Source organism: Mycobacterium heidelbergense (assembly GCF_050205645.1).
In the GTDB taxonomy this organism is placed as follows: Bacteria; Actinomycetota; Actinomycetes; order Mycobacteriales; family Mycobacteriaceae; genus Mycobacterium; species Mycobacterium heidelbergense_A.
The window spans coordinates 1-56,302 of record NZ_JBNMQT010000026.1; the positions used below are offsets into that span (position 1 = coordinate 1).

The window sequence follows — 56,302 nt, forward strand, 5'->3', positions numbered from 1 at the left end:
GTAATCGCGTCACGATCGACAACCCCGCCCGAACTCATACCGCGAAACTAGCCAAGCCCACCGACAAAAAACGCCGCGTTGCAACTCCTGAAACTAAAGTGGCGCAAGTGATTACGATCGAACAGCACCTAGCTGACGTCGGGCCACGATGGAATCGTGGTCAACACGTCCGCGCCGTCGTCGGTGACGCTGACGGTGTCTCTGCGGAAGACCGCCCCGACGCCTTCCTGCCACACGTAGCCGGTGATCGCCAGCACCATCCCGGCATCGAGGCGGTCGTGTTCGCCGGCGGCCCAAAGCGTCTCGGAAACCACCGGTGGGTCGAAACCCAACCCCAGTCCATGCGCGACGGGCATCGGTGGCACCGGCTCACCGGCTACTGCATAGGCGGCGAGCAGCTCGTGCGTCGACGCGTCGGGGTGACACGCGGCAACCATCTTGTCGTACAACGCCTTTGACCGTTCGAACAGGTCGCGCACCGGTCCATCATCGATGCGGCCGGCTGGCCGGGTCCGGCCCACCTCGGCGACATAGCCGCCCGCCAGGGCGCCGGCGGCGAATGCGACAAGGTCGCCCGGTCGCACCTCGGTGTGCGCTCGAGCGCGTCGCCACGGGTGTTCCCGCGAGGTCACCCACGCGCCGTCCTGGGTGGCCGGCGTGCTCACCCCGCCCGCGGCCATGGCCTCCAGCAACGCCCCGGTCAATGTCCGCTCGGATACCCCCGGCCGCAATTCGCCGACGGCAGCGGCGAGCCCGGTCTCGGCGACGCGAAGCGCTTGGCCGATCGCGGCGACTTCATCGGCCGTCTTGATGCGGCGCGCCGCGCGCATCGCAAGCTCGGCGTCGACGATCTCGGCGTGCGGGAACGCGTCGGGCAGCAAGGCCGCGAAAGTCGGTGTGAGAGCATCGGTTCCGACTCGGCGTGCTGCTTCGGCGCCGTCGATCTTCTTCAGGACGTCGATGAGCGTCATCGGATTCCATGCCAGCCCGTACAGGTGGTCGTGGCCGATCTCTTCGGGGACCCCTTCGTCATCGGTGCTGTTGAGGTAGATGTCTCCGGTCGCGCGCACCACCACACACATCGGACCGAACGGTCGCGTCCCGGCGATCCACAGCTGCGGGGCTCCGGTGACGTAACGGATATTGGCCTGCCGGCCGAGGACCAAAATGTCGAGGTCGTGGGCGTCCATCTGGGCCAGCGCCCGGTCCCGGCGACCGGTCCGCAAGGCCGGCGCGTCGGGCACTACATCGTTCCCCATGGGTCAGTCGCCATAAGGGGAGTAAGGGTAGTCGGTGATCGGGGTGAAGCCGTCTTCGTTGATCACCACGATCTCTTCACTGCGGTAGCCGCCGGTCCCGTCCTCCCACACCACCGGCTCCAAAACCAGGACCATGCCGGGCGGAAAGACGAAGTTGTCATCGAATTCCGCACCGAGATCCGTTCCGATCATCGGGGTTTCAGCGGGGTAGGTACCGATGCCGTGGGCGAGGTAGAAGTGCGGCAGCCACGGCTTGCGGCCACCGTTGGCGGCGATCGCCGCCCGCGCGAGATCGCCCGACGTCGCGCCGGCTTTGGTCACCGCGAGCACGGCGTCCACGATGTCTCGCCACTGACGGAATTGATCTTGTTGCTTCTGTGTGGGTTGCTCGCCGACGACCCAGGTCCGGCCGAAGTCCGAGCAATACCCGGCGTAGGTGATGCTGATGTCGGTCCACAGCACGTCACCGGCGGCCAGTTCGCGATCGGTGGGTAGCAGCGGTAGCGCGAGATCGCCATGGGTAGTCCATACTCCGGCTTCCCGCGAACTCGGCATCACCTGCCAGATCGCCTCCAGCATGTTGGTGGTGGCGCCCAGCTCGAAAGCGCGCCGCACCAGCGTGGCGGACAGCTCGGTCTGCCGCACGCCCGGCGCCAACGCCCGCTGCACATCCACGATCGCTTCTTCGGTGATGCGGGACGCCCTGCGCAGGCAGGAAAGCTCATCGCGCGTCTTGACCAACTGCGCCGCACCGACCACGATCGCCGCATCCGTCGGCGCGCCCGCCGGGAAGAGCTTTCGCGGCGCGCGGCGCATGGCGCCCGTCAGCTCGTCGACCGCGATGCTCGCTCCCGCCGGGACCAGCTCGGCCAACTCGGCGGCGAAATGCTCGACGCCTTGGTCGAATTCGAGGTAGGCGGGGCCGTGCAGATGGTCCTCGGGCACCGGTGCTTCCGCGTACCCACCGCTGCGGAAAGGCATGAACAGATGCGGATGTTCGTCATCGGCCAGCACGACCGCCACCGGGCGCTCCACGTGCGAGAGACCCGCATCCAAAAGCGGCCAGCTGGCACCGGTCGCATACGTGACGTAGCCGTTCATCAGGAGGATCAGCGCGTCGATCCCATGGTCGGCCATCGCCGACCGCAGCCGCGCGCCGGTCTCTGCGCGCATGCGGGCCCAGTCCGGTTCATCGGGAATGTCGATGACCGAGCCGCGGGCGGCGAGAGAGTTTGCCATCGGTCAACAGGATACGCAGACCGGACCGCCGGGGAATAAGGTGAAGCGCGTGAATCCGCTGCAGCGGGCGGCGCGAAATCCGGCGGCGTACCGGCGGCTGTTCTTGCCGGGACGGGCCCTCGCCGAGGCGCTCGAATCGCTGCTGCGCTTCGCCAGCGGTGGGCGGGTCGGGGTGCTGGACCTCGCGGGGTTGCCCAACGTGCAGATCACGACCTCAGGCCGCAAAACGGGCCTGGCCCGGACGGCGACGGTCCAGTACGTCCCCGACGGGGACGGGATGGTGCTGGTCGGCTCCAACTGGGGCCGGGAGCGCCACCCGTCGTGGTCGGCGAATCTCAAAGCGACAGAACGCGTCATCGTGCGCCGGCGTGGCCATCGGTTCGTCGCGAAGGTGCGGCTACTCAGCGGCATCGAACGCGAACGGGCCTGGGCCACCGTCGTGGCCCACTGGCCCAACTATCAGATCGCCCAGGACCACGCCGAGCCGCGTCGGTTCAGGCTGTTTCTTCTGACGCCGGCCCCCGACTGACCACTCTAATCCCTACGGCCCCACCCCGTTTCGAGCTCGACTCAGGCCGAAGCGAGCGCGTCGAAGATCAGCTTGGCGTAGGTCGCCGTGCGCTCCGAACCGAGGATTCCGGGTCCCATCTTGTTCATGACGTAGGCGACGGTGGCCCGCCGATCGGGACACATCAACACCATCGAGCCGCCCCATCCGCCCCAGAAGCAGATCTTCTCGTCCGGAACGTACGGGAGTGCCTCGGTCCCGGCCAGCCCGTAGCCGAGGCCCCAGCGCAGCACCGCCGGTATGACGAGATCGGTCCCGTTGGCCTGCTCGTCGAAAATCATCTCGATGGTCTCCGGCCGCAGCAACTGCACACCGCGAACCGTGCCTCCCAACGAAATCGCCGACAGGATCGCCGACAGCGAACGCGCATTCCCGTGGCCGTTGAGGGCGCCCATGTCGGCGTCGCGCCAGGCCGGTGTGTTCGCGGCGTCGGCGTTCGGCGGGGGGCCGCTGAACGTCTTGCGCATCGGGCTGTCTTCGGGCAACAGGTCGAGCGGCAGCTCGAGGGGAGGCGGCGCGATGACCTCGGCGATGCGGTCGTAATCGGCGGGTGTGGCCCCGATCTGGAAGTCGGCGCCCAGCGGGCGGGCGATCTCGTCGCGGACGAACTCCTTCAGCGTGCTCCCGGTGACGCGCCGTATCACCTCGCCGATGAGATGGCCTTGATTGTGCGCGTGGTATCCGGACGCCGTGCCCGGTTCCCACCAGGGCGCTTGCCTGGCGAGGGCCGCGGTCGACGCGTCCCAGTCGTACATGTCCTCGGTCGCGAACGGTAGGTCCCAGCCGGACACCCCCGACGTGTGCGACAGGATGTGACGAATCTCGATGTCCTGCTTGCCATTTGCGGCGAACTCCGGCCAGTAAGCGCAGACCGGCGCGGCCGGTTCGATCAGGCCGCGGTCGATGACCATCAGGGCGGCCAGGCTGGTGACGGTCTTCGTCGAGGACCACACGTTGACGATCGTGTCCTTGGCCCAGGCGGTGGTCCGTGCGGCATCGGTGCAGCCGCCCCAGATGTCGACGACGGATTCGCCGTCTATGTCGACGGCGATGCATGCGCCGACCTCTTCACCGGAGACGATGTTGTCGGCCAGAGCGACCAGTACCTTGTCGAAGGCCTCGTCGCAGTGTCCGTGAATCACGTCCATGGCTGCTACCGTAACCCGCTTGCGCCGTTCGGATCGCGGCGAAGTTAATCCGGCAGCGAGGTAAAAGGCGACGTCGATCGCCGGAATTCTGCAACGACGGCGCCCAGGCTGCCCTGCCCGGGCGACAATGGTCGCCATGACCGAGTCCTTGGCGCTGTGGGGCAAGCGCGACGACATGATCGTGCGCGGGCGTCTGCCGTACAACGCCGAGCCACCGGCCGCGGTGCTGGCGCGCAGCGACATCACCCCGATCGACACGTTCTACGCGCGCAACCACGGCCCGTTCCCCGACATCTCGCCTCGGCAATGGCGACTGAGGGTCGACGGGTGCGTGGACGAGCCGCTCACCCTGACCTACGACCGGCTGACGACGGACTTCGACCGGCACAGCGTGGTGGCGACGCTCGCGTGCGCCGGCAATCGGCGTGCCGAGATGCTGCGGGTGCGACCGATCCCGGGCAAGGACCCGTGGGCGCACGGAGCGATCTCGACCGCGCGGTGGGGCGGGGTGCGCCTGTCGGACGTCCTCGCGGCCGCGCGGTGCCACCATGGTGACGGCCTGCACGTCGCCTTCGAAGCCCCGGACGTCGCCGAGGAGGCCCGACCCGTCCAGTCCTACGGCAGCTCGATCCCGCTGAGCAAAGCGCTCTCAGCGGAAGTGCTGCTGGCGTTCGAGATGAACTCCGAACCGCTTCCGCGCGCCCACGGCGGCCCGGTTCGCGTTGTGGTGCCCGGGTATGTCGGCGCGCGCAGCGTCAAATGGGTCACGGCCATCCGGGTGCAATCCGGCCCGTCCGACAACTACTTCCAGGCGCACGATTACCGCATCCTGCCGCCGGAAGCCGACGCGGACACCGTCGGGCCGGGTGCGGGCATCCCGCTCTCCTCGCTCGCGCTCAATTGCGACATCCTCGACCCCACCGACGGCGACCAGGTACCGGCGGGCGAGCTGACCATCCGCGGCTACGGGATCGCCGGCGACGGCCGCAGCGTCGAGCGCGTCGACGTATCGGTCGACAACGGGCGCACCTGGCGGCAGGCCGACCTGCACCCGGCGCCCAGCAAATGGTCGTGGCGTCCGTGGTCGCTGAGCGTCGACGTCGGACCGGGGCCGTTGTGCATCGCCGCGCGCGCCTGGGACGACACCGGCGCGTTGCAGCCGGAATCGGTGGCGTCGCTGTGGAATCCGCGGGGATACGGCAACAATGCCTGGGCCGTGGTCCCCGTGTGTGTGGCCTGAAGGACCCCGGCTTAGCCGCCCAGCCCCTTCTTGACGGCCGCGTCCTGCTTCTGGGCGACGTCGTTGACGAAGTCGTCGGGCGGCAGTGAGTCGGTCGGCCCGTAGAACTCGAGCGTGACGAACGCCTTGCCTTCGGTGAACAGCAGGATCAACACGCCCTTCGACTTGTCCGGGGCGTTCCCCGACAGCGTGGTTGCGCCGGTCCCAACGTTGACGGTCCCCGTCTGCGGGTCTTTGATGTTGGCGGCCAGCCCGCCCTTCGCCGCGTTCAGCGCATCCGTAGCCGCGGCGGGGTCGCTCAGCACCTGGATGGTGTCCTTGATGACGTGGCTGTTGTCTTGGGTGCTGAACGTCGTGGCGACCCCGGGTTGACCGTTCGGGTTGCTCACCGGCGGGCTGCCGTTGAACTGCACCGGCGCGTTGATATCGGTCGCCTGGATCAACAGCCCGGTGTAGTCGCTGGGCTGGGGCGGCGCCGACGAAGCCGGCGCAGAGCTGCTGGCCGAGGTGGCAGACGTGGCCGACCCCGACTTCGTCGTCGACGTGGGCGACGACGTCTTGTTGCCGCCGCATCCGGCCACCGACACCGTCAGCGCGGTTGCCGCGACTACGGCCGCGACCCCCGTCCGGGAAATCCTCATCGCACCATGCTCCTTCCGGGTTGCCTGGGACGACGCAGTCGACTTCGTCCGCCCGAAACGCACAGTACAGTGCGCGCGTCGATCGGGGTTCCGGCGAGCCGGCTACTCCAGCTGATCCCGCAGGGATCGCAGGGTGTTGGCCAGGATGCGCGAAACCTGCATTTGTGAGACCCCGATTCGCTCCGCGATCTGGCTTTGGGTCATCGATTCGAAGAATCGCATATGCAAAACCTCGCGCTCGCGCGGCGGCAGGGCGGACACCAGCACGCGCACGGCCTCTCGGTTGGTGATGTGGTCGATCTGGGGGTCGATCGCGCCGATCGCGTCGGCCACCAGACGCGGCTTGCCCGAGCCGTCACCCACTGGTGCGTCCAAGGACTCCAGCTGGTAGGCGTCGCCGGCGACGAGGCATTCGATGACCTCCTCGCGGGGGACTCCCAGCGCCTGCGACAACTCGGAGGCGGTGGGCGCTCGCCCGAGCGTTTGGACCAGATCGGCCGTCGTCCTGCTGATCTGGATGTGGAGCTCGCGCAGCCGGCGCGGCACGCGCATGCCCCAGCTGTAGTCGCGGAAATAGCGCCGGACCTCGCCCATCATGGTGGGGATCGCGAAGCCGATGAAGCTGGGTCCCTTGGCCGGGTCGAACCGGTTGATGGCGTTCATCAGCCCCAGGCGCGCCACCTGGGTCAAGTCATCGAGGCTTTCGCCGCGCCGCCCGAAATGCCTGGCCACGTGGTCGGCCAGGGGTAGGCATCGGGCGACGATGCGTTCGCGCTGCTGCCGGTATTCGTGCGATTCGGCGGGCAGCTCGCGCAAATCGAGGAACATGCCGACGACGTCGTCGTATGAATCGTCGGATTGTGTGGTGGCCGATCGGTTAGGGCGGGGTGGAGCAATTACGTCGATCATCTGCTGAACCGCCTCCTGCAGACTCAGCTTGTGGTGAAGACGCAGACGCGCGAACAGGTTTGCACCGCACACACTCCCTCTGAGCGTGTGCGGCGAGACTGTGCGTGCAGTCGTCCACCACTACACCCGTTTCAACGACGGGTCGGTTGTCAACAAGCGCACCCGTGCTGAGGGGAGGTGGCCGAAGCGATATCGCCGTAGCCACGCATGCCCAGCAGCCGTGTGGGCTGATTGGCCGCTTTGAGCTAAACGGCGACGTGTCCAGAACGGACGTCGCCTCTGATAGTACCTCTCATGGCATGAACCGGCGATCGGCCACCGCAGTCGATCTTGAACACGTGTAGATCTTGCGCACGCGTAAATCATGCGGTAAACACCCAGAACGGTGCGCCTCATCGACGGAACGCACCTTTCGTGCTGATTGTGGAACGGGTGCCACGCTTGGCACCGTCCCCCCTTTCAGCGCGCTGACGGCTCCAGTTGCGTAAGTGCAGGGATGACCGAGAGGGGACAGCGTCGCGTGGGAACTCACCCGGAAACACCGCGACCGCAGACCATAGAGGGCCCACCACATCAGCACCAGCGCAGAGGCGACACCGTCGTCTCGCTTCGCCACGACGGCTTCGGCGAGGACCCCGACCCGAACCGAATCCGCACATTGGTCAAAATCGCATCCCTGGTCGGAACGGGATCGCCCAGATCCCGGGGTGAAAGCGAAGCGCATGTGCAGCGGTTGGTGGAGGCGGAATGGCCCCTGCCTCCGATCTTGGTGCATCGTCCGACCATGCGGATTATCGACGGACACCATCGCGTCGCCGCGGCCAGGCGCAAGAGGTTCGAATACATCGATGCGTACCTGGTGAACGGATCCGAGGAGTCGGCATTCATTGTCGCGGTGCAAGAGAACGTCGTGCACGGACTTCCGCTGTCTCTGGCTGACCGTCGCGCCGCGGCGGCCAGAATACTTCGGACACACACCCATTGGTCTGATCGGGCGATTGCCACGGCGACGGGCCTGTCAGCCAAGACCGTCGGGGCGATTCGGCGCGCAACTGAGGAAAATCAGCAGTCGCACAACCGATTAGGCAAAGACGGCCGGGTCCGACCCCTGAACGCGACGGCCGGGCGGCAGGTTGCCGCAGAACTCCTGTCCTCGCAAACGGGAGGGTCCCTTCGCGAGATCGCCCGCGCGGCGGGCATATCCCTGTCCACCGTTCGCGACGTGCGCGACCGGTTGCGTCGCGGGGAGGACCCCGTGCCAGCGCCGGGGAAGCGACGTGCAGCGGTGCGGCAAGGGGAGAACCGCGACGTTTCTCCCGGCGGCCGCCCGACGCCGCCGCTCGGAACGCTTGCCGCCACGGACGAGTCCGCCGAGATCAACCGCGTCTTGCTGGCGCTCTCGAAAGATCCGGCGCTGCGCATGAACGCCGCCGGACGGGAACTACTGCGCTGGTTGCATCTGCACGCCGTCAGCTGTGCCGACAGTCGGAAAATTCCGGAGTCGGTTCCCGATCATTGTGTCGATCACCTGATCGAGTTGGCCCGGCATTGCTCCGCCAGCTGGGCGATGATCGCCCGCGACTGGTCGCAGCGATCGCGAACTCGCCCCCAATTTTCCATTGAGGTCGCAAACTGACACGCACGACGCGGGTCGGATTCTCAGTCGATCGTGCCCTGCAAGTCGAACTCCGTCAGCGTCTGCGCCGCGAGCCCGCGCAAAGCGGCCTTGGAGTCGGCGCTCCCGGGTTGGTGGCCGACCACGGTAATGAAGACTTTGCCGCCGGTGCGCCCGGACCCCAGGAAAAGTTGGCCGTGGCTTCGCTCCAGGCTGCCGCGCGTGACGCGTTGCTCCCTCAGGCGTAGGAAGACTTGGTCGGCATCGCTGCCATCGGGGCGGCCCACCGCCGGATCGAGGTCGCCCAGGTTGGAACAACCCACCGGGAGATCCGTGTAGACGAATGCGAGGTCGGCCAGCCGCTGCACCGCACGCTTGGGCGTCAACGGGGTCAAGGGCAGTAACCGTAACGACTCATCCGGCGCCTCCCGCAGGCTCCGAAGCGCGTGCTTGATGGCGGCGCGGACGTCGCGCAGATCCGCGGTCACCCGCATGGGCTCGACCGCGAAGGTCGCGAACGACAACGCGTTCGCGCGCGTATCGTGTTCGGTCCTGTCGCTGACCGGGAAGGACAGAGTGACGGCGCCGTCTCCGGCACGCCGCCGCCCACAGCGTTCGGCCAGCTTCGCGGCAAACCCGGCAAACAGCGAGTTACTGGTTCCGCCAAGGGCTTTCGCGCGCAGATCCCAATCGCTCTGATCGATGTGGATCGTGATGGCCGGAACCCTGACAAGCTCGTCGCCGCCGAGGCCAGCGGCGCGCGGGGGTGTCCGCGATTTCGCGATGTCGCCGCGCCGGCGGCGGGCCAGTCGCGCCGCCGCGACGAGTGTGCGGGCGATCTCGGGGGTGCCCCGCGCGGTCTGGCGAGCATCCTGAAGCACTGCGCGTGTTCGGCCGCGCCAATGTGGCGGTGGGTAGCCGAAATCGCGGGTGTTTCCCTCGACCGCGTCGGCTATCGCGACACAGAGCCCGAGGCCGTCGGCCACCGTGTGCGACACCACCAGGCTGATCGCCGTCGTGCCGTCCGTGAACGGAACGACTCCGAGATGCCAAGCCGGACCCCCCTCCGGGTCGACGGGCAGTTCCGCGCGTTCATCCGCCCACGCGCTGAGCCCCTCGCGCGGTCGGGGGTCCTCGGCGATATCGATGACGGACGGCGCCCGGCACGCCACCCACCGGTGGCGTGCGAACGGCAGGGGAGAGCGTTCGATCCGCCGTCCGAGCAACCCGTGGCCGAGGTTGCGCTGAAAGCGGCGCAGGCCGTCGAGGTCGATGGCGCGCCCATACACCCAGACGCACTGAACGACCTGGCCCTGACCGGTCGCACGCAGCCCCAGAAAAGACGCCTGGTCGATGAACGCGAGCCTGTTGTCCGGCAGCGCATTTCGCCCCGATCGGGCGCGGCGGTCAGCCCTCGACAAGGGCGATCGAATTCGCGCTGACGCCCAGTGCGGCATACACCTCGTCGCTCAGCGCGACGCTGCGCGGGTCCGCGTGGGCCATGGTGGCGTCAAATCGATTCATCACATACGAGTAGCCGATCCGATACTCCAGGTCGACGAAGGCGAAGGACCCGCCTGAGCCGCCGTGCCCGAAGATCTTCAGGTTGGGCCCGGCAAGGCCACGCTGGTTGAGCATGTACCCCACCCCCCAGCCGTGGTCGGCGACCCGGGCGCCCAGGCACACGTCGGTGTCGAAACCGCCCTGGCAGACCCGGACCTCCTCCATGTGCTCGCGGCTGAGCAGCTTTTCCTCCGCCAGCGCGCTGTAGAACGTCGCCATGCCTAGTGCGGACACGTGGCCGTTGGTGCCGGGAAATTCGGCGGAACGCCATGCCCCCAAGTCGATTCGCGAAAGTTCGTCGTCGGGGATGAAGTCGGCGGAGATGACCGCGGCCATCAGCGGATGGTCCGCGATGGTTCTGGCTTCTTGCGGCGCGGACGCGAAAATATCTCGCACATAAGGCTTGTCGACCATCTCGGCGCAGCGAGGGTGTTCGAACTCGGGCAGCCCGATGTGGACGTCGATGCCACCAAGCGGTTCGGCGATCTCGGCGCGCAGGTACTCGCCCATGGTGCGGCCGGACACCCGGCGAACCACCTCGCCGAGGATGAATCCGAAGGACGCCAGGTGGTAGCCCTGCGCGGTTCCGGGCTCCCACCATGGCTCGGCCTCCGCCAGTCGTTCGCAGACGCCTTCCCAATCCAGCGTCTGCTCCGGTGCCAGCCGGGTGCGCGGGCCGATCACTCCCGAGCGGTGACTCATCACCATCCGCAGCGTGATCGACTCCTTGCCCGCCTGGCCGAACTCCGGCCAGTACGCAGCCACCGGGGCGTCCAGGTCGATCTCGCCGCGGTCCGCCAGCAGATGCACACACGTACTGGTCAGGCCTTTGGTGCCGGAATAAACCGGGGCAATGGTGTCTTGCCGCCAGGGCGTGGTGGTTGCGTGGTCGGCCCACCCACCCCACAAGTTGACGACGAGGTCTCCCTCGACCCAAACGGCGACGGCCGCCCCCACCTCGCCGTTATCGACGAAGTTCCGCTCGAATGCGGTGCGGACTTTCTCGAAGCCCGCCGCGCACGAGCCCTGGATGTCGATTTCCGGGTCCGCGGTCATTCAAATCACCTGCGCCGCGTGCTCGTCGAGAAGGTGGGGCAGTGACTCGGACCGGCTCGGTGCGACTCCAGCGCCGTGCTCGGCGACGCGAAGATAGACGGACTTGAGTGCGCGGACATACCGCGATACCGATTCACGCGCAACCGGATGCTCGGGGTATGACACCGTCAGCGTGGTCTTTTTCTCGAATCGATTGACCCACATACAGACTTGGTCGGACAACCTGCTGTCGCCGTAGATCCCGGCGTTCAGTTCGTCCCACTGCGAACTCACCGGGATGCTGCGCACGTCGATGTACGAGAGCATCGGAACATCGCGTTCGGGCTTCTTGAGACCGAGTGCGGGGGGCGCCAACTCGAGTACTCGATCGAATGGGACGTCGGCCAGTTCCTTACCGGAATCGAACGACGCCTGCGCGACCCTGACCGCGGCACCGAATGACCCGGCAACCGGGACGGTGACGGGAATGAAGCTGGCGAACCAGCCCGGTGTGACAAACTCCGCCGGGGTACTACGGGTGTCGTAGGGCGTAATTCCGTGGTAGGTCCTGGCGCCGGTCAGTTCGTACTCGGCGAAAGCGGCACACGCGAACACGCCGCCGCTGAAGCGCGCACCCGCCTCCTTGCACGCGGACTCGAAGCGATCCGCCTGGTGCTCGTCCAGCAACGGCACGACAACCATGCCGCCCGTGCATGGCATCGACGAATCACCCAGTGGCAACGGGAAATCCGGCAGGGTTCCGCCGTTGTCCTCGGCGAACCGGATCCATGCGCGCACCTGCGGGGACTGGAAATCCAGCGCCGCGGCGTGTTGGTGCTGACGCACGCAGTACTCGTCGTAGCTGCCAGGCTCGGGCAGTGGGATGGGGGCGCCGCCGCTCGCCAATGCGGCGTAGTTCAGATGGATCTCCACGAAGTTCACCCCGACCGACATCCCGTCGATGACCAGATGGTCCGCGCTCATATAGAAGGTGAAGTGATCCGCGTGTTGGATGAGTCCGAAGCTCAGGCAATCCCAGTGCAGCGGATCCGGTGTGGCCAGGATCAGGGTCCGCAGCTGTGCCGGCGTCATTTCGCCGTGCTCGGTCGGCAGGAACTCGATGTCGGCGGGATCGGTGAACGTCCGCCGGACGATGCGGTCCGGACCCCGATACTCGAACCAACTGCGGTAGACGTCGTGGCGGCGCAGATGCGCGTTGATCGCATACGTCATCGCGGGGACATCACAAACGCCTGGTATGTCCCACGCGCCGACGCTCAGCCGCGCCATGTCGAGTCCCCGGGCCGCGTGTTCGCGGAATCCGCGGAGATGTTGGGTTTGCTGATAGCTGGCCGGTATCGCGCTTATCGGTGCTTGCTGCGCTTTATTGCGGGCCGTCGGTGTTGCGTGCCAAGAAATGACTACGCCATTTCCCGGATCCCAATTATGGAGCGTCCCGAACGTGACCACATAAACCCCCTCATAGGCGCAGCGAATTGGCCAGCGCGCCGCCTGGATCCAACCCCCGGTACGTCGTCGATGGGCGGTCGGACCCGTCAGCGTTAATTGACGTAGTGGTAGGCCACAGGTGCATATCTGCACGTCAGATGCCCTGCCGTTGGCAGACGTTAACGCATGTTAGACAGGTGGGCAACAGCTGGGATTGTGAGGAAGGTCACCGCGTAATTCAGTTGCTTTACTCGCAACCCTACGTTAATGCCGGCTTTACCGATTGGACTTATTTGGCGTTTCACAGACAAATTCGACTGCGCTATTAAACACTCATATAATTGCATATCGACCGAATTCGCGCGGCTAATCGACGCCGTCGGACCGCGCGGAGGCCGGCTGTGTAGTGTTCGGCGCATGCATGCAACCCACCGCAAGCGGCGTGTTTGTGCCTGCCACCGAGATAGGCTCTCGCACAATGCATTCCGGCTCCGGCGCCCATGAGTGATCGTGGCCTTCTGACCGGGCGTGGCGCGGTGGTCTCCGGCGGCAGCCGCGGTATCGGGCGCGCCGTCGCCGAACTGCTCGGCGATCTCGGCGCCGGCGTGGTGGTCAACGGGCGCGACGCCGGCGCGGTGCGGGAGACCGTCGCGGCGATCAGCGCATCGGGGGGACGAGCCACGCCGGTGGTCGGAGCCGCTGACGACGAGCGCATTGCCGCCGCTCTCGTCGACGCATGCACGACGACATTCGGACGACTCGACGTCCTGATCAACTGCGCCGGCATCGCCGAGCCGACCGGTTCCTCGATTCTGACTATCGCGCCCGACGAATTCGATCGCCTGATCAGCGCCCACCTCGGCACGGCGTTTCACACCTGCCGCATCGCGGCGCGTGTCATGGCGGCTCAGGGTCACGGCGCGATCGTCAACACCAGTTCGGTGGCTTTTCTCGGTGACTACGGCGGCACCGGCTACCCCGCGGGCAAGGGCGCCGTGAACGCGCTGACCATGGCCATCGCCGCGGAACTCAAAGCCCACGGCGTGCGGGCCAACGTGGTGTGCCCCGGCGCGAGGACACGGTTATCGACCGGCGCCGACTACGAAGCGCACATCGAGGACCTGCACCGGCGCGGGTTGCTCGACGAGATGACCATGCGGGCGTCGCTGGACAGCGCTGCGCCGGCGTTTGTGGCCCCGCTCTACGCCTACCTCGCCAGCGATCTGTCCCGGGATGTGACGGGTCAGATCTTCGTTGCCGCAGGCGGATTCGTCGGCCGGTTCGATCGCCCGACGCCGCGCCTGCTGGGTTATCGCGACCATCATGACGCCGAACCGTGGTCGATTGCGCAGCTGCACAAGATGATCGGCGGCGACTAAGCGATCACCGGGAAGATCACCAGTAGCGCCCCGTAGGCGATGGCGATCACCGTCGCACCGGCGAGGCTGATCCGGCCCGGTGCCCCGTCGATGGGGTCCAACCAGCGCCGGAAGGGCCGGGAAACGGCCGGGACGAGCACCCACTGCAGCAGCGCGATGCTGATCACGTTGCCGACGAACACCGACAGCGACTGCCCGACGCCCAGACGGCTCAGCACCGGCGACAGCCACGTGGATAGCACCATGACGGTCGGGTAGAGGCACAGCAGCACCAGCATCGCGGTTTTCCACCCCGGCGTAATCCTCGTGTGCCCCTGGTCAATTCGGATCGTGGAACCGAATGGGGCGTTGTGCGGAAGCTCGGCGAAGTCTCGGGTCAGCTTTCCGCGCAGGCGGGGCAGGGCTTCGTGGCGTTCCCGCGAGCCGACCCACGCCGCGAGCTGCTGTGCTGTGCGGAACCGCAGCACCGACGTCCACTGCCCTGCCGAATCCGCCGGAAAGACCGCGGTGCCTTGGTATCCGGGGAAAACGGAGCTGCTGCGAGTCAGATCGCCCTGCGCGGCAGTGAATTCGGATTCGCTTCCGGCGGCCACGCTGTGCAGAAAGATACCGACGTTGCCGGGCGGTGGCTCATCCTCGACAAGGATCAGGTCGGAGGCGCACCGCCAGTAGCCCTGCGCCTCGCCGTCGGCCAGTACCGCTTGGCGCTCGGGGCCGTCCAGCCATGCGTCGAGCCGATCCGCGCTGTCGAACACGACCTCGACGGCCCAATCGAGCCGGCTCCCTTGAACCGATTCGCGCGCGCTTACGTATCCAAGGGAGTGACGGGCGCACGCTTCGTATGCGGCTACCCACCGGCTGAACCGCTCAGGGTTGGAGGGCGGATGGAAGATCGTGATCGCGGAGGCCCCAGCAGACATACGAGCTGTCTACCACCACCGAGACGGCCGCTTCGGGTCCTTGTCGTAGGCGCCGGCGTCAGCGGGATCTCCGTTGCCAGGGGATTGCTGCGCGACGGCCACGACGTCACGGTTTTCGATCAGCGCAGTGACACGCGGGCGGGCGGGGGCGCCGTGACCATCTGGTCCAACGGCGAGACCGTGCTACGGCAGCTCGGCGTCGACATGGACGGCGCCGGTCAGCTGCTGTCCAGCGTGCAGGTCATGACCTCACGCGGGCACCGCATCGCCAACCTCGACGTGACCACGATGGTGAAACGGCTGGGCGCGCCCGTCCGGATGGTTCCGCGCCAGGTCCTGCTGGAAAGGCTGCTGACCGGCTTCCCGACCCATCGCATTCGATGCGGCTCCCGCGCGGTGGGGATCGCCACCACATCCACCGGTGTATGGGTCGAATTCGCGGACGGCACCGGGGTCGAGGGCGACTTGTTGATCGGCGCCGACGGCCTGCATTCGATGGTTCGCGATGTGGTCGGAGCGGAGGCGGCGCGGCCGACCGGGTGGTGCAGCTGGCAGGGACTCGTCACCGTTCCGGAGCTACCCGACAGGGGCGCCGCGTTCATCGTGATCGGCGACCGCGGAAACACCGGCGTGTGGCCGGCGGGAGGCTCCGCTGTGCAGTGGTGGTTCGATCTGCCGTGGTCCCACGGCTTTGTGCGGCCGCACCGTCCGATCGAGGTGATCCGCTCCAACTTCACTGGCTGGTCCGATGCGGTCGACCTGGTGCTGGCGAAGTTGACCGACGAGGATCTGACCGGCTCGCCGTACCCGCATTTTCGGCATCCGATTCCCCGACCGCTGCAGGCCGGTGCGGTGACGTTGCTCGGCGACGCCGCGCACACCATGCCGCCCACGCTCGCTCAGGGAACCAACCAGGCTCTGCTCGACACCATGGTGTTGTGCAAGGCGCTGTCGGATTTCCGGGCGACCGGCGGCAACGGCGAGCTGTGCAGGGCGCTGCGCTGGTACGAGCACACCAGGCGGCGCCGGGTCAGGGCCGTATCCCGCGTGGCTTCGCTGCAGGTCGCCCACGGCGAGTCCGTGCTGCGACCGGCGACCTTGATATCCGACCGGTTGCATACGTGGACCCTGACGACGTTCTTGCGGTTGACCAGTCACCGCCGGATGTCCGCGAAAATCGATCGCGGCCTCGGCGCCCCTACCCCCGTCGCCGCATGCCGTCCGTGAACGAGCCCCTAACCGTCCGGAGCGATTTCGACGCACCGTCGCGCTGGCTTTGGCTGGTCAAGTGGTGCGTGCTGGCCGTCCCGCATTACCCCATATTGATCGTTCTGTACCTGGTGTATCCGCCGCTCGTGCTCGTGGCCGGCGTCGCGATCTTGTGCACCGGACGGTATCCGCGGCCCATCTTCGACTTCAACGTGGGAGTGCTGCGCTGGTCGTGGCGCGTCATGAATTACCGGTTCCCGATGAACAGCACCGACAAATACCCGCCGTTCACCCTCAAGTCCCGGCCGGACTACCCGGGCGACCTCGAAGTCGACTATCCGCAGCGGCTGACCCGATGGGCGGTCCTGGTGAAGTCGTGGCTGCTGGCGCTCCCGCAGATATTCCTGTGCTGGGCGATGGAACCCCTGCTGCAGGTGCTCACCGTCGTCGCCGCGGTGACGCTCTTGTGCACCGGGACGATCCCGTCGGGAATGTTCGATCTCCTCATGGGCATCGTTCGATGGCGCTACCGGGTGGCGGTGTATGTTTCGTTGATGAGTGACCAGTATCCGCCGTTCCGAATGGATCTAGGTAGCCGATAACGCGCGCTAATCCGTTGTTCCCCTACGTATATCGGCTTGGCCAGCCAATCTTCGACAGGCTTTTCTACAACCGATATCGTCGAGCGGCGCTCGCCCACGCGACCGGCCGGCTGCTAATGGTCGGCCTCGGGCCCGGCGCCGACCTGAAGTATCTGCCGCCCGCGGTGACCTCGGTTGCGGCGGTGGAGCCGGTGGCCGCGTTCCGGCGGATGGCGTCCCGGCTCGCCGTTCGCCGCGGCGTTGCGGCCGACATCCTCGACGGAACAGGCGAGTCGATCCCGTTCGCGGACAACAGTTTTGACTCGGTTCACCTCGGTCTGGTGCTCTGCTCGGTGGGCGATGTGGCCGCGACACTGAGCGAAATCCGGCGGGTGCTGGTGCCGGGCGGGAGATTGGTCGTCCTCGAGCACATCCGCGGGGAGGGTGCCACGGGCCGGTTGCAGGACCTGATCGCAACGCCGTGGTCCTGGGTGGCCGGGGGATGCAAGCCGAATCGCCGCACCGGCGAGGCCATCGCCGCGGCCGGGTTCGATATCGCGGGACTGCGCGCCGTCCGCACCCCGGTGCCGTTCCCGTGCAAACCGCATCTGCAGGGATTCGCCACCTTGGTGGACTAGCCCGCTACTCGACGCTCACCGCTTCGATGATGTTGAGTCGCGCGGCGCGCCGCGCGGGCGGCGCCGAACCGAGCAGGCTGATCGCCACCGCCCCGAGGGTGAAGGCAAGGGCCGTCGAGCTGGGCCGGAAGGCGACGTGGAAATTCATCATGTCGCCACTGACGAGGCTGAACAGCCACTGGTCCGCGCACCCGAACGCCAGGCCCAAGACACCGCCGACGACGCCGATACCCGTCGCCTCAACCAGCACCATCCGCAGGGCGAATCGGCGGCTGGCGCCCATCGCCCGGAGCACGCCGATCTCGCGGCGCCGTTCGAGTACCGACAGCGTCAACGTGTTCAGCAGCGCCACGGCCGCCACGAGGACGACGATGATCCACACGGCGTTGGCGATGAACATGCTCTGGTGCATCGGTGCCTCCAGGCCCGCCAGCTCGGCGCGACCGTCATAGACGTAGGTCGGCGCGGGCACCACGCGGCGGACGTCGGCCAACAGGCGGTGCGGATCCACGCCTGGGGCGGCGGCGATCTGCAATGTCGTCGTTACCGGGCGGTCGAACCACGCGCGCATTTGATCGAGGCCCATCCCGACGGTGCCGATGACCGTCGAGAAGTAGGGCACCAGCGCCAGCACGGTTGCCTGCTGCACCCCGTGCGGTGTCTGCATCCGTAGTTGATCGCCGACCCGGACGTGCAGAACCTTGCCCAGGTTCTCCGACAGCACCACGCCCCGGCCGGCCAGCACCTGGTTGCGCACCCGGTCGTCAAGCGCGCGATACAGCGGATCGGCGGATTCGGGGGAGAACCCGTCGAGCATCACGCGGGTGCCTCCGACCTCCGCGAAACCGAACGCGCCTTCGGTCACGCGGCCGACGCCCGGTACCGCGGCCACCTTCTCGGAAATCCCTTGCGGCAGCGCATCGGTGGGGAAGCTGTCGGGAGGATTTGCACTCACCCAGACGGGGACGCCGGCGACCGGGGAGAAGATGCTACGCGCCGATTGGATCATGTCGTTGTTCGTGCCGGTGATCGCGACGGTGGTGACCACCGCGATCAGCACGGTCATCACGGTCGCCCACACCCGCCGCGGTGCGCGCTCGATGGTCGCCGCCGCCAGCGCCCCGACGGAGCCGAAGACACGCGCGGTCGCGGCCGTCGCGTTGACGATGGGCACGGTCAGCGCGAACCCCAGCGCGATCTCGGCCGAGAAGACGGCCGACATCGCGAGAAAAGCCCCGACGCCCCGTTGGGTGATGACCACGAAAAGCGCCACGGCGAAGACGACGACGGCCACCGCCCCGGTCGTGATCCGCAGCCAGCGGGGCACGCGGTCCGCCGCGGAAACCCCCGCGGGCGCCAGCGCCTCGATCGGTGCCACCTTGTACACCTGCCGCGCGGCCATCGCCGACGCGATCACGCTGGTGAGCGCGGTGGCCACGACGGCGGCCGGTATCGCGTAGCCGGGCAGCCAGTACTCGACACGCGCTTCCAGCCCCTGGGTCATGGCCGGAGGCAAACGGCCAATCGCGATGCGGCCCATCAGTATTCCGATGCCCGACCCGATGCCACCGCCGATCATTCCCAGCAGCGCGGCCTCGGCGAGCATGTCCCGAACGATGACCGAGCGGCGGCCGCCGATCGCGCGCAGCATCGAGATGACGGGCCGGCGCTGCGTGATCGCCATCGTCATCGTGGTGTAGATCAGAAACGCGCCGACCATTAGCGCGACCATCGCGCCCATCAGCGCCATGTAGTTCATCAGCTTGACACCGTCGCCGGCCCGGGTCGCCCTCATGCTCGGGTCGGCGACGATGGCTCTTCCGTTCACCGCGGCGCTGACCGCGGCGCGAACCTGGGCTAGATCCGCGCCGCGATTGACGGTGATCAGGATCGAATCGAGCTGCCCCTGACGCCCGGTTATGTTCTGCGCCAAGATAAGTGGGGCGAGGACGTAGTGCCCGCCGTTGAGGGCCGCAACCTGCTTACCCATGAGCACCTCGGTGACAGTGACCGAACCGGAGCCGAGTTGGAACGTCTCGCCTTTGGCGTGGCCTACACCCGGTCCGACGCGGACTCCGTTCGCCGGCCCGGCCGGCTGTGCCGCGCCGCCCTTTAACGCGTCCTTCAGGGCGCCGCCCAACGCCGCGATACGGTCATCGGCGCCGAACAGCAGAACCGGTCCCGACGATGTGGACGCCGACGTGCGAATCATCGGCGCCGCGATCGCCACGCCGGGTACGGCGGCCACGTCGGCGGCTATCGTGTCGGGAAACCCCGCGTCGGTGATGCCCGACACCTCCAGCGAGGCGATGCCGGCGATCCCGTCGGCGAGGCGGTTGACCGATCCGGTGATCGAGCCGAAGATGCCGAACACCGCGACCAGATACATTGCGGACACTGCCATTACGGCGATCGACGCCAGCGTGCGCCGCCGATGCACGGCAAGTTCGCGCAGGCTGAACACGCGCAGTCGGCTCGCCGCGGCACCGATCGTCCGGGCCGGTCTCACACCAGAACCGCCGAGCGGTCGTGGGAGACCACGCGGCCGTCCTGCAGCATGATCATCCGATCGGTCGCTTCGGCGGCCTCCGGGTTGTGCGTCACCATCACCACCATCCGGCCACGGCCGGGCTCGTGCGCCACTTCGCGCAGCAGCATCAAAATCGAAGCCCCCGTTGTGGAGTCGAGGTTGCCGGTAGGTTCGTCGGCGAGTATCAGCGGCGGATCCATCATCAGGGCGCGCGCCACGGCGACCCGCTGCATCTGGCCGCCGGACAGCTCCGAAGGGCGGTGCTGGGTCCGGTTGCCCAGCCCCACTCGTTCGAGCAGCCGTATCGCCTCCGGTTTGGCCTTGCCCAGCCGGACGCCGTCGAGCAGCTTCGGTACCGCCACGTTCTCCCACGCCGACAGGGTCGGCAGCAGATTGAAGAACTGGAATATGAAGCCCACTCGATGATGGCGAAACTCCGACTGCTGCCCGTCGGAAAGTTGTCCGATCTCGTCGCCGTCGAATTCGATCGAGCCGGAATCGGGGGAGTCCAACGCGCCGAGCAGATGCAGCAACGTGCTCTTGCCCGCCCCCGACGGCCCGACCATCGAGATGAACTGCCCGCCCTCGAGCCGCAGGCTGATCTTGTCGAGCGCACGCACGGTTTGTCCGCCGACCCGGTACTCGCGCACCACGTCCAGGAGATCGATGGTCAGCAGTTTGTGCTTGGGACCGGCGCAGGTGTCGACCCGTCTGAACATGATCCTCCCGCGAGTCCGCACGGCGCTGATATCGGAGATAACGAGTCCGAACCTCGATCGGTTCAGCCGGGTTCGCGTGTGCGGGGCGCCGCCGCGTCCTACGCTGTGCGGGACCCAGGAGGATATTTGCCGATGCAACCGAACCCGCTCGACCCCGTCGCCAGCGAACGGCTGTCGCACGCCGGGAAGGTCTTCACGTCCGACCTGTCGATCAATGAATTCGCCCTGCTGCACGGGGCGGGTTTCGAACCGATCGAACTCGTGATGGGCGTCTCCGTCTATCACGTCGGCTACCAATTCACCGGCATCAGGCAACAATCGGAGTTGCCCGTGCTTACCGACGCGACGTACCGCGCGCGCTGGAATGCCATGTCGCGGATGCAGGCCGAGGCCGATTCGCTGGGTGCGGACGGCGTGGTGGGTGTGCGGCTGGAATGGCGTCACCAAGGCGAAGGCGAACACCTCGAGTTCATCGCGGTCGGTACCGCGGTGCGCTACACGGCCAAGCCGGGCGCCTTTCGACGCGCCAACGGCCAGGCCTTTACCAGCCACCTGTCCGGGCAGGATCTGACGACGCTGCTGCGCTCCGGGTATACGCCGGTTGCGTTCGTGATGGGCAACTGCGTGTTCCACGTTGCAGTGCAAGGGTTTTTGACGATGCTGAAGCAGGTGGGCCGCAACGCGGAGATGCCGCAGTGGACGCAGGGTAGTTACCAGGCCCGTGAACTGGCGATGTCACGCATGCAGAGCGAGGCCGAGCGCGACGGCGGCAACGGTATCGTCGGCGTGCATTTCGCCGTCTCGAACTATGCCTGGGGACACCACACCGTCGAGTTCTATGTCGCGGGTACCGCCGTGCGCCGCAACGGCGAACCCCAGACCATCACACCGTCGTTCGTGTTGCCGATGAGCGAGTGATGACGGGTTTGGACCACGACCGGGTCAGCCACGCCATCGGAACCGCGTTGGCCGGTCCCGGGGGAGTTGGGCTGGTGGTCAGGGTGTTCTGCGGCGTGCCGGGAGTGATCCTGACCCCGGCAAGGCGGGGCTTTTTCCGCTCGCAGCCCGAGCGCATACAGATCGGCGACTGGCGCTACGAGGTCACCGCCGACGGGCGGCTCGCCGCGGCCCACGTGGTGAATGGCATTGTGCTGGCAGAGGACGTCCTCGCCGCGGCCGCCGTCGGACCGCACATCGCTCGCGCGCTCGGGCAGGTGGTGAGCAACTACGGCCCGACGATCATGCCCAATATCGACGCGGCGCTCGAAATGCTCGAGTCGGGAACGGGGCCGACCTTCGGATGATGGATCATCAAGCGATGCAACTCATTCCGGCGCCTACTCCGTTTCGCGCGGCCCCGCCTGGTCGATCGCCAGCACCCACCGGCTGAATTTCCACACACGGTGCTCCTTGACCGCGGTGAACTCGTAGCAGCCCGACAGGTCGGGGGTCGGCGGGCCCCCGTCCCGGATGGCGAACACCTGGACGTAGCAGTATCCGGTCGCCTCGGTCGCGCCCTGGCTGGAGAACCAGAACGAGTTCAGTGCGTGCCGGCGCTGGTTGTTCTCGGCCTTGAAGTCCTCTTTTCGGACCGCGAGCAATTTCATCACCGTGTCGACGTCCCCCGACAGCGCTTTGCCCTCGTGCTGCAGGACGAGCTGCGGCGACTCGGTGAACAGCGCACGGAAGTCGTCGAGATGATTCTCGTCATAGGTGTAGGCGTAGGCGCCGAACAGATTGATGATCGCCAACCGATCGGCGACGTCGAAGTCGGCGCCGCCGACGTCTCCGCGCGCCTGCTGCACGTCCACCACGGTTCGACCTCCTCGATCTCGCCGGCGTCACTGCGACCCTCTACGAATACTCCACCGTGTCAACGTCGAGCGGCAAGGAGGCGGTGCACGGCGGCGAGTGTGCGCTGACGGCGCCGTGGTTTCACATTCACAGCCCTGTGCGCCCACTCGGCGGTGTTTTCAGGCGACGGATGCGCCGAGTATGAGGTTGACCGCTTCGTCGAGTTGGCCCGCGATTTCGTCGTAGCTGACGAACCGCGCCGTCATCAGGGCACCCGCGAAGGTCATTTGCAGGGTGGATTTCACCGCGCGCGGCCAGCCCGGGCCCAGCGCGGCCCCGATCCGTCTGGACACCTCGTCGCCGATCTGTTCGCGCAGCAGCTTGACCGCCGGATCGTCGGCCATCAGCGCCGCCCCGCATGCGATGGTCAACTCCGGTTCGTCGGCGACGACCATCGCCATGTCTCGCATCGTCGCGCTGACCCGGGTTTTGGTGGTGTCGTTGTGGGTATGCAGCGGAAGTTCCCGCAGGAAGCGCAGATACACGGCAGCGACCAGCGCGCTTTTCGACGGAAAGTACGTGTAGGCGCTGGCCGGCGATACGCCGGCCCGGCTGGCGACGGCACGCATGGTCAGGGTGGCGTAGGACGATTCCCGCAATTCGGCTAGGCCTGCGTCGAGAACTTTGCGGATTGTCTGCCCGGGCCGGCGATCCGACCGTCGGGATGTGCTTGCCCCGGCACGGAGGGGAGGAGCAACTTCTCTAGACACCCGTCCAGTGTAGGGAATGAAAGGTAGGGCCGACAATGCTGCGCGCAGACGGGCCGAATCAGCTTATTACGGCGAGTACGGGGTCCTTTCGCCGCTTGGTTGACCTTGCCCCCTCCCGTCGAAGCCGCTACCCTCGGGCACCAAATACAGACATCTGTCCAGAAATTTCTCGGGGGCCGCCATGACCGATAGTTGTGTTCTCGTCACGGGGGCGTTCGGCCTGGTCGGCTCGGCGGTGGTGGCCGAGCTCGCCAGCCAGGGCAGCCACGTTATCGCGACCGACCTGGACGTCCCCGCGAATCGCAAACGCGCCGACGCCTTCGCCGCGCGCCCGGGGGTGGAGGTGCGGTGGGCCGACCTGACGTCGAGGGCAGACGTGGACGCCCTGCTCGCCGCCGTAACACCCACGGCCATCGTTCATTTGGCCGCCATCATTCCGCCGTTCTGCTATGCGCGCCCCGGGCTGGCACATGCGGTCAATGTGGACGCCACGGCGAGCCTGGTCCGGGCGGCCTCGGCGATGACCACCCCGCCGCGCTTCGTGCAAGCGTCCAGCGTCGCGGTCTACGGCGCCCGCAATCCGCATCGCAGCGATGAGTTGTTGACGACGTCGACACCGTTGCAACCCAGCGACCTCTACGGCGCGCACAAGGTCCTGGCGGAGGAGTGCGTGACCAATTCGGAGCTGGAGTGGGTGGTGCTCCGACTCGGCGGGGTGCTCCTGGCCGAACCGCAATGGGCACTCGACCGCGATCTGATCTTCTTCGAAGCCGTGCTGCCCTCCGATGGGCGCATCCAAACCGTCGACGTGCGCGACGTTGCCCGCGCGTTCCGCGCGGCCACCGTCACCGATCACGTCCGCGAGGTATTTCTCGTCGGTGGCGACGACACCCACCGCGTCACGCAGGCCAACGTGACCACCGAGGCCGTCGCGGCAATGGGCTTGCGGGGCGGGTTACCCCCGGGACGGCCTGGCGACCCCGACGACAACCGGGCCTGGTTCGCCACCGACTGGATGGACACCGAGCACGCGCAGAAAGTGCTTGGTTACCAACATCATTCGCTGCCCTCGATGTACGCCGAGATCCGCGCCAGGGTCGGATGGCGCCGTTGGCTGCTGAGGCCGCTCGCGCCCGTGCTGCGCTGGTATCTCAGGCGGCGCTCGCCGTATCGCGGGTTTCCCGGTCACCACGCGGACCCATGGGGAGCGATCGAGAAGCGCTGGGGCGACCCCCGTCCGTCGCCGCGCGTCGACGCGGAGGCACCGGCGGTGCGGCGGTAGCCACCCACGCGCTTAAGGTGGCGCCTGTGACGCGGGAGGACCGCCACCGCTGGGATCAGCGGTACACGACTCAGGGCCCGGCGGGCGCCGGGGCGGATGACCCGCCCGGCGTGTTCACCGGCTATGCCGAGGCATTCCCGACCGCGGGCCGCGCCCTCGACGTGGCATGCGGCCAGGGGCTCGGCGCGGTCTGGCTGGCCCGCCGAGGGTTGACCGTCTGGGGGCTGGACGTCTCTCCGGTGGCCATCGCCCAGGCGCGGGATCTGGCCGAGTGCAGCGGCGTCGCCGACCGCTGCCGGTTCGATGTCGTCGATCTCGACGAGGGTCTGCCGGACGGCCCGCCCGTCGACGTCGTCCTCTGCCACAAATTCCGCGACCGCCGCCTGGACGCGGCGATGATCGGGCGGCTTGCGCCCGGCGGATTACTCGCGATTGCGGTGCTCAGCGAAGTCGGGGCCGAGCCCGGGCCGTTCCGTGCGGCGGCAGGCGAGCTGCCCGCCGCGTTCGCCGCACTCGACCTGGTGGCCGCCGGCGAAGGGGAGGGCTGCGCCTGGCTACTGGCGCGCGCTTAACGATTCAGGTTTCCAGCCTGGCCCGCACCGCCGCCATTCGCTCTTCGAGCTCCGCCTCGTCGATGATGCCACGCGCCACGAGCGAGTACGCCAGCGCAACCAGCCGATTCTCGGGGTAGGGCAGATTCGAGTAGACGGTTGCCGACAACGCGTCCTCTTCGTCACGCCGATCGACGAAGTTGAGTATTTCTGGGCCGCAAGCACTTTGATCGAGCGCATCGCACATACCGTCGAGGCTTGTCTTCCACGGCGGTACGGGGTTATCGACGCCGTGCTTGGCCGCCATGCGGCTCCAGACCTGGTTTCGTTCAACGATTTTGGACAGCGGTGCGATCGACGTGCTCATCTGTCGCTAGTCCACGGGATGGATGGCCGGGCGGGTGTCGGTGACGACGTTGGTGGTCACCCCCGCTTTGGGCAACGCGACCCCGATCAGGCAATCGCGGGTGACGATTTCCGCGAGCTGGTCTTCGGTCCAGCCCTCGGTTCCCTCGGGACGGACGGGCAACACCATGAAACGGTGCTTCTGGTTGGAATCCTCCACGCGAATCTCTACCTCTTCCGGGAGGTACAGCCCGAACTCTGCCAGCACTTCTCGCGGCCAGCGCACGATGCGGCGGCGGAAGTTGGGCGTGCGGTACCACTCGGGTGAATTGCCAAGAATGGGACGCGGATAGCACGAGCACAACGTGCACACGATGACATGGTGCAGGGTGGGCGTGTCTTCGAGGACGTGAAAGGCCGTGAAGTCACTCGGTGTTCCAAAACCCGTCGGTTGCAGCCAGTCGACACCGACTTCCTTACTGGCCGCAAGCGGATCGGAGAGGGCCAGTTTCTTGAAGTCAGGGTCGAGCCATGCCCGGGCCACCAGGTGAGCGGCGGGCGTCGGGCCGATCTGCTCGGCGAATTCGGTGAAGCGGCGATGATCCTCTGCGGTGAAAATCCCCTTCTCGATACATAATTCGCGAAGGGCGATCTCGAGTACTTCGAAGTCGGTGATCTCATCCACCATCGGTGCGGCGGTACGGTCGTGATCGTGATCGTGATCGTCTGCGGTCACGCTGAGGTCCTTTCGCCGGCCGCTTCGAGCCACCGCTCGGGGATTTCTGTCTGCACCGTGTCGTTGTCCGGCCCGGTATAGCCCTGCCACAGCTCGGCGAGGTTGAACCGAACGATGTAAAACCATTCGGGCTTCTGGTCGGGCGCATCCCAAGTTTCATCCTCGGCCGCAGGGCTCTCGTAGGAGACGACAGCGATCTCGCCCTTGGCGCCGCGCACATACTCCTGGGTGCGGGTATAGAACAGGATGGGCAGGTCCCGAACGACGACCTTGTCGCCCACCCGGAACTTCGGTTCACCCGCTTGTCCCGCGTACACCTGGGGGTCGCCCTTGCCGACCGCGTGCGTGTGGTGACGGTTGCGGTCGACGTTGGACGGATCGCCTTCGAGCTTCGGCTTGGCCTCGAGGGTCTTTCCCTGCAGGCCGCCTTGATACCGCGCCTTCACCTCGGCCATCCGTTCGGCCAGCTCGGTCAGGCCGATGTGATGCTTCTCGACGAGGATGCGCGCGACGGCCAGCAGCCAGCGCCCGTAATAGGGCAGTCCGAGATAGATCGTGCGACCCAGGTCGACGTTGCCCATCCGGCGGCGTTCCTCCGACAGCCAGATTCCGCGCCAGCCGAGAACCTCGCACATGACGTACGTGTTCTCTTCCCATGCCTCGTATTGCTTGTTTTCCCACGGGATCGGGGCATCCGGTTCGCCGCCGACGTCGTGCGGGGTCTTGGTGTACGCGTCGAACCGCGCGTGGTCGATCAGGTCGGGCGTGGGCGCATCGGGAAGTTCTGGATACGAGGATTTGAGCCGGGCAACAAGGTCGAGACGGGCTACCCGGTCCGACGGAGTCGTCATGGCCTACATGCTCACTCCTAGCGGCGAGATCGCGCAACCGCTAAGCGAATCCCCGTGTCCGGTACTGTCACGAAGATGGAGCGGCGCGAGCTCGAAGCGGTCATTTACGAACGCGAACCGCCGATCGCCCGGATCATTCTGAATCGGGCCGAGAAGGCCAACACCAAAGATGCCGTACTGGTCACCGAAGTCGACAGTTGCCTGCACGAGGCCGACCGCGACAAGGAGATCAAGGTCGTCATCCTCAAGGCCAACGGCAAGGGCTTCTGCGGGGGCCACGTGGCTCGCTGGGGTCCGGACGAGAACCCGTACCCGGATTTCGGAAATACGTTCGAGGACCTCTACAAAGGCACCGCGGACCTGTTCCTGTGGCCGACGCTGTATTTGTGGGAATTCCCCAAGCCGACGATCTCGCAGATCCACGGTTATTGCATGGGCGGCGGGATTTACCTCGGACTGCTGACCGATTTCTGCGTGGCGTCCGAGGACGCGTATTTCCAGATGCCGCTGGCCCAAAGCCTCGGGGAACCCGGCGGCCACACCATGATCGAGCCCTGGTTGATGATGAACTGGCACCGGACCATGGACTGGTTGTTGCTGGCGCCAACGCTGTCCGCGCAGCAGGCCCTGGATTGGGGCCTGCTCAACAAGGTGGTGCCGCGCGAAGACCTCGAGGCGACCGTCGAGGAGATGGCGCGCAAGATCGCTCAAATCCCGTTGACCACGCTGATGGCGGTGAAGAGCAACGTCAAGCGGGCCTGGGAGCTGATGGGCATGCGGGTGCACCTGCAGGTCAGCCACATCCTGACCAACATGGTCGGCGCGGCGTCCGATGTTCAGGCGCGACGGGCCGAGCTCAAGCAGTCGGGCATGAAGCCGCGCGAATTCGTCGGCCGCGACGAGGCGGACTCACCGCCAACGTGACGCTGCAGTCACATTCGAGGCCGAGCGTGACGGCACAGTCACAGTCGGGCGAGAGAGGCAAGAGCTAGCGGCTCATCTCGCCGGCGATCTTGCGGCCCGCGGCATGGCGCGCCGCGACGTAACCGAACACCATCGTGTTGGCGATGCTCGCGCCGGCGCCCGGATACGTCCGGCCCATCACCGTGGCGGTGGTATTGCCGGTGGCGTACAGGCCCTCGATCACCCGGTCCTGTTCGTCGAGGACCTGCGCGTATTCGTTGGTGATCACACCCCCGCACGTCCCGACGTCAGCCGGCAACACCCTGGTGGCGTAGTAAGGCGCGCGGTCGAGCGGGCCGACGGCGGCGTTCGGACGGTAGCCGGGATCGCCGAGGCAGTCGTTGTAGGCCGATTGCCCCCGGCCGAAGTCGGGGTCGAGCCCCTTGGCGGCGAACTGGTTGAACCGCGCGACGGTGCTCGCCAATTCGTCTGCGGGAAGGTCGATTTCACGGGCCAGGTCGCCGATGGTGTCGGCCCGCTTCACCGCGCCGCCCTCGATCAGCTCGGGGGGCAGCTGCCGGTTGCGTTTGAGGGGATTGCTGCTGGTGACGTATCGGCGGACATAGCCCTCGTCGAAGATCATCCAGCACGGCACCGCCTTGTTGGCATACATCGCCTTACCGACCTCGACGTAGGAGTTCGACTCGTTGCAGAATCGCCGGCCCGTGGAGTCGACGTAGATGGCCCCGGGCCGCTGTCTTCCCGAGCCGAGTGACGCCGCGGCGGCGCCACCGTTGGCGATGAAAACCGAAGGTAGCCACCATGCTTCGTCGAGTAGATCGGTTTTGGCACCCAGGCGCATCGCCGTCTGCAGCACCTCGCCGGTGTCCCCGGCGTTGGCGATCGACCACTGCGCCTCGTTCGGCTGGTCTCCGCTGTATTTGCGTCGCATCTCCTTGTTGTGGCCAAAGCCGCCGGCGGCCAGCAGCACACCCTTGCGCGCCTCGATGTTCAGCGTCTCGCCGCCGTGGCGGACGCGGGCACCGACGACCCGGCCGTCTTCGACGACGAGGTCCTCCATCGCGGCATCGGTCCACAGCGGAGGCTCGCCGTCGCCAAGATCGATCAGCGTCTTCAACATCTGGGCGATCAGCGAGGCGCCGTTGGTCAGGATCTGGCGCCGACGCATCCGCGCCGATGCGGTGCGCAGGAACACCTTCGTCGCCACCGCGAACGCGCGCGGCGAACGGTTGAAATACTGAACCGAGCGCAGTTCGTTGGTCAGCACCACATACCCGTAGTTCTTGGCCAACGGCGGCTGCACCTTGTCGTGCCAGCTGCCGAGTTCGGCGGCGTCGAAGGGAATTCCTTCGACCGCGCGGCCGGACTCGTTGCCGCCCTTATGGTTTGGGTAGTAGTCGCTCCAGCCGGCGCATCGGATCAGCCGAACCCCTTTGCGAACAAGGAAATTGATCATTTCGAAGCCAGCGGTGAGAAAGACTTCGCGACGCGCGGGCGAGGACGCCGCACCGATGTCGCCAACCACGTCGGCCAGATAGGCCAACCCGGCCTCGTGCGAATCGGCGATTCCGTCGGCCCGCATCAGCGGGTTGTTCGGCATCCACACGATGCCGCCCGAAAGCCCGGTCGAACCGCCGACCAGGGCCTGCTTCTCGACGATCAGCGGCTCGAGCCCACAGTCGAGCGCGGCCAGCCCGGCGACCATGCCACCGCCGCCGCTACCGGCGATGAGCAGGTCGACGGAGCGATCCCACCGCGTCGTCATCGTGCCTCGGAGGTGAAGCCGAGATCGGCGACGGGAACGTCAATGGTGGTGTTGGTCTTCTGAATCGCGGGTACCAGCGACTCGTACGGCAGGCCGGCGAGGAAGCCGTCGACGACGCGCTCGAAATTCGAGATCAATCCCTCGATCCGATTCGACAGCCGCATGTATTCGAATCCCTTGGAGTGCAGCCCTTTTTGCTGCCGCGGCAGGTTCGAGAAGTCCTGGGCGGGGATCGGTGGCCAGCGCGGATCGTCGGGCGCCATCGGCTCGGGTGGTGTCGGTTTGCCCGCGGACTGGTCCGCGGGCAGACGGGTCAGCGACCAGATCTCGAACAGCGTTTCCTCGGGGCCCAGCGGGCGGATCCGGTACGACGAGGCGCTGCTGTAGGTGGGCAGGATGAAGTGGTGCGGGAAGCAGAAGCCGATCGCGTCGGTGATCCCGCGGCGAATCAGGTCGTTGAGGTCCGGCATGTCGCTGCCGCGGGCCCGATGCCAGCTGACGACGGCGTCGTTGAGTGCGGTGCGCCAGGCGGTCATCGCCTCGGCCGGATCGGACGGCAGCGCGATGGTCTGCAGCCCTTCGGCGATGCGGATGTCGTTCTCATGGGTCATGCCGCCCATGCCGTCGCCGAGGGTGCGCATGAAGTACAGGCTGCTGGCGACAACCGGGTGCACCGCTTCGGATGGGCTGCCGGTCTGCGCCGAGGGCAACAGCTGCGGGTGCGTCTGCGGAACGTGGTAGCCCTCCATGAACGCCGCGGTCGCGAGTTTCCAATTCACCGGCAGCCGGCACGATTGCCACCACTCGACGCGTAGCGATTCCACCTTCCAGGCGTCATAGATCGAGGCGAACGGCTCCATGCAGTCACGCGACGCGGGCGCGTCGTCGTCGAGGTTGATCCAGGCGCAGCCACCCCAAAGCTCGCACCTGACGGGAACGAGTTGCAGGTCGTGCGGGCGCAGGTTTTCCTCGGCGAACTCCTCGGGTCGCAGCACGAACGTGTTGCGGCCGTCGATGCCCCAGCACCAGCCGTGGAACGGGCAGACGAAGGTACGCCGATTTCCGTTGCCCTCCACCAGCTTTACCCCGCGGTGACGGCACGCGTTGTGGTACGCGCGGACGTTCTGGGCGTCGACCCGCACCACGATGATCGACTCGTCGAGAATCTCGTACTCCACGAAGTCGCCGGGTTTGGGGATCTCCTCCAGCCGGCAGGCCATCTGCCATACGCGCGGCCAGAACATCTCCTTCTCCAGCGCGTAGAACTCCGGATCGTAGTACCGCTGCTTGGGAATCCGGTCGACCGTCTCCACCGCCCACGGCACCGGGAGCGACGTCCAGTGCACATTGGTGCTCACCATTTCGTTCCCTCGTTCATAGGATCCGCGATACCCGCCCCTGCCAATAGCGTTCCCGGATACGCCTTTTGTAGAGCTTTCCGTTCGGGTCCCGGGGCAATTCGGGCTCGAATTCGACTGTGCGCGGGCATTTGTAGCCGGCCAGGTGTGCCCGGCAGTATTCGATGAGCTCCGCCTCGAGGTCGGGCCCGGGCGCAACGCCTTCGGCCGGTTGTACGACGGCCTTGACCTCTTCACCGAACTCGTCGTTGGGAACGCCGAATACCGCCGCATCGACCAGTTTCGGATGCATCACCAGGACGTTCTCCGCCTCCTGCGGGTAGATGTTCACCCCGCCGGAAACGATCATGAACGTCGATCGGTCGGTCAGGTACATGTACCCGTCCTCGTCGACGTAGCCCATGTCGCCCAGGGAGCGCCAGCCGCGGTCGTTGGACACCGACGCGGTCTTGGCGGGATCCTTGAAGTACTCGAAATCGGGTCCACCTTCGAAGTAAAGCTCTCCAGGCTGCCCGGTGGGAAGCTCCCGGCCGTCCTCGTCGAGGACGTGCACCGGCGCCATCGGTATGCCCACCGAGCCGGGGTGGGCCAGCCACTCCTCGGGGCCGATCGTGGTGCCGGCGAATCCCTCAGTGCCCCCGTAGTATTCGTGGATGATGGGCCCGAGCCACTTCATCATTTGATGCTTGACGTCCACCGGGCACGGGGCCGCCGCGTGGATGACACACCGCAGGCTGGAGACGTCGTATTTGTCGCGGACGGCCCTGGGCAGCTTGAGCATCCGCACGAACATCGTCGGCACGAACTGCGCGTGGGTGACGCCGTGCGTCTCGATCAGTCGTAAAACGGTCTCGGCGTCGAATTTCGCCATGACGATCGCCGCGGCGCCCACCCGATGGACCGCCATGGTGTAGTTCACCCCGGCGGCGTGGTAGAGCGGCGCGGGGGAGAGGTACACGCTCGATCGGTCCATCCCGTACTTGTGGGTGAGCGCCAGCTCCAGCACCGACTGGGCCCACGAGCCGTTGCCGTCGTCCGGGAGCGGGCGGCGAACGGCCTTGGGCCGTCCCGTGGTGCCCGACGAGTAGAGCATCTCGGAGCCGTCCGCCAGCGGCGGCGGATCACCGGCCGCGGTCAGCGCGTCCTCATAGGCCCGCCAGCCGGACGGCATGGCGCCGCCGACGGCCAGGCGGACGTCGACCGCGCCATTGACGTCGCGGACGTGAGCCGCGAGTTCGCCCATCGAGGCGTCGACGAAGACCGCTTTCGCGTCGGAATCGTCGATGACGTAGGAGACTTCTTCGGCGGTGAAGTGGGTGTTGACCGGCGTGTAGTAGAGCCCGGAAAGCTGGCAGCCCCAGGTGATTTCGAAGAACTCGGGCCGATTCGGCAGGACCAGGGCCACCCCGTCGCCGCGGCGCAGCCCGGCGTCGCGCAGCATCGCGGCGACCCGGAGGCTGCGGGCGTGCAGCTCGCCGAACGAGATCGTGCGGCCGCCGGCCATGATCAAGGCCGGCGCCTCGGCGGCAGCGATCGCGTGATCGGCGATGTTCACCAGCGGACCCCGAACGGTTTACGTGGTCGCGGCGCCGTCGGTCGACGCGGCCGCCGCGGCCTGGCGCCGGGCCTGCTCGGACGGCAGCACCTTGTCCTTGAACACCTGCTGTATCAGCTCCTGCACATCCTTGCTGATCGACGCCAGCGCGACGAGGTCGTTGGAGCTTTGCCAGTGCACCCGCATGCCCATCAGCTCCCAGGCCCGCTTGAGGTTGGCCTTGGTCGCCAACAGCGTCGTCAGCGGCGCCTGCGCGATGTGGCGCGCGATGGCGTCGGCACGCGCCTCCAGCTGGTCGTTCGGAACCACCTCGTTGACCAGGCCGACCTCCAGCGCCTTCTTGGCGTCGATGACCTCGGCGAGGTAGAGGTAGTAGGCCGCGCGACGCCAGTTCATGAAGACCCAGGGCTCGATCGAACATTCGCCCGACGGCATGCCGAAGCCCTGCAGCGGCGGGTAGGAGAAGTAGGCGTCCTCGGCGGCGATCACGATGTCGGTGGTCAGCCCGTAGTGGGTGCCGCCGCCGACGCAGTAGCCGTGCACGGCCGCGATGGTCGGCTTGGAGAACTCCCAGAGATTCAGGATGGGCTTGACGAACAGGTCGGTCTGCGGCTTCCACGGGGTGCCCATGACCTTGGCGCCCTCGACGAACTCCGGGTAGTCGACCGCGTTGTTGCCGATGGCGTGTCCCGAGCAGAAACCCTTGCCGTTGGCCTTGAGGATCAGCACCTTGATGTCGTAGTCGCGGTCCGCGTCCAGCAGTGCCGCGTCGACTTCCTCGGCCAGCTTCTGGTCCTGGGCGTTGGCCTTCTCGGGCCAGTTCAGCGTCACCCGTGCGATGGGTCCTTCCTTTTCGTAGATGATTCTCTCGCGGGTCTCGTTGAGGTCCATGCGTCTTACCTTTCGCTGTGCGGAGAAGTGATGACGCCGATTTCGGCGCCGATGTCGTAGGTGGTGCCGAGCTGGCCCGTCCACCGCACGGTGCCCGACGCCCCAGCTTCGATTTCCTGTTCCACCTTTTCGGTGGCGATCACGTAGATCGGGGTGCCCTCTTCGACATGCTCGCCGGCATCGACCAGGAAGTCGGTCAGCTCGGCTTCCGAGACGGCCACCGATACTCGTGGGATGCGAATGACGAAGTCAGCCACGCGCTTCCGCCCTGTCCAGTGTTCGCTGCGCGGCCGCGACGATCCGGGCGGGCGACGGATACACCTGCGCCTCGAGCTCGGCCGCGGCCGGGTTGGGGACGAACCTGGCGCCGACCCGCTCGACGGGCGCGGCCAGCTCGCCGAACAGCTCCGATTGCAGTATCGCGGCGATTTCCGCTCCCGGCCCGGCGAATTGCACTGCGTCGTGGATGATTACGGCTCGCCGGGTGCGGCGGGCGGAATCGACGATCGTCTCGACGTCGAGGGGAACGAGGGTGCGCAAGTCGACGACCGCCGCGCTGACGCCCTGCCCGGCCAGCGTGTCCGCCGCCGCCAGCGCCTCGTGTACTGCGCGGCCGTAGGCGATCAGACTCACGTCGGAGCCCGGTCGCTTGATGTCGGCCTGGCCGAGCGGAATCGAGAACCCGGGCTCTACGGGAACGGGCCCCTTCTTGCCCTGCAGGCGGATCGTCTCGACGAACAGGCAGGGGTCCTCGTCGAAGATCGCCGAAGTCAGCAGGCCCTTGCCGTCGCGGGGGGTGGAGGGCACGATCACCTTCATCCCGGGGATGTGCATGAACCACGCCTCCAGGCTCTGGGAATGGGTGGCGCCGGTGGCCAGTCCCGCGTACACCTGGGTGCGGATGGTGATCGGCGCGGTCGTGCGGCCGCCGGTCATGAATCGCAGTTTGGCGGCGTTGTTGATCAGCTGGTCGGCCGCGATGCCGATGAAGTCCATGATCATGATCTCGGCCACCGGCAGCAGCCCGTCGATCGCGGCGCCGATCGCCGCGCCGACGATCGCGGCTTCCGATATCGGTGTGTCCAGGACCCGGTCGTGGCCGTACTTCGTCGACAGCCCGGCGGTCGGGCCGGACGCCCCGGGATCGGCAATGTCCTCGCCCAGCAAGAAGACTCGGTCATCGGTCGCCAGCGCCTCGTCCAGCGCGAGGTTCAGCGCCTCGCGCATCGTCATCTCTTTTTCTTGCATGACCTCGTCGCCCATGACCTCACACCGGAAACTTGATCGGGGTTGCGTACACGTCTTTGGCTAGTTCGTCGCTCGACGGGGATTCCGCGCCCATAACGGTTTTCAACGCGGCCTCCACGGTCGCGAGGGCTTCGGTGTCGATGCGGTCGAGCTCGTCCTCGGTGCAGATGCCGGCTTCGGCGAGGTGGCTGCGGAACCGTGGCACCGGGTCGGCCGCCATCGCCTCCGCCAGTTGCTCCTTGGGGATGTACGGCATCCGATCGCCGAAGTAGTGGCCGCGAAAGCGGAACGTCACGCACTCGATGAAGGTGGGGCCGGCACCGTCGCGCGCCCGCCGCAGCGCGTCGTCAAGAGCGGATTTCACCGCCAGCGGGTCGTTGCCGTCCACCCGGATGCCGGGCATGCCGTAGCCGGCGGCCCGATCGGCGACGCGCTCGAGCTTCATGGTGTCGGCGGTCGGCGTCATCTCGGCATAGAGGTTGTTCTGGCACACGAACACCAACGGCAAGTCCCACAACGCGGCCATGTTCGCGGCCTCGTGAAACGAGCCGGTGTTGGTGGCCCCGTCGCCGAAGCTGACCACCGTGACGCGGTCGATGCCCTTGCGTTTGGCGGCCATCGCCAGTCCCACAGCCACCGGCGGCCCGGCTCCGACGATCCCGGTCGAGAGCATCACGCCGTTGGCGGGTTTGGCGATGTGCATGGTGCCGCCCTTGCCGCGGCTGGCGCCGACGGTCCGGCCCATCATCTCGCCGTAGATCTCCTCGAGCGGAACCCCCTTGCCGATGAGGTCATGCAGCCCCCGATACGTGGTCACCAGCTGGTCGTCGCCTCGTAGCGCGACCCCCATGGCGGCGGCGATCGCCTCCTGGCCGCGCGAGGGCCAATACACGCACATGAACTCGCCGGTGCCGATGCCCTTGGAAAGCCGGTCGTCGGCGGCCTTCATCAGCACCATCAGCTGGTAGAGGCGGCGTTGCAGGTCCTTAGGCACTGCTGCGGGGCGTTCGTCGGTCATCGCGTAATTCCCTTGTGGGGCAGTCCGATTGGTGATCCCACCGCGGTCACGCACCGGACCAGGGCTTGACCTTGAGGAAGCCGCCGCCGTCCACCCGCAGCTGCTGTCCGGTGATGTAGCGTGCCGCGTCGGAGGCGAGGAACACCACCGCCTCGCTGATGTCCTCGGGTTCGACATAGGGGATCGGCATCGCTTGGACCACCGGGAAAACCGGTTCGGCGTCCTCGCGCGTCGGTTCCTTCAAGTCGGGCCGGAAGGCCCGGTACATCGGCGCGCTGTGCAACATATCGGTATTGACATTCGTCGGGTGCACGGCGTTCATCCGGATCGAGAACTTCGCCAGCGCCAGGGCGAAGTCGTTGACGTAATGCGCGGCAGCGAGTTTGGCGAAGGCATACCCGGCCCCGCCGGGACCGCCGTCGATCCCGCTGGTGTTCATCGACGACATGAATGCGGCATTGGACCCGATCACGATGATCGACGCCCCGGCCTCAAGATGTTTGAGGCTCGCGTGCACCAGGTTGAGCACGCCGAGCAGGTCCACGTCCACCGCGTCGGCGAAGGCCTGCGGCGGTAATCCCGCGGTGAGCGGACAGATGCCGGCGTTGGCCACCACGATGTCGAGATGCCCGAACTCCGCGACACCTTCGTCGATCGCCGCGGCCAGCGCCACCCGGTCGCGAACATCGGCGACCGCCGTGAACGCCCGCTGCCCCTCCTTCTCGACCAGTCGCGCCGTCTCTTCCAGATCCTCGGGCCGCGCCAGGGGGTACTCGTTGGTTTCGATGTCCGCACACAGATCCACCGCGATGATGTCCGCGCCCTCCGCGGCCAGCATCCGCGCATGCGAACGCCCTTGACCGCGCGCGGCGCCACTGATCACGGCCACCTTGCCCGCTACCCTGCCCATCGCCCGTCCTCTATCCCCGCGCCTATGTCAGCGACCCACGTTGGGGCCCAAAGCCGTTCGGATCGGGTCAATGGTCGGCTCCATCGCATCTCTTCCACGTAAAACTGCGCGTGGCTGCAGCCGGGCTCTCAGTATCCCTTAGAGTAGCTAGAATATCTAAAATAGCAAGAAATGGTGGCGGCTGAGGGGATCGGCGATGTCAGGCGTGCTGAGTGGGGTCCGGGTCGTCGAATTGGCCTCGTGGACGTACGTGCCGTCGGCCGGTGCCGCCCTGGCGGATTGGGGCGCCGACGTGATCAAGGTGGAAGGCGTCGCGTCCGGGGATCCGGGACGGGCGCTGGTCGTCGGTGGCTTCACCCGCGAAGCGGCCCGCCCGGACGCCGACTTCATCCTCGAGCTGGGCAACCGCGGCAAGCGCAGCATCGCCATCGACATCAAATCCGACACCGGGCGGGAGTTGTTCGGCCGGCTGTTGGCCAGTGCGGACGTCTTCCTGACCAATTGGCTGCCGGCGGCGCTCGAACGGGCCAGGCTCACCGTCGAGGACATCCGCGCGTTCAACCCGAAGATAATCATCGCGCGGGGGACCGGCCTCGGGGTGCGCGGCCCGGACCGGGATCGCGGCGGTTTCGACGCCGCCACCTATCTGGCACGGGGCGGGGTCGCGTACACGTTGACGCCGTTCGGGTCCGAAACGCCCGCCGTCCAGGGCCCCGGTTTTGGGGATCTGCAGGGCGGGGCGACCCTGGCCGGGGGCGTGTGCGCCGCGTTGTTCCACCGGGAGCGAACCGGTGAGCCGACGATCGTCGACTCTTCGCTGCTGGCCCAGGCGATGTGGGCCATCGCGCCGGCGATTTGCGCGGCCGATTTCTTCGACATCGACGGCATTCCGGGCGCGCCGCCGGGGCTGGCCATCAATCCGCTCGTGAATCGGTACAAGACCAAGGACGGCAGATGGATTCAGCTTGTCTTCTTGCAGCCCGACAAATTCTGGGCTGGATTCTGCGAGCGGATCGGTCTGCCGGAGTTGGCCACCGACGAGCGCTTCGTGCCGTCGAGCAATCTGATCGCCAATGCGGCCGCGGCGACCGAGATCGTCGCCGAGACGTTCGCCGCCCATGACCTCGCGCACTGGCAGAAGGTGCTGGCCGACGAGCCGGGGGTGTGGGCGGCGCTGGCCACACCGCGGGAGACCCTCAACGACCCGCAAGTCGAACCCAACGGATACGTGGTGACCAACGTCGACGACCACGGCGAGAAATACCGGATCGTCGCTGCACCCGTCCAATTCGACGAAACCCCGCCGGGGCCGGCGCGTGCTCCAGAGCATGGGCAGCACACCGAGGAAATCCTGCTCGAGCTAGACGTCGACTGGGACGACATCGCCAAGGCAAAGGACCTCAGAGCCATTCTGTGAGGCCGGCGACCGCCCTTGATTTTGATACCCCACGGGGTATAGTAGTGGTTGGGCGTATACCCCCAGGGGTACCGCGTGTCGAACGAAACGGAGGATCCAGTGGTCGGCGATCAGGACAGCATCGCGGCGGTGCTCAACCGGCTGCGCCGCGCTCAGGGACAGCTTGCCGGGGTGATCTCGATGATCGAGCAGGGCCGCGATTGCAAGGACGTCGTTACCCAGCTCGCCGCGGTGTCGCGAGCCCTCGACCGGGCCGGGTTCAAGATCGTGGCCACCGGGTTGAAGGACTGTGTCGCGGGTACCACCGTCGACGGCGCGGCACCCATGAGCGAAGCCGAGCTGGAGAAGCTGTTCCTGGCGCTCGCCTAAGGCGCGTGCGGGCAGCTTGTTCGAACAGAAAGGGAAAGTCGAATGGACATCGCGATCTCAACACCGCTGCGCGCCTCTTTCGAAGACGCGGTCGCGCGGACTCGTGAGGCGCTCGCGGAGCAAGGGTTTGGCGTATTGACCGAGATCGACATGAAGGCCACGCTGAAAGCCAAACTTGGCGAGGACATGGAGAACTACCTGATCCTCGGCGCCTGCAACCCGCCGTTGGCGCATCGGGCGGTGGAGGCGAATCGCCAGATCGGCCTGCTGCTGCCGTGCAACGTCGTCGTGCGCGCCGACCCCGATGATGCGGACACGGTGCTCGTCGAAGCGATGAACCCCGGGCTGCTGGTGGAGGTCACCGGCGAGCCGGAGCTGCGTCCCGTCGCCGAAGAGGTTACGGGCAGGCTGCGAGCGGCAATCGACTCGTTGAAACACGATCAGCCGGTCAGCTGATAGGCTCACGCGAATCATGTTCTGCGCCCGCGCGTTTGGCATCTGATCGATCTCAACACGATCACAACCGCGTATCGATGTAGGCGCCGGTCTGGCACAACAACGTCGATCCACAAATCATTGCACAGGGCACCTTTGAAGGATCGGGTCGCGAGTTGCGGGGACTCGCAAGGGATCCTGGCTCCACCGAGTAGTGGATTTCGTGAAGCGTCAACAGGAGGTATCCGCAGCATGATGGCCAACTGGGTCCCCGCCCAGACTACGTGTGGCCCGAACTCCGGTCGCATTCTCGACACCGCGCGGGGCATTCTCATCGGACTCCGCCGGTGTCGCTCGGACGCGGCTTTCGACGAATTGCACAGCGCGGCACTGCGTCACCGGGTGCCGGTGTTTGCGATGGCGTGGGCGCTGGTCCACCTGGCCGGTGATGGCGAGAAGACGAGCAGCTTCACCGATGCGCAGTCGGCGGCCCGTCGCGAGTGGGGGCCGCTGTTCACCGAGTCGGCTGCGGTGATGAGTTGAGTGGCGATGAGGAACTTGGCACGGCCGGGGTCCCGGGGGGTACCGCGGCCGTTGCCAACTCTCATCGATCGAGTCAAAAGCCCTCGGAGCGTGATGTTTTCCCGCTGAGGCTGCACTGGCCTACGCGGTCACGCCGCATCAGGAACTACCGCAAGAGCGCGATACTTTCTGCCGCCACCGACGATCGCGCGGTGAACTTTCCTCGGTGATGCTCGCCGGTCGGCGCCTTGACGGCGTCAACGCGTCCAGGCCGGTGCGCCGGACGCCGTGCGCAACGCGTCGACAATGCGCTGCTCCTTCTCGAGGAAGCGCTCGGTGGGTGCCGGCACGGATATCGCGACCACCGTGTCACCCACCGCCCGTCGTCCGATCGCGGCCGCGGAAATGCCGGGAGTGTGTTCCCCGCGATCGAAAGCGATTCCGGTGCGGCGGATCTCGGCGATCTCGCGGCGCAACCGTTCGGCGACCACCGGGTCGAACCGGGAGATGAGGTTGTCGGCGTCGGCGTCGTCGAGGGCGGCGAGGGCCGCCTTTCCGTTTGCGGTGACATCTAGCGGGAATCGGAGGCCGACGGCCGAAACGGCCCGCAGGCGGTGTGACGATTCGATCTGGTCGACGAACCACATGCGCTGGCCACGCAGTATCGACAGGTCGACGGTCTCGCCGTCGGTGGCGCGCGATACCCGCTCTATGGTCGGACGGAAGACCGCCGCCACGCGCTCACCGGCGGCGCTGCCGAACCCCAGCACGCGCTCGCCCAGCGCGAAACGGCCATGCGAATCGACGCTGGCCAGTCCGACCTCGACCAGGCCCATGAGCAACCGGCGGACCGTCGTCTTCGCCAACCCGAGCCGCTCACTGAGGTCGACGAGGCGCAGGCGTCCGGGCTCCGCGGCGATCTCATCCAGCGCTGCGGCGGCCCGGCGCAGAACCTGGATGCCCTCGTCGCGATTCGTCTGAGATTTCTGTTCCATGCGCGGCACCACTCCACTATAGTGTTCCGCATTACGGATCGTAAAGAACCGTATTGTGGATCAAAGGAGTTCCGGATGAGTGCGCTACCTGCAGGTCGGCATTATTTCCGCGGCGACGACGGGTACGAAACCGCTCGCCGCGGCACCGTGTGGAACCAACGCGTTCCCGAGCGCTATCCGGAAGTGATCGTCGTGGCCGCCGGCGTCGACGACGTCGTCGGCGCGCTGCGCTACGCCAGGGCCAACGGCCTCAAGGTCAGCATGCGGTCGGGTGGGCACAGCTGGGCGGCCAACCATCTGCGTGACGGCTCCTTGCTGCTCGACATGAAAGGCGTCGACCACGCGACGATCGACGCCGACAAGGCCACCGCCGTCGTCGGCCCGGGGAAGGGCGGCAGTGTGCTCATGGGCGAGTTGGAGGCTCAGAATCTGTTCTTTCCCGCCGGCCACTGCAAGGGTGTCTGCGTCGGCGGCTATCTGCTTCAGGGCGGCTACGGCTGGAACAGCCGCGTCTGGGGTTTGGCGTGCGAGAACGTGATCGGACTCGACGTGGTCACCGCGGACGGCGAACAGATCCACTGCGACGCGGAGAACCATCCAGAGCTGTACTGGGCCGCACGCGGGGCGGGTCCCGGCTTCTTCGGAGTGGTTACCTCCTTCCATCTCAAGCTCTTCCCGCGTCCGGCCGCCTGCGGTACGAGCGTGTACGTCTACCCGATCGAGCTGGCAGACGAGATCTATACCTGGGCCCGTAACGTCAGCGCCGAGGTCGACCGACGCGTCGAAATGCAAATCGTCGCAAGCAAAAGCGTCCCGAGCATGAACCTGGACGGCCCGGCCATCACGTTCGCCTCCCCGGCGTTCGCCGACTCCGAAAAGGAAGCGGAGGAGGCGCTGGCGATCTTCGGCACCGTCCCCGTCGTCGACAAAGCGCTCGTCAAAATACCTTATATGCCAACCGATATGCCCACCTGGTACGACGCCGTGATGAGCAACTACCTGTCCGACTATCGCTATACCGCGGACAACATGTGGACATCGGCCTCCGCCGAAGACCTGCTGCCCGGAATTCGCAACATCATCGACACGATCCCGGACCACCCGTCGCACTTCCTGTGGCTGAACTGGGGGCCGTCACCGCGGCGCCCGGACATGGCCTACAGCATCGAAGACGAGGTCTATCTGGCGCTCTACGGCGCTTGGAAGAACGAATCCGACGACGAGAAGTACGGCGACTGGGCGCGCTCCAACATGGCGGCGATGTCGCACTTGGCCACCGGAATTCAGCTTGCCGACGAAAACCTGGGCCAGCGACCGGCCCGGTTCGCCAGCGACGAGGCCATGGTTCGCCTGGACAAGGCGCGCGCCGCCTACGATCCCGACGGTTTGTTCAACAGCTGGATGGGACGAGTCTGATGGCCGGCGAACTCTACCTCGGCTATCGCGGTGACGACGCCCAGACGCCGTTCGGCAAGTTCTTCAAGTCCGAGATGGCAACACTGCCATCGCACGTCGTCGAGGCGTTACATCATGGTCCGCAGGCCGGGCCGGCGCTGCTGGCGTTCGAAGACGCGGCGAGCATCGCCGACGAGGGCTACCAGCAGACGGAGAACGGCTACGGCGTGCTCGACGACGGGAGCATGCAGGTGTCCGTGCGCACCGACATGCCCGGCGTCACGCCCGCGATGTGGGCGTGGTGGTTCGGCTGGCACGGCTGCGACACCCGTCGATACAAACTGTGGCATCCGCGCGCGCACCTGTCGGCTCGATGGAAAGACGGTGGCGACGCCGGCCGTCCGGGCGCGCAGCGCTACATCGGCCGTTGGTCGATGATCAGCGAGTACATCGGCTCGGCAAGGCTCAATGCCGCAATTCAATTCGTCACACCGGCCACCATGGGCCTGCCCGCCGATACCGACGATGCGGTGTCGATCTGCGCGCGGTTGGGGTCCGGTGACGCCCCGGTGGACGCGGGCTGGTTCGTCCATCAGATCCGGTCGACCCAGGGCGGGGCCGAAATGCGGTCACGGTTTTGGATGGGCGGGCCGCACATCGCCGTGCGCAACGCTCCCGGCGTGGCCTCGCGTGCTGTCCGTCCGCTCGCGTCACGGGTGCTCGGCAACTCGGAGTCCTACGCTCGCAATCTTCTGGTGCACTGCGCCCAGGAGATGAATCACCTGGCGGGTTTCCTACCCGACCTGTACGACGCCCTGGGTAACGATTGACCCTTGCTCAGGTGAATGCGGGCGCGACGAACCGTTGCACCAGTTGGTGTTCCGTCTCGTCATCGCCGGCGGGCCATTCCATCAGCGACAGCACTACCCGCACCACCCACTGCGCGGCCTGGGCGTCGCCGTCGGGCAGCCCGGTGAGTTCGGTGGCGAAGCGCCCCAACAGTGGCGATCCGGTCAGCCACTCCATCTCGTTGACTCGGGCCGAGCTGATCATGAGCGGGTATAGGGGATCGGTTCGGATCAGCTTGAGCGCCAGCGTGATCGCGGTGACAACCCGCTCGGCCCCGCTCATCGTTTCGACGGTTTGACGCACCGTTTCGATGACGCGGGAGGCGGTGCGGACGACGACCGCGTCGCGGATCTCGGCCTTTCCGCCGGCGTACCGGTAGACCGTGGCCCGAGAACAGTGGACCCGTTTGGCCAACCTGTCGATATCGAAGGCATCCAGGCCTTCGCGCGTGATCATGTCGGTGGCCGCGGCATAGATGCGTTCGGCGGCCATCTCGCGGCGATCGCCCCCGACCAACCAATCATTACGCGGCACTGCGCGCGCCCTTTCGCCAGAGAATCAAAGTCATCATAATCTCAGAGTGAGACATGGGTCGCTATTTTTCTCAGAGTAGTCCCAGGTCCGGGCACCGTGCTGAGACGGCCCGATGAGCGGGTGCCGGCCAGCGGATGTCAACTTCACGCAGCGCGTTGACGTGCGGATATCCGGGCCACCACGCTGGATAGCGTGACAGTCGCCGACGAGGCCTTCTTCAGTGCCGAAGCGCTGCAAGATCCGTATCCGCTCTATGAGCGCATGCGCGCCGCTGGCCCGGTGCACCGGATCGGGGGCTCCGAGTTCTATGCGGTGTGTGACTGGGATGCAGTCAACGACGCCATCGGCCGTCCGGAGGATTTTTCCGCAAATCTCACCGCAACCATGACGTGTTCGGCCGAAGGCATCGTCAAGCCTTTCGAGATGGCCCCGCTCGGCGATCCGACACACGTGCTGGCGACGGCCGACGATCCCGCCCACGCAGTGCATCGCAAGCAGTTGGTGCGCCATCTGTCGGCCAGGCGGATCGGCGCCATCGAGCAGTTCGTCGCGGACACCGCGGAGAGGTTGTGGAACGAGACGCTGCGCGATGGGCACATCGAGTGGATGGGCGCCGTGGCCAACCGCCTGCCCATGATGGTGGTGGCCGAGCTGATCGGGGTGCCCGACGCCGACGTCGACCGGTTGGTGAAATGGGGGTACGCGGCCACCCAGCTGCTCGAAGGTCTGGTCAGCGAAGAAGAGCTCGCCGCTGCGGCTGGCGCCGTCATGGAGCTGAGCGGCTATATCAACGACCAATTCGCGCTCGCCGCCGCCGACCCCCAGGACAACCTGTTGGGCGAACTCGCCACCGCATGTGCCTCGGGTGAGCTGGACATGATCACCGCCCAGGCAATGATGGTGATCTTGTTCGCCGCAGGTGGGGAGTCGACCGCATCGTTGCTGGGCAGCGCGGCATGGATGCTGGCGCGGCGGCCTGAGGTTCAGCGTCAGGTGCGCGAAAACCCGGTACTGCTAACCGCATTCATCGAAGAGACGCTGCGCTACGAACCGCCGTTCCGGGGTCATTACCGGCACGTGCGCTACGACACGACGCTGGGTGGTGTAGACCTGCCCGCTGACTCCCATCTGCTGCTGTTATGGGGCGCAGCCAACAGAGACCCCGCCCACTTTGACACGCCGGGCGACTTTCGTCTTGACCGCACGCAAGCCAAGGGGCACATCAGCTTTGGGAAGGGAGCACACTTCTGCGTCGGCGCCGCGCTGGCGCGCCTGGAGGCTCGGATCGTGTTGCGCCAGCTGTTGGATCGCACCTCGGAGATCCAAGTGGTCGACGTCGGCCGGTGGCTACCGAGCATCCTGGTGCGGCGCCTCGAGCGGCTCGAATTGGCCGTCGCCTAACCGCCGGTCATTCCCCGGGCGGCAGTTCGCGCGGGCCGTCGGGCGCACGGAGCCGACGGGGTCCTCTTCGCTCCACCAACTCCCGCCCGCGGTCGCGCTCCGTGAGTGACGAACCCTCCGCGTCTCCGCCGGACAGCGGTCGCGATGAGTGCTCATGACGACGTACCTCATCGTCCGCGCGGCCTTCGCGCGACGATTGAATGCGGCGTCGGGACGGCTCGGCCGCCGGCTGCCGGTCGCCGGGGTCCGAACTCTCCGAGTCGACCGTGATCTTGCGAGTCCGCTTGAGCGAGAACGTGATCTCCTCGACCTCTTCGAACACCTGGCGGGCGGTACGCAGCGGCTGGGTGGTGTTGTCGATCACCCGCGCAACGAACGGCGGCACCAGCGGGCGAATCCAGCGCGCCGCGGCTTTGGTCGCGTCCGGAATCGACGGGATCAACGGTGCACCGCGCTCATCGTCGGCTTCGACCTCGCCGCTCGGTTCGATCTGCACCGGCAGGCTCTCGACGCCCTGCGCGCGGTGATCCTGTGCGCCGGCGGGCAATTGGGCGAGCGCTCGGCTGGCCGCTTCCGCTTCCGCGGCGATCGGCAGGTACATGTCTTCCTCCACGGGCTCGAAGGTACGCTGCGCCGACGCGCGCAGGGGCGCCTCAAGGGCCTCCGCGACCCGGCGGCGTTGCTGCTCGCGGTCGATTTCGGCCTGAGCCTCCACAGCGAGGCGGGCCTGGGTGAGTTGGTGCTCGGCCCAGAGGATTTCGGCCTCGCGGCGAACCTCTGCCCGCTTGACCGCGATCGCGGTATCCGCGTCGAGTTCGGCGCGTTCGCGCTCCGCGCGCGCCGAGGCGTGCCGATCCTGAGTCGTCTCGCCACGCCATAGCCGCAGGATCAGCGGCAGCAGGTAGATCAGCACGAAGAACGCGATCGTCAGTAGCCGCAGCATCAGTGCCCCGGTGCTGGCGAATGTGAGGTCGTTCATCGCGACCCAGCGTGCGCCGAGCCCTCGGCCGGCGTCCGCGACCACGCTTTGGCGTGCCTCGGTCAGCGCCTGCTCCTCGCGGGAGACTTTGGCGTCCAGCTCCGGGGCCTGGCGGTCACGAGCCGCCAGCGCGGTGTCCAGCTCATGCTGCGCATCGGCGAGAAGTTGGTTGGCCGTGCGTGTTTCGGGCCCGGCACCGGGAACTCCGGTGATTCGCGTCTGTGGGCACGCGGGCGTGGGGTTGTATTCGCAGCGTGCGACCACCAAGGCCTGGTCCTGATGCAGGCGGGCCTGTTCGACCGCGCTGTCGAGCGCGGCGCGCGCATCCCGCGTCTGTCGAAGCGATGCCGAGGCTGGCGCGACCGCGGGCGACGAGTCGGCGCCGCGCAGGGCCCGCTCGTCGAGGCGATGCTCGATCGAGGCGGAGAACACCACCAGCGCGGCAAGTTCGCCGACGACCGCGCCGACCGCCACTGCGACGGCTGCGCGTCCGGCAATGCCTGGCCGGCCACGGTCGGGCCCGCTGGTGGTTCCCCGCGTCACTGCGCCGACCAGCAGGCCGAAGACGAGCGTCAGCGGCACGATGACAAGCAGCGGCCAGCGCGCCGACTCCGAAACGGCCAAGGTCGCCACCAGCCACGCCAGCGCGGACCCGAACAGGACGACGGCGCCGGCGACGGCATGGGTGGACCGCTCGTGACGTTCGGCGAGTTCGCGCCAGTGTCCGCCGCCAAGCCAGGTGAACAGTGCCCCGACCGGGGACATGGCCGAGCGCGGCTCGGTAACTTCGTGGGCGCTCATAAGACTGAAAAACACCTCCAAGTCCTCCAGGGTCCCAGGCCGCCGGGCGACACACCGAATCGAAGCGACCGGCTGTGGTGTTGTTCACAACGGGATCAGGTGGGGATCAGGTCATCCGGTGCGAAATTCCTGCGACGCGTGCAGATCAGCGGCCGTTTCGGCAGGTGACGTGAGACGGTATAAGCCTATGCAGAACCACGATTATGTCACCTACGAAGAGTTCGGCCGCAGGTTCTTCGAGGTCGCCGTGACCCCCGAGCGGGTCGCAAACGCGTTTGCCGACATCGCGGGGAGCGAGTTCGCCATGGAGCCGATTGCCCAGGGCCCCGGCGGCATTGCCAAGGTCAGCGCCAACGTAAAAATCCATGACCCGCGCGTCACGCGCCGCCTGGGTGACAGCATCACGTTCGTCATACACATCCCGCTCTCGATCGATCTCCTCCTCGACCTACGGCTCGACAAGCAGCGGTTTGTGGTCTCCGGAGACATCGCGTTGCGCGCCACGGCACGAGCCGCCGAGCCGCTGCTGCTGATCGTCGACGTCGCGAAACCGCGGCCGTCCGACATCACCGTGAACGTGTCGTCCAAATCCTTCCGCGGCGAGATATTGCGCATCCTTGCCGGCGTCGACGGTGAGATCCGGCGCTTCGTCGCGCTGTACGTCGCCGAAGAAATCGACAAGCCTCAGTCCCAAGCGGCACAAATCATCGATGTCGCCCGCCAGCTGAACGAGTCGTGGCCCTAGCGCCTACCGGCCGACGAGCGATTCGCGCTCGGCTTGTCGTATCCGCCTGCGGTCCATGGCAAGCCAATCCAGACCGGCGCCCAGGGCGAGCAGCCCCACGATTGCCGCGTCGATGCCGGCATTGACGTGACCCAAAGCAAAATTGGCCACACAGACCACCAACGCAAGCACCGCGGCCGCAACCGCGACTCGCCCGGTGGTACGACCATGGCCGAAAAGGTCGCGCGAGACGTGCCTCATCAGCTCCTCCTCTGCTGTCTGGCATCACGCAGCTGGCCCGGGCAGCTCCTTTTCACGAGCTACCCGAAAAACCTTCCCGCCAAACGACTTCGGAAAGCCGGCGCCGTTGTGCCCTAGAGCGTCTGGTGACGCCCGAAATACTTGTGGTCTTCGCTGTAGCCGCCATAACCACTACCGATATCGGAGTAGTCGGCGACGAACTCGATGCCTTTGATCCACTTCACCAGCTTGAAGCCGTGCTGCAATTCGTTGCGCAGCCGCAGCGGTTTGCCGTGCATGTAGGGGAGCGGTTGGTCGTTCATGTTGTAGGCCAGCATCGTCATGTGATGATCCATCTGGCCGATGTGATGGGCGTTGTAGTAAATACCGCCGGTGGCGCCGAGTCCCATCGAATAGAACACCACCCATTTGGCCTCGGGCAACGGTTTGACGATGTCCATGATGGTCTGCATCTGTACGCCGCCCCACTTGGCCACGCCGGACCAGGCCTGGATGCAGAAATGCTGGCTGATCTGGTCGTGATAGGGCAGCGCCTTCAAGTCGTCCAGTGAGAACTCGGTCGGATGCTCGACGAGCCCATAAACCTTGAGGCGCCAATCACGAAAGTCGTTGGCCTCCAACTCTTTGTACTCGACGGTCTCGGGCAGCCGGCCATTGCGCCAGTGGTGTGGCGAGATGTCTTCTTCGGTGAAAGCACCGGGCTTGGGGTCGAGCTGCTCGAGTATCCGCTGGAACGGGCCGACCAGCGCGTAACCGACCCGCTGGACGACGCGTGGGTGCTTGATGGTGAACGGGGTGGCCCACACCCAGGCGACGGCGGTCACCACCATCGCCGCGGCGAAGATCCAGAAACCCATCCAGCTGTTGTCGTCGCGGGCGGCGAACATGTGGTTGAGGTTTTTCAGTGCGCTGGTCGCGAACACCAGCGTCACGTGCACGACGATGAAGAACAGGAAATACACCAGCACCAGGAAGTGCAGCGATCGCGCGTGTTGAATGCTCAGTCGCTTGCTGAGCCAGTGCACGCGCTGCGACAGCGCCGGTGACATCCCCAGCCCGGTGATCAGCGCGGCCGGGGCGGCGATGAACACGGTGGTGAAATACGCCAACACCTGCAGGCCGTTGTAGGCGACCCATCCGTTGTCCGCCGGCCAGTGCTCCACCGACAGGTACTGAATTGCGACCGACAACGCGTTGGGAAAGACGTCCCAGCTGGTCGGCACGATGTGGCGCCATTGCCCGGTGGTGAACAGCAGCACGTAGAAGACCGCGCCGTTGAGCAACCACAGCACGTCGATTCCGAGGTGCCACCAGCGGGCCAACCCGATCGAGTGGCGGAAGCCGGGCAGCCCGAGCTGCGGCGGCAACGCGACGGTGTCGGCATTGGCGGTCCACAGCTCGTCGTCGGGTACCGGCGGGCCCACTCGCAGCCACTCGTCCTTGCCGGGGGTGGCGTTGCGGCTGAAATACAGCCGGGGATGGTCACAGAGAATCTGGATGCCGGTCCGGATGATGAACATCATCATGAACAGGTTGAAGAAGTGGGTCCAGCCAAGCCACGCGGGCACGCCGGGCGTCTTGGCGGGGATGTCGGCGCCGGGGTAGCGCTGGACGAACGCGTGCACCGCCGGCGTGTTGTACAGCCCCTTGCCGATCGCCACCGCCGCGACCAGCAGGGCGAAGCCGATGGGGATCAGCCACAGGAGGTTGAACCACTTGTCGCGGCCGACGCGCAACTTTGGAGCGGTGGCCCGCCGGGTGAGGTCGAATCCGCCTCCGTACGCTTCGACGTCGATGGTGTCCTCGGCGGTATGAATCTCGTTGCGGTAGTCGGGGATTGACGTCAGCGGCGTGCCCGCGGTCAGTGTCGATACAGAGCCGTCGTGCGCTGCCCGATGATCGGTATTCGTCACGCGGCCGAAATTACCCCAAGGCGCTTGTACTAATCGGCCTCGATCGGGACGAAACACGCCCGCCCCGGTCCTTGCGGCCGTCGGCAATAGTTGCTGGGGGGCAAAATCCGCCTCAGCACGGGTCGGGGTCTCCGCAACTACCGAGTGAATGGCCTAATTTCGCCGCAAACGCGGTTCCTTGGGGGCCGCTGTGAGTTTGGGCAAAGTCTTCTGCCAGGTGGCGTTAGGCCGAGTCGCGCGGCCGCAATTGGCGCACCGGCCGCGTTTCGATGGCGTTGATCGTCAGCGCCCTGCGGCCGATGCGCCAACCCCCGTCGGTCAACTCGTAGTCGTCGTCGTAGCGCAGATGCCAGACCACGTCGACGACCTCGTCGGAGCGTTGGGTCCAGTGATGCGCGATGCAGGTAATGCGCCCCCGCGCGCAGCCCGGTTGAGCGATCTCGTCGTACACCTCGCCGATGATCGCGTGCTCGGTACGCGCGACCGCGGCGACCGCGCCGACTGCCGCGGTGATCTCCTGCTGACCCCGGTGCGAATGTATCGGCTCCAGTGAGGCTGGCGGATCCGGCACGGCCAGCTCGCCGTTCGTGGTGAACAGTCCAGCGACAGAGGCGAATTGACGATCGTCCACCCCGGCGGCGTACCGGTGCACCAAGTCGCTGAGGCCGGCTCGGTCGTCCGCTGAAAGGGTCATGACGGGATCAGGGACAGCCGTTGCGCGCAGGCCGACAGGATGTCTTGGGCCTCTTCGATAGTGGAAGTCGGCGGCATCGACAACACGATGCGATCCGCGCCCTGATCGATCAGGCTGCCCGCGCGGTCGGCGTCGATCTTGGTGACGGCGTGGCCCAACGAGACTTCGAGGCCCGCCGGATCACGGCCCAGCGACGACGCTTCCTCGCGCATCAGTGTGATCAGCGCCGCCAGTTTCGGGCCTGTCACGCCGAGCGGCTGAAAGCCGTCGCCGAAGCGTCCGGCGCGCCGCGCGGCCGCGCGGCTGTGCCCCCCGATATGAATCGGGAGCCGTTCGCCGGCAATGGGTTTGGGGTAGCACATGACATCGTCGAAGCCGAAGAAATCGCCGTGATAGGACGCGCCCCCGGGCTGGTCGGCCCACAGCGCGCGCAACACGGCCAGCTGTTCGTCGGCGCGTCGGCCCCGGCTGTCGAAATCCGCTCCGCATGCCTCGAGCTCTTCGCGAAGCCAGCCGACGCCGACGCACAGCCGCAGCCTTCCACCCGAGAGCGCGTCGACGGTCGCGGCGCGTTTGGCGAGCACCACCGGATGGTGGTTGGGCAGCACCAAAACCCCGGTGGCCAACCCCAGCCGGCTGGTGTGGCCGGCGAGAAACGCCAATAGGTCGAGGGGGTCGGGGATGGGGCAGTCGGCCGCCAGCCCGACTCGTCCCGAATTGTCGTACGGATAAACGCTGTCGTACCGGGTGGCCAGGACCGTGTGCTCCACAACGACGATCGATTCGAACCCGCACCGCTCGAGGTGGCTCGCAAAGCTCACCATCCAACGCGGATCCGCGGTGACGCCGTCGGCGACCGGGGCGACGACGGAAACCTTCATGGCACCCGAAGCTAACAGGTGGTCCTCGTCAGACAGCGGGAGGCGCGACCGAGGCGCGCACGGCCTCGGCCAGCGCGGCAGCCCGGCGATCCGTGAACACGTCCTCGAGCATCACCGGCCGCCCGTCCGGGCCGGTCAGCGGGACGCGCCAATTCGGATATTCGTCGGTGGTGCCGGGCTGGTTCTGCGTCCTGCGGTCACCGACGGCGTCAGTCAGCGCCACCCCCAGCAGCCGCGATGGCGTGCGGCCCAGGTATCGGTGCAGCGCGAGCACGATCTGTTCGGGATCTTCAAGGTCGGGCCCGTTCTCACTCAGCAGTCCAACCCGGCGCAGTTCGGCCAGCCAGGCCGCCAGTTCGGCGCGGTCGGACTCGAGCTCGGCCTCCACGGGCCGGGTCAGCAATCCCAGCGACTCTCGCAGCCGCACATGGTCACCGGCCAGATAGCCGGCGGTCGGCGGCAGGTCGTGGGTGGTGACCGACGACAGGCAGTATTCGCGCCAGCGCTCGGCCGGCAAGGGCCCGCCGTTTCCGTCGCGATCCAATTCGAACCAGAGGATCGAGGTGCCCAGCAGGCCGCGTAATAGTAGGTAGTCCCGCACCCACGGTTCGACCGTGCCCAGATCCTCGCCGACGACCAGGGCGCCGGCCCGGTGCGCTTCCAGGGCGACGATGCCGATCATCGCCTCGTGGTCGTAGCGCACGTAGGTGCCCTCGGTGGGCCGCGCGCCGTCGGGAATCCACCACAGCCGAAACAATCCGATGATGTGGTCGATGCGTACGCCGCCGGCGTGGCGCAGCACCGAGGAGATCAGCGCGCGGAACGGCCGGTACTCCTGCTCGTCCAGCCGGTCGGGCCGCCACGGCGGTTGCGACCAGTCCTGGCCGAGCTGGTTGAACTCGTCCGGCGGCGCCCCCGCGGTCACGCCGAGCGCCATCACGTCCTGAAGGGCCCAGGCGTCGGCACCGTTGGGGTGCACGCCGACGGCCAGGTCGTGCATGACGCCGATCGCCATGCCGGCCCGTCGCGCCTGCGATTGCGCCATGGCCAGCTGCTCGTCGAGCTGCCACTGCATCCAGCGGTGGAAATCGACTGTCTCCAAATGCTTTTCGACGAATCGGGCGACTCCGGCTCCCGTCGGATGCCGCAGGAAGCTCGGCCAGTGATGCCAGTCGCCGCCGTACTTCTCGGCCAGCGCACACCAGGTGGCGAAGTCGTCGAGCGCTCGGCCTTCGCGGTCCCGGAATGCCGCATAGGCCAGCTCGCGACCCGCCGACCGGGGTGCCCGATGCAGCAGCTTGAGCGCCGACCGCTTGGCCAGCCAGGCGCTGTCGCGGTCGATGGCGTCGATCTCGGCGGCCCGTTGCTGAACTTCCGCGCGCAACCGCCGCACCCGGCCGCGCTTGGTCAGTTCGGAGTATTCGGGGATGGCCTCGACTCGAAGGTAGAGCGGGTTGAAAAACCGGCGCGACGTCGGCAGGTACGGCGACGGCTCCATCGGGATCGTCGGAGTGGCCGCATGTAGCGGATTGACCAGCACATACTCGGCGTCGTGGCGGGATGCCGACCACACCGCGAGGTCGGTCAGATCGGTCAGGTCGCCGACGCCCCACGAGTGTCGGGACCGCACGCTGTAGAGCTGAGCGGCGAGTCCCCACGCGCGACGGGCACCGAGTTGCTCCGGCAGCCCCAACCAGTCGGGCGTCATGATGAGCGCGGCGCTGGTCTCGGAGCCGCCGGAACGCAGATGCACCCGGTGGTAGCCCAGCGGCAAATCGCCCGGCAAGACGAAGCTGGCCTCCCCGACCCAGCGACCATCCAGGTCGAAGGGGGGAGAGAAGTTGTCCACCTGCTGGATCCCGCCGTGCACCGTGCCGTCCTCGAGCTGCAGCCACACCTCGGCGGGATGACCGTGCGTCACGTGCACCCAGAACCGCGTCGGCGCGCCGGTCCGCCCGACGATGGTCGCCGGCAGCCGGCGTTCCCAATACGCGCGCAGTTGCGCCGTCATGGCCGCGTTGCGCTCCTGCTCGGTGCCGGCCGCCACACCGAGGGCGGCGAGCACCGCCACCAGCGTGCTCTCGCTGACCTGCACCCCCCGGCCCGTCCAGTCCTCGTAGGCGGTCGCGATGCCGAACCGCCTGGCAAGTTCGACCAGCGAGGGTGCGAGCTCAGTCATGTCGCCCATCTTGCGTCCATGACCCCACCGGCAGCGACTCGGCTGGGCGTCGCCCTGCTTTGCCGGCGACCGATCCACCCACTGTTCGTTCGCAGGTCAGCAAGCGTTCAACCAAACGCCTCGTCGACAGGACGGGGCCGCAAATTGCGGCTACCATTCCTAGGACACCGAGAAATCCGGCCGGGGGTCAGCGGGGCTGGGTTCAGGGATATAGCAATACGTAAAAGCGAACGCGAATCTCGCCACATGGCGATGTGTTTGCGGGTGCCTTACGGTTATCGGGTAGTTCGCGCGCTGGACAACGTCCAGGCGTTCTAGCAGACCGGATGGTGAAAATAACGTGGCGGAGGAAAGTCGCGGACAGCGTGGGTCGGGATACGGCCTCGGGTTGTCAACCCGGACCCAGGTAACCGGCTACCAGTTCCTGGCCCGGCGGACCGCAATGGCGCTGACCCGTTGGCGGGTCCGGATGGAAATCGAGCCGGGGCGCCGGCAGAACCTGGCCGTCGTCGCGTCGATCTCCGCGGCGCTCGTGATTTGCTTGGGCGCGTTGCTGTGGTCGTTCATCAGCCCGTCAGGCCAGATTAACGAGTCGCCGATCATCGCAGACCGTGACTCGGGCGCGCTGTACGTCCGCGTGGGTGACAAGTTGTACCCGGCGCTGAATCTGGCGTCGGCGCGGCTGATCACGGGGCGCCCCGACAACCCGCACCTGGTTCGCTCAAGCCAGATCGCCAAGCTTCCGCGCGGCCCGATGGTCGGCATCCCCGGTGCGCCGTCGACTTTCGGGCCCACGAGCCCCTCGTCGTCGTCGTGGCTGGTGTGCGACACCATCGCCTCGACCGGAGCGGGCTCGCCGTCGGGAGTGACCGTGACGGTGATCGACGGCACCCCGGACCTCGGCGGCCACCGACGGGTGCTGACCGGATCGGACGCGGTGGTGCTGAGCTACGGCGGCGACGCATGGGTCATCCGGGACGGACGCCGGTCGCGTGTCGACGGGGCGAACCGGGCGGTGCTGCTGCCGCTCGGAATGACCCCCGAGCAAGTCAGCATGGCAAAGCCGATGAGCCGCGCCCTGTTCGACGCGTTGCCGGTGGGGCCCGAACTGACCGTCCCGGAAATCCAGAACGCCGGCGCAGCGGCGACGTTCCCGGGAGCCCCCGGGCCGGTGGGCACCGTGCTGGTCACCCCGCAAATCAGTGGGCCGCAACAGTATTCGCTGGTGCTGGCCGATGGCGTGCAGACGCTGCCGCCGCTGGTGGCCCAGATTCTGCAGAATGCCGGCGGCCCGGCCAACGCCAAGCCCGTCACCGTCGAACCCGCCGCGCTGGCGAAAATGCCGGTGGTCAACAAGCTGGATCTCTCGTCCTATCCGGACAACCCGCTGAACGTGATGGACATCCGGGAGAACCCGGCGACCTGCTGGTGGTGGGAGAAGACGTCCGGGGAGAACCGGGCTCGCGTACAGGTCATCTCCGGGCCGACCATCCCGGTCGCCCAGGGCAACACCAACAGGGTGGTGTCGCTGGTGAAGGCCGACACGAGCGGTCGCGAGGCCGACCAGGTCTACTTCGGCCCCAACTTCGCGAACTTCGTGGCCGTCACCGGTAACGACCCCGGCGCCAAGACGACCGAATCCCTGTGGTGGCTCACCGACGCGGGCGCCCGGTTCGGGGTGGACGACACCCGCGATGTGCGCGAGGCGTTGGGGTTGCAAACAAAGCCGAGTCAGGCGCCGTGGGTGGCGCTGCGCCTGCTGCCGCAGGGACCGACGCTGTCCCGAGCGGACGCGTTGGTCCAGCACGACACCCTTCCGATGGATATGTCCCCTGCAGAGTTGGCGGTACCGAAGTGAAACGTGGTTTTGCCCGGCCCACACCGGAAAAGCCTCCGGTAATCAAGCCGGAGAACATCGTCCTACCAACGCCGTTGAGCGTTCCGCCGCCGGAGGGCAAACCGACGTGGCTGATCGTGGTGGGCGTTCTCGTCGTCGGCCTGCTGATCGGCATGGTGGCGATGGTCTTCGCCAGCGGCTCGCGCGTATTCGGCGGCGCCGGAGCGATTTTCCCGATCTTCATGATCGGTGGTGTCGCGATGATGATGTTCGGTGGCCGGTTCGGCGGCCAGCAGCAGATGAGCCGGCCGAAGCTGGACTCGATGCGCGCCCAGTTCATGTTGATGCTGGACATGCTGCGCGACACCGCCCACGAGTCGGCGGACAGCATGGACGCCAACTACCGGTGGTTCCACCCCGCGCCCGACACGCTGGCGGCCGCGGTGGGGTCGCCGCGGATGTGGGAACGCAAGCCCGACGGCAAGGACCTCAACTTCGGTGTGGTCCGGGTCGGTGTGGGCATGACGCGCCCCGAGGTGACGTGGGGTGAGCCCCAGAACATGCCCACCGACATCGAGCTGGAGCCGGTGACCGGGAAGGCGCTACAGGAGTTCGGGCGCTATCAAAGCGTCGTCTACAACCTGCCCAAGATGATCTCCCTGCTGGTCGAGCCGTGGTACTCGCTGATCGGGGACCGTGAGCAGGCACTGGCGCTGATGCGGGCGATCGTGTGCCAGCTGGCGTTCTCCCACGGTCCCGACCACGTGCAGATGGTCGTGGTGACTTCGGACCTGGAGGAGTGGGACTGGGTCAAGTGGCTGCCGCACTTCGGGGACCCGCGGCGTCAGGACGCGGCGGGCAACGCGCGGATGGTGTACGCGTCGGTGCGCGAATTCGCCGCCGAGCAAGCCGAATTGTTCGCCGGCCGTGGCTCGTTCACGCCCCGGCATGCCAGTTCGTCGGCGCAGACTCCCACGCCCCACACGGTAATCATCGCCGATGCCGTGGATCCCCAGTGGGAGTATGTGATCAGCGCCGAGGGTGTCGACGGGGTGACGTTCTTCGACCTGACCGGCTCGTCGATGTGGTCGTCCGTCCCCGAACGCACCTTGCGATTCGACGCTAAGGGCGTGATCGAGGCGCTGCCCCGCGACCGCGACACCTGGATGGTGATCGACGAGAAGCCCTGGTTCTTCGCGCTGACCGACCACCTCAGCGCCGCGGAGGCCGAGGAGTTCGCGCAGAAGCTGGCGCGCTGGCGCATCGCCGAGGCCTACGAGGAAATCGGCCAGCGAGTGGCCCACATTGGCGCGCGGGACATCTTGTCCTACTACGGAATTGAGGATCCGGCCGACATCGACTTCGACGCGCTGTGGGGGAGCCGCACCGACACCATGGGCCGGTCGAGGTTGCGCGCGCCGTTCGGCAACCGCTCCGACAATGGCGAGCTGTTGTTCTTGGACATGAAGTCGCTCG

General features: G+C 66.7%; 54 protein-coding genes (1 of these 54 cut by a window edge). 22 read left to right on the forward strand and 32 right to left on the reverse strand.

Features of this window, described 5'->3' with window-relative positions:
- Positions 1-128 precede the first annotated feature (128 nt).
- Together ACQI5H_RS21785 and ACQI5H_RS21790 are read right to left on the reverse strand one after the other, a co-directional pair.
- Positions 129-1,259 (reverse strand): M24 family metallopeptidase, encoded by a 1,131-nt coding sequence (locus ACQI5H_RS21785; protein WP_427081365.1) that lies wholly within the window; start codon positions 1,257-1,259, stop codon positions 129-131.
- 3 nt (positions 1,260-1,262) lie between these two features.
- The gene (locus ACQI5H_RS21790; protein ID WP_427081366.1) at positions 1,263-2,498 is read right to left on the reverse strand and encodes a M24 family metallopeptidase; all 1,236 of its coding nucleotides are present in this window, start codon (positions 2,496-2,498) and stop codon (positions 1,263-1,265) included.
- Between the two features lie 49 nt (positions 2,499-2,547).
- On the opposite strand from ACQI5H_RS21790, the gene ACQI5H_RS21795 reads away from it, so the two are divergent.
- Entirely contained in the window at positions 2,548-3,027 is a 480-nt protein-coding gene (locus ACQI5H_RS21795) for a nitroreductase family deazaflavin-dependent oxidoreductase (RefSeq protein ID WP_427081367.1), read from the forward strand.
- Between the two features lie 41 nt (positions 3,028-3,068).
- Here ACQI5H_RS21795 and ACQI5H_RS21800 read toward each other — a convergent pair whose 3' ends face one another.
- A complete protein-coding gene (locus ACQI5H_RS21800) occupies positions 3,069-4,214 on the reverse strand; it encodes a serine hydrolase domain-containing protein (protein WP_427081368.1) in 1,146 nt (381 codons plus the stop codon).
- Positions 4,215-4,350: 136 nt separating this feature from the next.
- On the opposite strand from ACQI5H_RS21800, the gene ACQI5H_RS21805 reads away from it, so the two are divergent.
- On the forward strand, positions 4,351-5,454 hold the full coding sequence (locus ACQI5H_RS21805) for a sulfite oxidase (RefSeq protein ID WP_427081369.1): 1,104 nt from the start codon (positions 4,351-4,353) through the stop codon (positions 5,452-5,454).
- An 11-nt stretch (positions 5,455-5,465) separates the two neighbouring features.
- Here the strand turns inward: ACQI5H_RS21805 and ACQI5H_RS21810 are convergent, their stop codons facing one another.
- Positions 5,466-6,095, reverse strand: a complete 630-nt coding sequence (locus ACQI5H_RS21810) for a hypothetical protein (RefSeq protein ID WP_427081370.1) — start codon at positions 6,093-6,095, stop codon at positions 5,466-5,468.
- 102 nt (positions 6,096-6,197) lie between these two features.
- Entirely contained in the window at positions 6,198-7,004 is an 807-nt protein-coding gene (locus ACQI5H_RS21815) for a SigB/SigF/SigG family RNA polymerase sigma factor (protein ID WP_427081371.1), read from the reverse strand.
- 496 nt (positions 7,005-7,500) lie between these two features.
- Between ACQI5H_RS21815 and ACQI5H_RS21820 the strand changes: the two genes are divergently transcribed.
- Positions 7,501-8,640: a ParB/RepB/Spo0J family partition protein gene (locus ACQI5H_RS21820; protein ID WP_427081372.1), complete on the forward strand. Its 1,140-nt coding sequence runs from the start codon at positions 7,501-7,503 to the stop codon at positions 8,638-8,640.
- Between the two features lie 23 nt (positions 8,641-8,663).
- On the opposite strand, the gene ACQI5H_RS21825 is transcribed toward ACQI5H_RS21820, so the two are convergent.
- Genes ACQI5H_RS21825 through ACQI5H_RS21835 form a run of 3 tightly spaced genes read right to left on the reverse strand, consistent with a single transcriptional unit; the run spans position 8,664 to position 12,687 of the window.
- Positions 8,664-10,076 carry a hypothetical protein gene (locus ACQI5H_RS21825; RefSeq protein WP_427081373.1) on the reverse strand — a complete coding sequence of 471 codons (1,413 nt, stop codon included), beginning with the start codon at positions 10,074-10,076 and terminating at the stop codon, positions 8,664-8,666.
- On the reverse strand, positions 10,027-11,238 hold the full coding sequence (locus ACQI5H_RS21830; RefSeq protein ID WP_427081374.1) for a serine hydrolase domain-containing protein: 1,212 nt from the start codon (positions 11,236-11,238) through the stop codon (positions 10,027-10,029). Before ACQI5H_RS21830 ends, ACQI5H_RS21825 begins: the two co-directional genes overlap by 50 nt.
- Complete coding sequence (locus tag ACQI5H_RS21835; protein WP_427081375.1) at positions 11,239-12,687, reverse strand: condensation domain-containing protein; 1,449 nt, start codon at positions 12,685-12,687, stop codon at positions 11,239-11,241. It abuts the gene before it with no gap.
- A 479-nt stretch (positions 12,688-13,166) separates the two neighbouring features.
- Between ACQI5H_RS21835 and ACQI5H_RS21840 the strand changes: the two genes are divergently transcribed.
- A complete protein-coding gene (locus tag ACQI5H_RS21840) occupies positions 13,167-14,045 on the forward strand; it encodes an SDR family NAD(P)-dependent oxidoreductase (RefSeq protein ID WP_427081376.1) in 879 nt (292 codons plus the stop codon).
- On the opposite strand, the gene ACQI5H_RS21845 is transcribed toward ACQI5H_RS21840, so the two are convergent.
- Positions 14,042-14,965 carry an antibiotic biosynthesis monooxygenase gene (locus ACQI5H_RS21845; RefSeq protein ID WP_427081377.1) on the reverse strand — a complete coding sequence of 308 codons (924 nt, stop codon included), beginning with the start codon at positions 14,963-14,965 and terminating at the stop codon, positions 14,042-14,044. The two genes, ACQI5H_RS21840 and ACQI5H_RS21845, sit on opposite strands and share 4 nt — an antisense overlap.
- Between ACQI5H_RS21845 and ACQI5H_RS21850 the strand changes: the two genes are divergently transcribed.
- Genes ACQI5H_RS21850 through ACQI5H_RS21860 form a run of 3 tightly spaced genes read left to right on the forward strand, consistent with a single transcriptional unit; the run spans position 14,930 to position 17,393 of the window.
- Positions 14,930-16,192 carry an FAD-dependent oxidoreductase gene (locus tag ACQI5H_RS21850; protein WP_427081378.1) on the forward strand — a complete coding sequence of 421 codons (1,263 nt, stop codon included), beginning with the start codon at positions 14,930-14,932 and terminating at the stop codon, positions 16,190-16,192. The two genes, ACQI5H_RS21845 and ACQI5H_RS21850, sit on opposite strands and share 36 nt — an antisense overlap.
- Complete coding sequence (locus tag ACQI5H_RS21855; protein ID WP_427081379.1) at positions 16,180-16,776, forward strand: DUF4389 domain-containing protein; 597 nt, start codon at positions 16,180-16,182, stop codon at positions 16,774-16,776. The genes ACQI5H_RS21850 and ACQI5H_RS21855 overlap by 13 nt, the downstream gene beginning before the upstream one ends.
- Positions 16,773-17,393: a class I SAM-dependent methyltransferase gene (locus ACQI5H_RS21860; RefSeq protein ID WP_427081418.1), complete on the forward strand. Its 621-nt coding sequence runs from the start codon at positions 16,773-16,775 to the stop codon at positions 17,391-17,393. The genes ACQI5H_RS21855 and ACQI5H_RS21860 overlap by 4 nt, the downstream gene beginning before the upstream one ends.
- Before the next feature lie 4 nt (positions 17,394-17,397).
- On the opposite strand, the gene ACQI5H_RS21865 is transcribed toward ACQI5H_RS21860, so the two are convergent.
- Together ACQI5H_RS21865 and ACQI5H_RS21870 are read right to left on the reverse strand one after the other, a co-directional pair.
- On the reverse strand, positions 17,398-19,902 hold the full coding sequence (locus ACQI5H_RS21865) for an FtsX-like permease family protein (RefSeq protein ID WP_427081380.1): 2,505 nt from the start codon (positions 19,900-19,902) through the stop codon (positions 17,398-17,400).
- Positions 19,899-20,642, reverse strand: coding sequence for an ABC transporter ATP-binding protein (locus tag ACQI5H_RS21870; protein WP_427081381.1), 744 nt, complete (start codon positions 20,640-20,642; stop codon positions 19,899-19,901). The genes ACQI5H_RS21865 and ACQI5H_RS21870 overlap by 4 nt, the downstream gene beginning before the upstream one ends.
- A gap of 132 nt (positions 20,643-20,774) precedes the next feature.
- Between ACQI5H_RS21870 and ACQI5H_RS21875 the strand changes: the two genes are divergently transcribed.
- Entirely contained in the window at positions 20,775-21,560 is a 786-nt protein-coding gene (locus tag ACQI5H_RS21875; RefSeq protein ID WP_427081382.1) for a heavy metal-binding domain-containing protein, read from the forward strand.
- Positions 21,560-21,946, forward strand: a complete 387-nt coding sequence (locus ACQI5H_RS21880) for a DUF5073 family protein (RefSeq protein ID WP_427081383.1) — start codon at positions 21,560-21,562, stop codon at positions 21,944-21,946. The genes ACQI5H_RS21875 and ACQI5H_RS21880 overlap by 1 nt, the downstream gene beginning before the upstream one ends.
- Before the next feature lie 33 nt (positions 21,947-21,979).
- Here the strand turns inward: ACQI5H_RS21880 and ACQI5H_RS21885 are convergent, their stop codons facing one another.
- Together ACQI5H_RS21885 and ACQI5H_RS21890 are read right to left on the reverse strand one after the other, a co-directional pair.
- A complete protein-coding gene (locus ACQI5H_RS21885) occupies positions 21,980-22,456 on the reverse strand; it encodes a nuclear transport factor 2 family protein (protein WP_427081384.1) in 477 nt (158 codons plus the stop codon).
- 159 nt (positions 22,457-22,615) lie between these two features.
- The gene (locus ACQI5H_RS21890; protein ID WP_427081385.1) at positions 22,616-23,206 is read right to left on the reverse strand and encodes a TetR/AcrR family transcriptional regulator; all 591 of its coding nucleotides are present in this window, start codon (positions 23,204-23,206) and stop codon (positions 22,616-22,618) included.
- 181 nt (positions 23,207-23,387) lie between these two features.
- Here ACQI5H_RS21890 and ACQI5H_RS21895 point away from each other — a divergent pair, with 181 nt between their 5' ends.
- Both ACQI5H_RS21895 and ACQI5H_RS21900 read left to right on the forward strand, forming a co-directional pair.
- Positions 23,388-24,488 (forward strand): NAD-dependent epimerase/dehydratase family protein, encoded by a 1,101-nt coding sequence (locus ACQI5H_RS21895; RefSeq protein WP_427081386.1) that lies wholly within the window; start codon positions 23,388-23,390, stop codon positions 24,486-24,488.
- 26 nt (positions 24,489-24,514) lie between these two features.
- Positions 24,515-25,060, forward strand: a complete 546-nt coding sequence (locus ACQI5H_RS21900; protein WP_427081387.1) for a class I SAM-dependent methyltransferase — start codon at positions 24,515-24,517, stop codon at positions 25,058-25,060.
- Positions 25,061-25,064: 4 nt separating this feature from the next.
- Here ACQI5H_RS21900 and ACQI5H_RS21905 read toward each other — a convergent pair whose 3' ends face one another.
- The 3 genes from ACQI5H_RS21905 to ACQI5H_RS21915 are packed head-to-tail and all read right to left on the reverse strand — an operon-like array spanning position 25,065 to position 26,971.
- A complete protein-coding gene (locus ACQI5H_RS21905; RefSeq protein ID WP_427081388.1) occupies positions 25,065-25,406 on the reverse strand; it encodes a thiocyanate hydrolase in 342 nt (113 codons plus the stop codon).
- Positions 25,407-25,412: 6 nt separating this feature from the next.
- Positions 25,413-26,072 carry a thiocyanate hydrolase subunit gamma gene (gene scnC / locus ACQI5H_RS21910; protein ID WP_427081419.1) on the reverse strand — a complete coding sequence of 220 codons (660 nt, stop codon included), beginning with the start codon at positions 26,070-26,072 and terminating at the stop codon, positions 25,413-25,415.
- Positions 26,073-26,116: 44 nt separating this feature from the next.
- Positions 26,117-26,971, reverse strand: coding sequence for an SH3-like domain-containing protein (locus tag ACQI5H_RS21915; RefSeq protein ID WP_427081389.1), 855 nt, complete (start codon positions 26,969-26,971; stop codon positions 26,117-26,119).
- Positions 26,972-27,046: 75 nt separating this feature from the next.
- On the opposite strand from ACQI5H_RS21915, the gene ACQI5H_RS21920 reads away from it, so the two are divergent.
- A complete protein-coding gene (locus ACQI5H_RS21920; RefSeq protein ID WP_427081390.1) occupies positions 27,047-27,895 on the forward strand; it encodes an enoyl-CoA hydratase-related protein in 849 nt (282 codons plus the stop codon).
- Between the two features lie 64 nt (positions 27,896-27,959).
- Here the strand turns inward: ACQI5H_RS21920 and ACQI5H_RS21925 are convergent, their stop codons facing one another.
- From ACQI5H_RS21925 to ACQI5H_RS21960, 8 genes are read right to left on the reverse strand one after another with little or no spacing between them, the layout of a single operon-like run.
- Positions 27,960-29,660, reverse strand: a complete 1,701-nt coding sequence (locus tag ACQI5H_RS21925; protein WP_427081391.1) for an FAD-binding protein — start codon at positions 29,658-29,660, stop codon at positions 27,960-27,962.
- A complete protein-coding gene (locus ACQI5H_RS21930; protein ID WP_427081392.1) occupies positions 29,657-31,021 on the reverse strand; it encodes an aromatic ring-hydroxylating oxygenase subunit alpha in 1,365 nt (454 codons plus the stop codon). Before ACQI5H_RS21930 ends, ACQI5H_RS21925 begins: the two co-directional genes overlap by 4 nt.
- A gap of 13 nt (positions 31,022-31,034) precedes the next feature.
- Entirely contained in the window at positions 31,035-32,573 is a 1,539-nt protein-coding gene (locus ACQI5H_RS21935) for an acyl-CoA synthetase (RefSeq protein WP_427081393.1), read from the reverse strand.
- A gap of 18 nt (positions 32,574-32,591) precedes the next feature.
- Positions 32,592-33,464 (reverse strand): enoyl-CoA hydratase/isomerase family protein, encoded by an 873-nt coding sequence (locus tag ACQI5H_RS21940; protein WP_427081394.1) that lies wholly within the window; start codon positions 33,462-33,464, stop codon positions 32,592-32,594.
- 5 nt (positions 33,465-33,469) lie between these two features.
- Positions 33,470-33,721 carry a lipoyl domain-containing protein gene (locus ACQI5H_RS21945; protein WP_427081395.1) on the reverse strand — a complete coding sequence of 84 codons (252 nt, stop codon included), beginning with the start codon at positions 33,719-33,721 and terminating at the stop codon, positions 33,470-33,472.
- A complete protein-coding gene (locus ACQI5H_RS21950) occupies positions 33,714-34,712 on the reverse strand; it encodes an alpha-ketoacid dehydrogenase subunit beta (protein WP_427081420.1) in 999 nt (332 codons plus the stop codon). The genes ACQI5H_RS21945 and ACQI5H_RS21950 overlap by 8 nt, the downstream gene beginning before the upstream one ends.
- Before the next feature lie 19 nt (positions 34,713-34,731).
- Positions 34,732-35,730 carry a thiamine pyrophosphate-dependent dehydrogenase E1 component subunit alpha gene (locus ACQI5H_RS21955; protein ID WP_427081396.1) on the reverse strand — a complete coding sequence of 333 codons (999 nt, stop codon included), beginning with the start codon at positions 35,728-35,730 and terminating at the stop codon, positions 34,732-34,734.
- A 46-nt stretch (positions 35,731-35,776) separates the two neighbouring features.
- Positions 35,777-36,640: a mycofactocin-coupled SDR family oxidoreductase gene (locus ACQI5H_RS21960; RefSeq protein WP_427081397.1), complete on the reverse strand. Its 864-nt coding sequence runs from the start codon at positions 36,638-36,640 to the stop codon at positions 35,777-35,779.
- 196 nt (positions 36,641-36,836) lie between these two features.
- Here ACQI5H_RS21960 and ACQI5H_RS21965 point away from each other — a divergent pair, with 196 nt between their 5' ends.
- The 4 genes from ACQI5H_RS21965 to ACQI5H_RS21980 all read left to right on the forward strand — a co-directional run bounded on the left by ACQI5H_RS21965 (position 36,837) and on the right by ACQI5H_RS21980 (position 39,404).
- The gene (locus ACQI5H_RS21965) at positions 36,837-38,057 is read left to right on the forward strand and encodes a CaiB/BaiF CoA transferase family protein (RefSeq protein ID WP_427081398.1); all 1,221 of its coding nucleotides are present in this window, start codon (positions 36,837-36,839) and stop codon (positions 38,055-38,057) included.
- Between the two features lie 99 nt (positions 38,058-38,156).
- A complete protein-coding gene (locus ACQI5H_RS21970; protein ID WP_427081421.1) occupies positions 38,157-38,426 on the forward strand; it encodes a metal-sensitive transcriptional regulator in 270 nt (89 codons plus the stop codon).
- Positions 38,427-38,468: 42 nt separating this feature from the next.
- Positions 38,469-38,882, forward strand: coding sequence for a DUF302 domain-containing protein (locus ACQI5H_RS21975; RefSeq protein ID WP_427081399.1), 414 nt, complete (start codon positions 38,469-38,471; stop codon positions 38,880-38,882).
- A gap of 231 nt (positions 38,883-39,113) precedes the next feature.
- Positions 39,114-39,404 (forward strand): ANTAR domain-containing protein, encoded by a 291-nt coding sequence (locus ACQI5H_RS21980; protein ID WP_427081400.1) that lies wholly within the window; start codon positions 39,114-39,116, stop codon positions 39,402-39,404.
- Positions 39,405-39,640: 236 nt separating this feature from the next.
- Here the strand turns inward: ACQI5H_RS21980 and ACQI5H_RS21985 are convergent, their stop codons facing one another.
- A complete protein-coding gene (locus tag ACQI5H_RS21985) occupies positions 39,641-40,387 on the reverse strand; it encodes an IclR family transcriptional regulator (RefSeq protein WP_427081401.1) in 747 nt (248 codons plus the stop codon).
- A 66-nt stretch (positions 40,388-40,453) separates the two neighbouring features.
- On the opposite strand from ACQI5H_RS21985, the gene ACQI5H_RS21990 reads away from it, so the two are divergent.
- Positions 40,454-41,794, forward strand: a complete 1,341-nt coding sequence (locus ACQI5H_RS21990) for an FAD-binding oxidoreductase (protein WP_427081402.1) — start codon at positions 40,454-40,456, stop codon at positions 41,792-41,794.
- On the forward strand, positions 41,794-42,603 hold the full coding sequence (locus ACQI5H_RS21995) for a DAPG hydrolase family protein (RefSeq protein ID WP_427081403.1): 810 nt from the start codon (positions 41,794-41,796) through the stop codon (positions 42,601-42,603). The genes ACQI5H_RS21990 and ACQI5H_RS21995 overlap by 1 nt, the downstream gene beginning before the upstream one ends.
- A 7-nt stretch (positions 42,604-42,610) precedes the next feature.
- Here ACQI5H_RS21995 and ACQI5H_RS22000 read toward each other — a convergent pair whose 3' ends face one another.
- Positions 42,611-43,156 (reverse strand): TetR/AcrR family transcriptional regulator, encoded by a 546-nt coding sequence (locus tag ACQI5H_RS22000; protein ID WP_427081404.1) that lies wholly within the window; start codon positions 43,154-43,156, stop codon positions 42,611-42,613.
- Between the two features lie 192 nt (positions 43,157-43,348).
- On the opposite strand from ACQI5H_RS22000, the gene ACQI5H_RS22005 reads away from it, so the two are divergent.
- Positions 43,349-44,557: a cytochrome P450 gene (locus ACQI5H_RS22005; RefSeq protein ID WP_427081405.1), complete on the forward strand. Its 1,209-nt coding sequence runs from the start codon at positions 43,349-43,351 to the stop codon at positions 44,555-44,557.
- A 7-nt stretch (positions 44,558-44,564) separates the two neighbouring features.
- Here ACQI5H_RS22005 and ACQI5H_RS22010 read toward each other — a convergent pair whose 3' ends face one another.
- Positions 44,565-46,337 (reverse strand): DUF4407 domain-containing protein, encoded by a 1,773-nt coding sequence (locus ACQI5H_RS22010; protein WP_427081406.1) that lies wholly within the window; start codon positions 46,335-46,337, stop codon positions 44,565-44,567.
- Positions 46,338-46,524: 187 nt separating this feature from the next.
- On the opposite strand from ACQI5H_RS22010, the gene ACQI5H_RS22015 reads away from it, so the two are divergent.
- On the forward strand, positions 46,525-47,082 hold the full coding sequence (locus tag ACQI5H_RS22015; protein WP_427081407.1) for a hypothetical protein: 558 nt from the start codon (positions 46,525-46,527) through the stop codon (positions 47,080-47,082).
- Positions 47,083-47,085: 3 nt separating this feature from the next.
- On the opposite strand, the gene ACQI5H_RS22020 is transcribed toward ACQI5H_RS22015, so the two are convergent.
- The 5 genes from ACQI5H_RS22020 to malQ all read right to left on the reverse strand — a co-directional run bounded on the left by ACQI5H_RS22020 (position 47,086) and on the right by malQ (position 52,989).
- A complete protein-coding gene (locus ACQI5H_RS22020) occupies positions 47,086-47,322 on the reverse strand; it encodes a LapA family protein (RefSeq protein WP_427081408.1) in 237 nt (78 codons plus the stop codon).
- A 113-nt stretch (positions 47,323-47,435) separates the two neighbouring features.
- Positions 47,436-49,235, reverse strand: coding sequence for a molybdopterin-dependent oxidoreductase (locus ACQI5H_RS22025; protein WP_427081409.1), 1,800 nt, complete (start codon positions 49,233-49,235; stop codon positions 47,436-47,438).
- Between the two features lie 223 nt (positions 49,236-49,458).
- Positions 49,459-49,929 carry a nuclear transport factor 2 family protein gene (locus ACQI5H_RS22030; protein ID WP_427081410.1) on the reverse strand — a complete coding sequence of 157 codons (471 nt, stop codon included), beginning with the start codon at positions 49,927-49,929 and terminating at the stop codon, positions 49,459-49,461.
- The gene (locus tag ACQI5H_RS22035) at positions 49,926-50,810 is read right to left on the reverse strand and encodes an LLM class F420-dependent oxidoreductase (RefSeq protein ID WP_427081411.1); all 885 of its coding nucleotides are present in this window, start codon (positions 50,808-50,810) and stop codon (positions 49,926-49,928) included. Before ACQI5H_RS22035 ends, ACQI5H_RS22030 begins: the two co-directional genes overlap by 4 nt.
- 28 nt (positions 50,811-50,838) lie before the next feature.
- Entirely contained in the window at positions 50,839-52,989 is a 2,151-nt protein-coding gene (gene malQ / locus ACQI5H_RS22040) for a 4-alpha-glucanotransferase (protein ID WP_427081412.1), read from the reverse strand.
- Between the two features lie 340 nt (positions 52,990-53,329).
- Between malQ and eccB the strand changes: the two genes are divergently transcribed.
- Both eccB and eccCa read left to right on the forward strand, forming a co-directional pair.
- The gene (eccB, locus tag ACQI5H_RS22045) at positions 53,330-54,847 is read left to right on the forward strand and encodes a type VII secretion protein EccB (protein WP_427081413.1); all 1,518 of its coding nucleotides are present in this window, start codon (positions 53,330-53,332) and stop codon (positions 54,845-54,847) included.
- Positions 54,844-56,302: the 5' end (the start) of a type VII secretion protein EccCa gene (gene eccCa, locus ACQI5H_RS22050; RefSeq protein WP_427081414.1), read on the forward strand. The gene runs 2,708 nt beyond the window's last position; only the first 1,459 of its 4,167 coding nucleotides appear in the window; the start codon lies at positions 54,844-54,846; its stop codon lies beyond the right edge, outside the window. Before eccB ends, eccCa begins: the two co-directional genes overlap by 4 nt.

Bases quoted from the DNA above. Each gene is read 5' to 3' on its own strand.
- ACQI5H_RS21785 (WP_427081365.1), bottom strand. From the start codon at position 1,259: ATGGGGAACGATGTAGTGCCCGACGCGCCGGCCTTGCGGACCGGTCGC.
- ACQI5H_RS21790 (WP_427081366.1), bottom strand. From the start codon at position 2,498: ATGGCAAACTCTCTCGCCGCCCGCGGCTCGGTCATCGACATTCCCGAT.
- ACQI5H_RS21800 (WP_427081368.1), bottom strand. From the start codon at position 4,214: ATGGACGTGATTCACGGACACTGCGACGAGGCCTTCGACAAGGTACTG.
- ACQI5H_RS21805 (WP_427081369.1), top strand. From the start codon at position 4,351: ATGACCGAGTCCTTGGCGCTGTGGGGCAAGCGCGACGACATGATCGTG.
- ACQI5H_RS21810 (WP_427081370.1), bottom strand. From the start codon at position 6,095: ATGAGGATTTCCCGGACGGGGGTCGCGGCCGTAGTCGCGGCAACCGCG.
- ACQI5H_RS21815 (WP_427081371.1), bottom strand. From the start codon at position 7,004: ATGATCGACGTAATTGCTCCACCCCGCCCTAACCGATCGGCCACCACA.
- ACQI5H_RS21820 (WP_427081372.1), top strand. From the start codon at position 7,501: ATGACCGAGAGGGGACAGCGTCGCGTGGGAACTCACCCGGAAACACCG.
- ACQI5H_RS21825 (WP_427081373.1), bottom strand. From the start codon at position 10,076: ATGCCGCACTGGGCGTCAGCGCGAATTCGATCGCCCTTGTCGAGGGCT.
- ACQI5H_RS21830 (WP_427081374.1), bottom strand. From the start codon at position 11,238: ATGACCGCGGACCCGGAAATCGACATCCAGGGCTCGTGCGCGGCGGGC.
- ACQI5H_RS21840 (WP_427081376.1), top strand. From the start codon at position 13,167: ATGAGTGATCGTGGCCTTCTGACCGGGCGTGGCGCGGTGGTCTCCGGC.
- ACQI5H_RS21850 (WP_427081378.1), top strand. From the start codon at position 14,930: ATGGAAGATCGTGATCGCGGAGGCCCCAGCAGACATACGAGCTGTCTA.
- ACQI5H_RS21845 (WP_427081377.1), bottom strand. From the start codon at position 14,965: ATGTCTGCTGGGGCCTCCGCGATCACGATCTTCCATCCGCCCTCCAAC.
- ACQI5H_RS21855 (WP_427081379.1), top strand. From the start codon at position 16,180: ATGCCGTCCGTGAACGAGCCCCTAACCGTCCGGAGCGATTTCGACGCA.
- ACQI5H_RS21870 (WP_427081381.1), bottom strand. From the start codon at position 20,642: ATGTTCAGACGGGTCGACACCTGCGCCGGTCCCAAGCACAAACTGCTG.
- ACQI5H_RS21875 (WP_427081382.1), top strand. From the start codon at position 20,775: ATGCAACCGAACCCGCTCGACCCCGTCGCCAGCGAACGGCTGTCGCAC.
- ACQI5H_RS21880 (WP_427081383.1), top strand. From the start codon at position 21,560: ATGACGGGTTTGGACCACGACCGGGTCAGCCACGCCATCGGAACCGCG.
- ACQI5H_RS21895 (WP_427081386.1), top strand. From the start codon at position 23,388: ATGACCGATAGTTGTGTTCTCGTCACGGGGGCGTTCGGCCTGGTCGGC.
- ACQI5H_RS21905 (WP_427081388.1), bottom strand. From the start codon at position 25,406: ATGAGCACGTCGATCGCACCGCTGTCCAAAATCGTTGAACGAAACCAG.
- scnC (WP_427081419.1), bottom strand. From the start codon at position 26,072: ATGGTGGATGAGATCACCGACTTCGAAGTACTCGAGATCGCCCTTCGC.
- ACQI5H_RS21915 (WP_427081389.1), bottom strand. From the start codon at position 26,971: ATGACGACTCCGTCGGACCGGGTAGCCCGTCTCGACCTTGTTGCCCGG.
- ACQI5H_RS21920 (WP_427081390.1), top strand. From the start codon at position 27,047: ATGGAGCGGCGCGAGCTCGAAGCGGTCATTTACGAACGCGAACCGCCG.
- ACQI5H_RS21925 (WP_427081391.1), bottom strand. From the start codon at position 29,660: ATGACGACGCGGTGGGATCGCTCCGTCGACCTGCTCATCGCCGGTAGC.
- ACQI5H_RS21930 (WP_427081392.1), bottom strand. From the start codon at position 31,021: ATGGTGAGCACCAATGTGCACTGGACGTCGCTCCCGGTGCCGTGGGCG.
- ACQI5H_RS21940 (WP_427081394.1), bottom strand. From the start codon at position 33,464: ATGGACCTCAACGAGACCCGCGAGAGAATCATCTACGAAAAGGAAGGA.
- ACQI5H_RS21950 (WP_427081420.1), bottom strand. From the start codon at position 34,712: ATGCAAGAAAAAGAGATGACGATGCGCGAGGCGCTGAACCTCGCGCTG.
- ACQI5H_RS21955 (WP_427081396.1), bottom strand. From the start codon at position 35,730: ATGACCGACGAACGCCCCGCAGCAGTGCCTAAGGACCTGCAACGCCGC.
- ACQI5H_RS21960 (WP_427081397.1), bottom strand. From the start codon at position 36,640: ATGGGCAGGGTAGCGGGCAAGGTGGCCGTGATCAGTGGCGCCGCGCGC.
- ACQI5H_RS21965 (WP_427081398.1), top strand. From the start codon at position 36,837: ATGTCAGGCGTGCTGAGTGGGGTCCGGGTCGTCGAATTGGCCTCGTGG.
- ACQI5H_RS21975 (WP_427081399.1), top strand. From the start codon at position 38,469: ATGGACATCGCGATCTCAACACCGCTGCGCGCCTCTTTCGAAGACGCG.
- ACQI5H_RS21980 (WP_427081400.1), top strand. From the start codon at position 39,114: ATGATGGCCAACTGGGTCCCCGCCCAGACTACGTGTGGCCCGAACTCC.
- ACQI5H_RS21990 (WP_427081402.1), top strand. From the start codon at position 40,454: ATGAGTGCGCTACCTGCAGGTCGGCATTATTTCCGCGGCGACGACGGG.
- ACQI5H_RS21995 (WP_427081403.1), top strand. From the start codon at position 41,794: ATGGCCGGCGAACTCTACCTCGGCTATCGCGGTGACGACGCCCAGACG.
- ACQI5H_RS22010 (WP_427081406.1), bottom strand. From the start codon at position 46,337: ATGAGCGCCCACGAAGTTACCGAGCCGCGCTCGGCCATGTCCCCGGTC.
- ACQI5H_RS22015 (WP_427081407.1), top strand. From the start codon at position 46,525: ATGCAGAACCACGATTATGTCACCTACGAAGAGTTCGGCCGCAGGTTC.
- ACQI5H_RS22020 (WP_427081408.1), bottom strand. From the start codon at position 47,322: ATGAGGCACGTCTCGCGCGACCTTTTCGGCCATGGTCGTACCACCGGG.
- ACQI5H_RS22030 (WP_427081410.1), bottom strand. From the start codon at position 49,929: ATGACCCTTTCAGCGGACGACCGAGCCGGCCTCAGCGACTTGGTGCAC.
- ACQI5H_RS22035 (WP_427081411.1), bottom strand. From the start codon at position 50,810: ATGAAGGTTTCCGTCGTCGCCCCGGTCGCCGACGGCGTCACCGCGGAT.
- malQ (WP_427081412.1), bottom strand. From the start codon at position 52,989: ATGACTGAGCTCGCACCCTCGCTGGTCGAACTTGCCAGGCGGTTCGGC.